This is a genomic window from Halovivax asiaticus JCM 14624 (assembly GCF_000337515.1).
In the GTDB taxonomy this organism is placed as follows: Archaea; Halobacteriota; Halobacteria; order Halobacteriales; family Natrialbaceae; genus Halovivax; species Halovivax asiaticus.
The window spans coordinates 1-57,291 of the sequence record NZ_AOIQ01000016.1; the positions used below are offsets into that span (position 1 = coordinate 1).

General features: G+C 64.5%; 50 protein-coding genes, 3 tRNA genes and 3 rRNA genes (1 of these 56 only partly in view). 29 read left to right on the forward strand and 27 right to left on the reverse strand.

What is annotated here, in order from left to right; translation table 11 throughout:
• From C479_RS09830 to C479_RS16920, 5 genes are all read right to left on the reverse strand, one after another.
• Positions 1 to 1,122, reverse strand: a 1,122-nt coding sequence (locus C479_RS09830; RefSeq protein WP_007701685.1) for a DEAD/DEAH box helicase, incomplete at its 3' end; no start/stop codon positions are given.
• 113 nt (positions 1,123 to 1,235) lie between these two features.
• Positions 1,236 to 1,808, reverse strand: coding sequence for a hypothetical protein (locus C479_RS09835; protein WP_007701687.1), 573 nt, complete (start codon positions 1,806 to 1,808; stop codon positions 1,236 to 1,238).
• Between the two features lie 113 nt (positions 1,809 to 1,921).
• Positions 1,922 to 2,437, reverse strand: a complete 516-nt coding sequence (locus tag C479_RS09840) for a PH domain-containing protein (protein WP_007701688.1) — start codon at positions 2,435 to 2,437, stop codon at positions 1,922 to 1,924.
• Between the two features lie 81 nt (positions 2,438 to 2,518).
• A complete protein-coding gene (locus C479_RS09845; RefSeq protein WP_007701690.1) occupies positions 2,519 to 3,916 on the reverse strand; it encodes an MATE family efflux transporter in 1,398 nt (465 codons plus the stop codon).
• A 39-nt stretch (positions 3,917 to 3,955) separates the two neighbouring features.
• Positions 3,956 to 4,081 carry a hypothetical protein gene (locus C479_RS16920; protein ID WP_275039662.1) on the reverse strand — a complete coding sequence of 42 codons (126 nt, stop codon included), beginning with the start codon at positions 4,079 to 4,081 and terminating at the stop codon, positions 3,956 to 3,958.
• Positions 4,082 to 4,113: 32 nt separating this feature from the next.
• Here C479_RS16920 and lipA point away from each other — a divergent pair, with 32 nt between their 5' ends.
• The 7 genes from lipA to lpdA all read left to right on the forward strand — a co-directional run bounded on the left by lipA (position 4,114) and on the right by lpdA (position 13,383).
• Positions 4,114 to 5,070: a lipoyl synthase gene (gene lipA, locus C479_RS09850; RefSeq protein WP_007701694.1), complete on the forward strand. Its 957-nt coding sequence runs from the start codon at positions 4,114 to 4,116 to the stop codon at positions 5,068 to 5,070.
• A gap of 221 nt (positions 5,071 to 5,291) precedes the next feature.
• On the forward strand, positions 5,292 to 6,038 hold the full coding sequence (locus C479_RS09855) for a hypothetical protein (RefSeq protein WP_152415868.1): 747 nt from the start codon (positions 5,292 to 5,294) through the stop codon (positions 6,036 to 6,038).
• Positions 6,039 to 6,569: 531 nt separating this feature from the next.
• A complete protein-coding gene (pdhA, locus tag C479_RS09860) occupies positions 6,570 to 7,679 on the forward strand; it encodes a pyruvate dehydrogenase (acetyl-transferring) E1 component subunit alpha (protein WP_007701700.1) in 1,110 nt (369 codons plus the stop codon).
• 2 nt (positions 7,680 to 7,681) lie between these two features.
• On the forward strand, positions 7,682 to 8,698 hold the full coding sequence (locus C479_RS09865) for an alpha-ketoacid dehydrogenase subunit beta (protein WP_007701703.1): 1,017 nt from the start codon (positions 7,682 to 7,684) through the stop codon (positions 8,696 to 8,698).
• A gap of 2 nt (positions 8,699 to 8,700) precedes the next feature.
• Complete coding sequence (locus C479_RS09870; protein ID WP_007701706.1) at positions 8,701 to 10,290, forward strand: 2-oxo acid dehydrogenase subunit E2; 1,590 nt, start codon at positions 8,701 to 8,703, stop codon at positions 10,288 to 10,290.
• Between the two features lie 155 nt (positions 10,291 to 10,445).
• On the forward strand, positions 10,446 to 11,666 hold the full coding sequence (gene ilvA / locus C479_RS09875; RefSeq protein WP_007701709.1) for a threonine ammonia-lyase: 1,221 nt from the start codon (positions 10,446 to 10,448) through the stop codon (positions 11,664 to 11,666).
• A 256-nt stretch (positions 11,667 to 11,922) separates the two neighbouring features.
• Positions 11,923 to 13,383 (forward strand): dihydrolipoyl dehydrogenase, encoded by a 1,461-nt coding sequence (gene lpdA, locus C479_RS09880; protein WP_007701712.1) that lies wholly within the window; start codon positions 11,923 to 11,925, stop codon positions 13,381 to 13,383.
• 129 nt (positions 13,384 to 13,512) lie between these two features.
• Here lpdA and C479_RS09885 read toward each other — a convergent pair whose 3' ends face one another.
• The gene (locus C479_RS09885) at positions 13,513 to 13,806 is read right to left on the reverse strand and encodes a DUF7521 family protein (protein ID WP_007701714.1); all 294 of its coding nucleotides are present in this window, start codon (positions 13,804 to 13,806) and stop codon (positions 13,513 to 13,515) included.
• Positions 13,803 to 14,180, reverse strand: a complete 378-nt coding sequence (locus C479_RS09890) for a winged helix-turn-helix domain-containing protein (protein ID WP_007701716.1) — start codon at positions 14,178 to 14,180, stop codon at positions 13,803 to 13,805. The genes C479_RS09885 and C479_RS09890 overlap by 4 nt, the downstream gene beginning before the upstream one ends.
• A gap of 1,143 nt (positions 14,181 to 15,323) precedes the next feature.
• Between C479_RS09890 and C479_RS09895 the strand changes: the two genes are divergently transcribed.
• From C479_RS09895 to C479_RS09920, 6 genes are all read left to right on the forward strand, one after another.
• Positions 15,324 to 16,797 (forward strand): 16S ribosomal RNA (locus C479_RS09895).
• 117 nt (positions 16,798 to 16,914) lie between these two features.
• Positions 16,915 to 16,986 (forward strand) — tRNA-Ala (locus C479_RS09900).
• Positions 16,987 to 17,215: 229 nt separating this feature from the next.
• Positions 17,216 to 20,135 (forward strand): 23S ribosomal RNA (locus tag C479_RS09905).
• Between the two features lie 117 nt (positions 20,136 to 20,252).
• A 5S ribosomal RNA gene (gene rrf / locus C479_RS09910) occupies positions 20,253 to 20,374 on the forward strand.
• Together the 16S, 23S and 5S rRNA genes with 1 tRNA gene alongside form the textbook arrangement of a ribosomal RNA operon.
• 199 nt (positions 20,375 to 20,573) lie before the next feature.
• Positions 20,574 to 21,098: a GNAT family N-acetyltransferase gene (locus C479_RS09915; protein ID WP_049907233.1), complete on the forward strand. Its 525-nt coding sequence runs from the start codon at positions 20,574 to 20,576 to the stop codon at positions 21,096 to 21,098.
• Between the two features lie 88 nt (positions 21,099 to 21,186).
• Positions 21,187 to 21,262, forward strand: a tRNA-Cys gene (locus C479_RS09920).
• 265 nt (positions 21,263 to 21,527) lie between these two features.
• Here the strand turns inward: C479_RS09920 and C479_RS09925 are convergent.
• Positions 21,528 to 22,229: a class I SAM-dependent methyltransferase gene (locus C479_RS09925; protein ID WP_007701721.1), complete on the reverse strand. Its 702-nt coding sequence runs from the start codon at positions 22,227 to 22,229 to the stop codon at positions 21,528 to 21,530.
• A gap of 189 nt (positions 22,230 to 22,418) precedes the next feature.
• Between C479_RS09925 and C479_RS09930 the strand changes: the two genes are divergently transcribed.
• Entirely contained in the window at positions 22,419 to 23,882 is a 1,464-nt protein-coding gene (locus tag C479_RS09930; RefSeq protein ID WP_007701724.1) for a YjiH family protein, read from the forward strand.
• A gap of 147 nt (positions 23,883 to 24,029) precedes the next feature.
• On the opposite strand, the gene C479_RS09935 is transcribed toward C479_RS09930, so the two are convergent.
• From C479_RS09935 to C479_RS09945, 3 genes are all read right to left on the reverse strand, one after another.
• Positions 24,030 to 24,596, reverse strand: coding sequence for a metal-dependent hydrolase (locus C479_RS09935; RefSeq protein WP_007701727.1), 567 nt, complete (start codon positions 24,594 to 24,596; stop codon positions 24,030 to 24,032).
• 431 nt (positions 24,597 to 25,027) lie between these two features.
• Positions 25,028 to 25,101, reverse strand: a tRNA-Lys gene (locus C479_RS09940).
• Between the two features lie 27 nt (positions 25,102 to 25,128).
• Positions 25,129 to 25,866, reverse strand: a complete 738-nt coding sequence (locus tag C479_RS09945; RefSeq protein ID WP_007701730.1) for a DUF7119 family protein — start codon at positions 25,864 to 25,866, stop codon at positions 25,129 to 25,131.
• Positions 25,867 to 26,032: 166 nt separating this feature from the next.
• Here C479_RS09945 and C479_RS09950 point away from each other — a divergent pair, with 166 nt between their 5' ends.
• Positions 26,033 to 26,497, forward strand: coding sequence for a hypothetical protein (locus tag C479_RS09950; protein WP_007701733.1), 465 nt, complete (start codon positions 26,033 to 26,035; stop codon positions 26,495 to 26,497).
• Between the two features lie 19 nt (positions 26,498 to 26,516).
• Here the strand turns inward: C479_RS09950 and C479_RS09955 are convergent, their stop codons facing one another.
• Positions 26,517 to 28,142, reverse strand: a complete 1,626-nt coding sequence (locus C479_RS09955; protein WP_007701736.1) for a tryptophan--tRNA ligase — start codon at positions 28,140 to 28,142, stop codon at positions 26,517 to 26,519.
• A gap of 159 nt (positions 28,143 to 28,301) precedes the next feature.
• Between C479_RS09955 and C479_RS09960 the strand changes: the two genes are divergently transcribed.
• A complete protein-coding gene (locus tag C479_RS09960; protein WP_007701737.1) occupies positions 28,302 to 28,718 on the forward strand; it encodes a thiol-disulfide oxidoreductase DCC family protein in 417 nt (138 codons plus the stop codon).
• 120 nt (positions 28,719 to 28,838) lie between these two features.
• On the opposite strand, the gene C479_RS16090 is transcribed toward C479_RS09960, so the two are convergent.
• Complete coding sequence (locus C479_RS16090) at positions 28,839 to 29,207, reverse strand: hypothetical protein (RefSeq protein ID WP_152415869.1); 369 nt, start codon at positions 29,205 to 29,207, stop codon at positions 28,839 to 28,841.
• A gap of 306 nt (positions 29,208 to 29,513) precedes the next feature.
• Entirely contained in the window at positions 29,514 to 30,311 is a 798-nt protein-coding gene (locus tag C479_RS09970) for an aldo/keto reductase (RefSeq protein WP_007701741.1), read from the reverse strand.
• Between the two features lie 92 nt (positions 30,312 to 30,403).
• Here C479_RS09970 and C479_RS09975 point away from each other — a divergent pair, with 92 nt between their 5' ends.
• The gene (locus C479_RS09975) at positions 30,404 to 30,865 is read left to right on the forward strand and encodes a VOC family protein (RefSeq protein ID WP_007701744.1); all 462 of its coding nucleotides are present in this window, start codon (positions 30,404 to 30,406) and stop codon (positions 30,863 to 30,865) included.
• Between the two features lie 86 nt (positions 30,866 to 30,951).
• On the forward strand, positions 30,952 to 33,180 hold the full coding sequence (gene ligA / locus C479_RS09980) for an NAD-dependent DNA ligase LigA (protein ID WP_007701746.1): 2,229 nt from the start codon (positions 30,952 to 30,954) through the stop codon (positions 33,178 to 33,180).
• 62 nt (positions 33,181 to 33,242) lie between these two features.
• Here the strand turns inward: ligA and C479_RS09985 are convergent, their stop codons facing one another.
• Positions 33,243 to 33,884 carry a helix-turn-helix domain-containing protein gene (locus tag C479_RS09985; RefSeq protein ID WP_007701748.1) on the reverse strand — a complete coding sequence of 214 codons (642 nt, stop codon included), beginning with the start codon at positions 33,882 to 33,884 and terminating at the stop codon, positions 33,243 to 33,245.
• A gap of 232 nt (positions 33,885 to 34,116) precedes the next feature.
• On the opposite strand from C479_RS09985, the gene C479_RS09990 reads away from it, so the two are divergent.
• The gene (locus C479_RS09990; protein ID WP_007701750.1) at positions 34,117 to 36,672 is read left to right on the forward strand and encodes an efflux RND transporter permease subunit; all 2,556 of its coding nucleotides are present in this window, start codon (positions 34,117 to 34,119) and stop codon (positions 36,670 to 36,672) included.
• Here C479_RS09990 and C479_RS09995 read toward each other — a convergent pair.
• The 3 genes from C479_RS09995 to C479_RS10005 all read right to left on the reverse strand — a co-directional run bounded on the left by C479_RS09995 (position 36,669) and on the right by C479_RS10005 (position 38,813).
• Positions 36,669 to 37,508, reverse strand: coding sequence for an ABC transporter permease subunit (locus C479_RS09995; RefSeq protein ID WP_007701751.1), 840 nt, complete (start codon positions 37,506 to 37,508; stop codon positions 36,669 to 36,671). The genes C479_RS09990 and C479_RS09995 overlap by 4 nt on opposite strands.
• Positions 37,505 to 38,437, reverse strand: coding sequence for an ABC transporter ATP-binding protein (locus C479_RS10000; protein ID WP_007701752.1), 933 nt, complete (start codon positions 38,435 to 38,437; stop codon positions 37,505 to 37,507). Before C479_RS10000 ends, C479_RS09995 begins: the two co-directional genes overlap by 4 nt.
• 97 nt (positions 38,438 to 38,534) lie before the next feature.
• Positions 38,535 to 38,813, reverse strand: a complete 279-nt coding sequence (locus tag C479_RS10005) for a hypothetical protein (RefSeq protein ID WP_007701753.1) — start codon at positions 38,811 to 38,813, stop codon at positions 38,535 to 38,537.
• Between the two features lie 123 nt (positions 38,814 to 38,936).
• On the opposite strand from C479_RS10005, the gene C479_RS10010 reads away from it, so the two are divergent.
• Both C479_RS10010 and C479_RS10015 read left to right on the forward strand, forming a co-directional pair.
• The gene (locus C479_RS10010; RefSeq protein WP_007701754.1) at positions 38,937 to 39,692 is read left to right on the forward strand and encodes a hypothetical protein; all 756 of its coding nucleotides are present in this window, start codon (positions 38,937 to 38,939) and stop codon (positions 39,690 to 39,692) included.
• Positions 39,693 to 39,760: 68 nt separating this feature from the next.
• Positions 39,761 to 41,497, forward strand: coding sequence for an excinuclease ABC subunit C (locus C479_RS10015; RefSeq protein ID WP_007701756.1), 1,737 nt, complete (start codon positions 39,761 to 39,763; stop codon positions 41,495 to 41,497).
• Between the two features lie 161 nt (positions 41,498 to 41,658).
• On the opposite strand, the gene C479_RS10020 is transcribed toward C479_RS10015, so the two are convergent.
• Together C479_RS10020 and C479_RS10025 are read right to left on the reverse strand one after the other, a co-directional pair.
• The gene (locus C479_RS10020; protein WP_007701759.1) at positions 41,659 to 42,516 is read right to left on the reverse strand and encodes an ABC transporter permease subunit; all 858 of its coding nucleotides are present in this window, start codon (positions 42,514 to 42,516) and stop codon (positions 41,659 to 41,661) included.
• On the reverse strand, positions 42,513 to 43,613 hold the full coding sequence (locus C479_RS10025) for an ABC transporter ATP-binding protein (RefSeq protein ID WP_007701761.1): 1,101 nt from the start codon (positions 43,611 to 43,613) through the stop codon (positions 42,513 to 42,515). Before C479_RS10025 ends, C479_RS10020 begins: the two co-directional genes overlap by 4 nt.
• Before the next feature lie 241 nt (positions 43,614 to 43,854).
• Between C479_RS10025 and C479_RS10030 the strand changes: the two genes are divergently transcribed.
• Positions 43,855 to 44,151: a translation initiation factor gene (locus C479_RS10030; RefSeq protein WP_007701764.1), complete on the forward strand. Its 297-nt coding sequence runs from the start codon at positions 43,855 to 43,857 to the stop codon at positions 44,149 to 44,151.
• A gap of 117 nt (positions 44,152 to 44,268) precedes the next feature.
• Positions 44,269 to 44,751, forward strand: coding sequence for a GNAT family N-acetyltransferase (locus C479_RS10035; protein WP_007701765.1), 483 nt, complete (start codon positions 44,269 to 44,271; stop codon positions 44,749 to 44,751).
• 38 nt (positions 44,752 to 44,789) lie between these two features.
• On the opposite strand, the gene C479_RS10040 is transcribed toward C479_RS10035, so the two are convergent.
• Positions 44,790 to 45,926, reverse strand: a complete 1,137-nt coding sequence (locus C479_RS10040; RefSeq protein ID WP_007701768.1) for an outer membrane protein assembly factor BamB family protein — start codon at positions 45,924 to 45,926, stop codon at positions 44,790 to 44,792.
• Between the two features lie 272 nt (positions 45,927 to 46,198).
• Here C479_RS10040 and C479_RS10045 point away from each other — a divergent pair, with 272 nt between their 5' ends.
• Both C479_RS10045 and C479_RS10050 read left to right on the forward strand, forming a co-directional pair.
• Positions 46,199 to 47,440, forward strand: a complete 1,242-nt coding sequence (locus tag C479_RS10045; RefSeq protein WP_007701770.1) for a trans-sulfuration enzyme family protein — start codon at positions 46,199 to 46,201, stop codon at positions 47,438 to 47,440.
• 234 nt (positions 47,441 to 47,674) lie between these two features.
• The gene (locus C479_RS10050; RefSeq protein WP_049907234.1) at positions 47,675 to 48,904 is read left to right on the forward strand and encodes a putative manganese transporter; all 1,230 of its coding nucleotides are present in this window, start codon (positions 47,675 to 47,677) and stop codon (positions 48,902 to 48,904) included.
• A 25-nt stretch (positions 48,905 to 48,929) separates the two neighbouring features.
• Here C479_RS10050 and C479_RS10055 read toward each other — a convergent pair whose 3' ends face one another.
• From C479_RS10055 to uvrB, 3 genes are all read right to left on the reverse strand, one after another.
• The gene (locus C479_RS10055) at positions 48,930 to 49,364 is read right to left on the reverse strand and encodes a PIN domain-containing protein (protein ID WP_007701780.1); all 435 of its coding nucleotides are present in this window, start codon (positions 49,362 to 49,364) and stop codon (positions 48,930 to 48,932) included.
• Complete coding sequence (locus tag C479_RS10060; RefSeq protein WP_007701783.1) at positions 49,365 to 49,616, reverse strand: AbrB/MazE/SpoVT family DNA-binding domain-containing protein; 252 nt, start codon at positions 49,614 to 49,616, stop codon at positions 49,365 to 49,367.
• Between the two features lie 404 nt (positions 49,617 to 50,020).
• Positions 50,021 to 52,087, reverse strand: a complete 2,067-nt coding sequence (gene uvrB, locus C479_RS10065) for an excinuclease ABC subunit UvrB (RefSeq protein WP_007701785.1) — start codon at positions 52,085 to 52,087, stop codon at positions 50,021 to 50,023.
• Positions 52,088 to 52,268: 181 nt separating this feature from the next.
• Between uvrB and C479_RS10070 the strand changes: the two genes are divergently transcribed.
• On the forward strand, positions 52,269 to 52,754 hold the full coding sequence (locus C479_RS10070; protein WP_152415870.1) for a Trp biosynthesis-associated membrane protein: 486 nt from the start codon (positions 52,269 to 52,271) through the stop codon (positions 52,752 to 52,754).
• Between the two features lie 166 nt (positions 52,755 to 52,920).
• Positions 52,921 to 53,193, forward strand: coding sequence for a DUF7553 family protein (locus tag C479_RS10075; RefSeq protein WP_007701791.1), 273 nt, complete (start codon positions 52,921 to 52,923; stop codon positions 53,191 to 53,193).
• A gap of 62 nt (positions 53,194 to 53,255) precedes the next feature.
• Here the strand turns inward: C479_RS10075 and C479_RS10080 are convergent, their stop codons facing one another.
• The 3 genes from C479_RS10080 to C479_RS10090 all read right to left on the reverse strand — a co-directional run bounded on the left by C479_RS10080 (position 53,256) and on the right by C479_RS10090 (position 56,558).
• Complete coding sequence (locus C479_RS10080) at positions 53,256 to 53,894, reverse strand: sensor domain-containing protein (RefSeq protein ID WP_007701794.1); 639 nt, start codon at positions 53,892 to 53,894, stop codon at positions 53,256 to 53,258.
• 112 nt (positions 53,895 to 54,006) lie between these two features.
• The gene (locus C479_RS10085) at positions 54,007 to 55,116 is read right to left on the reverse strand and encodes a bactofilin family protein (protein ID WP_007701796.1); all 1,110 of its coding nucleotides are present in this window, start codon (positions 55,114 to 55,116) and stop codon (positions 54,007 to 54,009) included.
• A gap of 311 nt (positions 55,117 to 55,427) precedes the next feature.
• Positions 55,428 to 56,558 (reverse strand): ORC1-type DNA replication protein, encoded by a 1,131-nt coding sequence (locus tag C479_RS10090; RefSeq protein WP_007701816.1) that lies wholly within the window; start codon positions 56,556 to 56,558, stop codon positions 55,428 to 55,430.
• 141 nt (positions 56,559 to 56,699) lie between these two features.
• Between C479_RS10090 and C479_RS10095 the strand changes: the two genes are divergently transcribed.
• Complete coding sequence (locus tag C479_RS10095) at positions 56,700 to 56,912, forward strand: hypothetical protein (RefSeq protein ID WP_152415871.1); 213 nt, start codon at positions 56,700 to 56,702, stop codon at positions 56,910 to 56,912.
• 104 nt (positions 56,913 to 57,016) lie between these two features.
• On the forward strand, positions 57,017 to 57,291 hold the 5' portion of the coding sequence (locus C479_RS17040) for a toxin-antitoxin system TumE family protein (RefSeq protein WP_007701822.1). Its footprint extends 25 nt past the window's final position; 275 of the gene's 300 nt are visible here — the first part of the coding sequence; its start codon is at positions 57,017 to 57,019; the stop codon falls past the right edge of the window.

Genomic DNA, 57,291 nt, shown 5'->3' on the forward strand with positions numbered 1-57,291 from the left:
GATGTGTATAAGAGACAGCATGTCGACCTCGCCTTCGAGCGGGTCGTGATACTTCGTGTCCCGGATGACGACGCAGCGGGCGGGCAGGTTGACGCCCCAGGCGAGCGTCGTCGTCGAGAAGAGCAACTCGATCAGCCCCTCCTTGAACCACGCCTCGACGAGGTCCTTGTCGTTCTTCGAGAGGCCGGCGTGGTGGAAGGCGACCCCGTCTAACACCGACTTGCGGAGGGTATCGTTCTCGAGTTCCTTCGCGTCCGTGTGAAAGTCGTACTCCCCGCGGGCGCCCATCGGGATGTCGCGCTCGGCGATCTCGTCTCTGGCTTTCTTCGCGGCCTGGACGGTGTCCTGCCGGGAGGAGACGAAGACGAGCGACTGCCCGTCCTCCCGGAGGTGCGGTTCGGCGAGGTCGAGCGCGCGGTAGAGTCGGCGATATTTGTCGGCGAAGGCGTTCTCGCCGTGCGTGTAGGTCTTCACGTCGGCGTGGAGGTCTACGGGGCGGTACTCGTCGCCGAAGTCGAAGGTGCACGCCTCCGGCGCGTCGAGCCACGCGGCGACGTCGGCTACGTTGGGCATCGTCGCCGAGAGGGCGACGACGCGCGGGTCACAGAGCCGCCGCAGCCGGGAGATCGTCACCTCGAGGACGGAGCCCCGGCCGTCTGCGTCCAGCAGGTGCACCTCGTCGATCACGCAGCAGTCGATGTCGGTGACGAAGTCGTACCGACGCGAATCGTGCTTTCGCGTCGCCGAATCCAGCTTTTCGGGCGTCATCACCAGAATGTCGGCCCGGCGGGCCCGGCGCGGATTCAGGTCGCGCTCGCCGGTGACGACGTAGACCGAGTAGTCGAGTTCCTCGAACCGGTCCCAGTCGGCTTCCTTCTCGTTGGTCAGCGCGCGAAGCGGCGCGACGAACAGGGCCGTCCCGCCCGAATCCAGCGCCTTGCAGATCGCCAACTCTGCGAGCGCGGTCTTGCCGGACGCGGTCGGCGCGCTCGCGACGACGTTTGCCTCGCGCTCTAATAGGGCCGGGAGGGCCTCGCGTTGCATCCGGTTGAACGACTCGAACGCGAACGCCTCGGCGAAATCGGCCTCGAGCGAGTCGGCGAGAACCTCGGCGACGTCCATCTATCGGAGACGGGCGTCGGCCCGTGAAAGGCGTTTCCTTCGCGGCGACACCGTTCTTCGTCGGTACATCGAGGCGGCAAAAACGGATGATTCAGCAGCGTCGCCAGCCGTCGTCACCTGAGCGCCGACGTGAGCACGGCACCAGCCGTGGCGAACACGAGCGGGTAGAGGATCCCGGCGAGGACGACGGCCGGGAGGAGCGCGGGGGCCATCGAGCCACTTGCATCGATCCCCCATACTGCCCCCTCTCTACTCGACTCGACGACTATCGCGCCGAGACTCATCACGACACCGTAGCCGAGCGCGACTGGCGCTCCGGCCACGACGGCGCTGCCGAGGTCGTGCACGTCGAGCCGATACGCCAGCAGCGCGCCGGCGAACAGGAGCACGACGGGCGGAATAGCATACAGCAGATCGGCGTTCGCGCTTCCCGATTCGCTGATCAGGTTGATCGTATCAGTGCCGCTGATCCCACCGACGGAGCCGCTCCGTTCCAGTTCGACGAAGTGGGCGCTGAAGTAGTACCAGGCCGTTCCCTTCCACTCCGCGAAGTTCTCTAGATTCTCTCTGACCTCGTCCCGCATCAGGAGTGTAGTCAACAGGTAGCCGATCGCCGCGACGAGGACGCCGATTCCTGCACTCGCAGCGATGCGTCCGCCGTCCGTACCGCCGGCTGTTCGGGACATGGGGTCGATCCTGACCGACGGGCTTGCAATAAGCTTTCTGTAGGATGAAATAGTCCCTGTGGTGAACGTGTTATCGGTTTTTGCGTTCGAAACACAACTAATGACCAGTCACGCTACCGGTCCGTTCCGTCTCCCGACCGCCCGACCTGGGTGGCGAGGGCGGCCCTGGCCGCGTCGGGCTCGGGCGCTCGCTCGAAGGTGACCTCGGGTTCGTCCGATCCGGCGGTGTAGACGCCGATGTCGCCGTAGCCCAGGACCCGGCCGGCGACCGACTGCCGCAAGGTGGTGTTCTGTACCCGTTCGAGCGAGAGTTGCGTGACGTCGCGTGAGACGACACCACGTTTGGCGTAGAGCTGGTCGGTCGTGATCACGTAGCGCGTGTTCGTCCAGAACGCGTAGGCGACCGTTGCGACACCGATTCCGACGATGGCGACGGCGATGGCGAGCCAGCCGACCAGCTGGTAGCCGGCGTTCCACGCCCAGGCCGCGACGAGGAGGCCGGCGAGCGTGACGACGAGTCCGAGGACGAACCGCATCCCGAGGGCGATCGGGTGCGGCCGGTTCGTCCACGTGACCCGCTCGTCGTCGCGCAGGTGTACCCAGTCGGCCGTCTCTTGCGGGACGCTCACAGGGAGACGTTCGTGGATTCCGACATAGTTAGGGTGTGATTTCTCCCGCGTCGAGCGGGTCTGTGGGTCGGTGACTCGCGATCAGTCGCTCGCCGACTGGGCGGCCGCGACGGCCTGCCGGTTCATCCCCTCGGTCGTCTCGTAGTGGTAGTACGCCCCGAGTCCGACGGCGATGGCGGCGTTCGAGAGCGTGACGGCCCAGAAGACGCCCTGGACGTCGAACCCGAGCGGGTAGGCCAGGACGAGCGCGAGCGGGAGCCTGACGACCCAGTATTGGGCCAGCGAGGCGATCAGACTCGTCCGCGTCCGTCGCGCCCCGTTGAAGCCAGCCTGCAGGAGATACGTCGAGCCGATCGCCCAGTAGCCAAGCGCGAGGATCACGAGGTACTGTGCGGCCAGTTCGATCTCGTGTGGCTCGGCCTCCGGCATCGCAATCTCCGAGAGCGTCTCGGGAATCGCCAGCTGGACGAGGCCGACGAGGGTCAGCGCGCCGGCGGCGATGGCGACGCCGGTCCAGGTGGTCTGGCGGGCGCGCTCGGGGCGGTCGGCACCGAGGTTCTGCCCGATCATGCTCTGGGCGGCCTTCTGCAGCCCCATCGCGGGCACGAACGCGACGCTCGAGATGCGCGCGCCGACGGTGTAGGCCGCGATGGCGGGTGAGCCACCGACGGCCGAGACGACGCCGACCATCAGGACCCGTGCGGCCTGGCTCGCGGTGTACTGCCCGGCGGTGGGCCAGCCGATGTCGACAATTTCGCGACAGTCCTCGAGGTCGAAGACGAGGACCTCACGCGTGAGCGCGAACCCGTCCCGTCCGGTGACGAACATGCCGAGGCCGAGCAGGAAGCCACAGCCGTAGCCCAGTCCGGTCGCCAGCGCCGCGCCGGCGACGCCGAGTTCCGGTGCGGGTCCCCAGCCGAAGATGAGGAACGGGTCGAGGACGACGTTGACGACGACGGCGAGGAGGTTGATGTACAGCGCCGCTCGCGAGTCGCCCCACCCTACGAAGCCACCCTCGATAACGTCGCTCGCGGCCAGGACGGGCAGAAAGAGCGCGTAGATCGCGAGATACTCTGCGGCATACTGCGTCGTGAGTTCCTTCGCGCCGAAGAGGGCCATTCCCTCCTGTGCGAGGAAGAACGCGGCGATGCCGACGATGGCGCCGGCGACGATTCCGAGTGCCGTCCCGTTGACGGCCGCCCGTCGCCCGGCGACCAGCTCGTCGGCGCCGACGCGCTGGGAGACCAGGACTTGCGTCCCGACCATTACGCCGATGGTCATCACGCTGATCAGCGTCACGACGGGGAAGTTGAGCCCGACGGCGGCGACGGCCTCAACGCTGTGGCGGCCGAGAAAGAGCGTATCGATCAGCTGTTGGCCGACCTGCACGAGGTTCTGGACGAGCAGTGGGGCCGCGAGGACGAGCAACGTCCGCGTGATGGGGCCGTCCGTGATCGCCTCGCGATCGACGTCGAGCATACTCGATCCGGAAATTGCCGCTACCAACGATAAATGTTTTCATCCACAGTCAGTTGACAGAATTTCGTCCGTCGACGTCGATCCACCCGACTGCTCGTCCATCGAGCGGTCGTCGCGCTGGCGGGCGACGGTGTGGACCTGGTCCGCCTCGCGTCGGATCACCACGCTTTTTCACCATCGCCCCCGACACTCTCCGTATGAGCAGCGCCCGGAAGCCCGACTGGCTGAAGATGCAACCGCCGTCGGGACGGGAGTTCGCGGGGATCCGCGAGACGCTCCGCGAGCACGATCTCCACACCGTCTGCGAGGAGGCCAACTGCCCGAACCTGGGCGAGTGCTGGTCCGGCGGCGCCGGCACAGGCTCCGGCGACGGCGGGACGGCTACGTTCATGCTGATGGGTGAGAAGTGCTCGCGCGCTTGCAACTTCTGTGACGTCCAGACGGGTGGGATGGACCCGCTCGATCCGGATGAACCCGAAAACGTCGCGGACGCGATCGCCGAGATCGGTCTGGACTACGTCGTCCTCACCTCCGTCGACCGCGACGACCTCCCGGATCAGGGCGCCGGCCACTTCGCCGAGACGATCCGCGAGATCAAGCGGCGCCACCCCGGCATCCTCGTCGAGGTGTTGATTCCCGACTTCCAGGGTGAGGAGCGTCTCGTCCGGCAGATCATCGACGCTGATCCGGACGTCATCGCCCACAACGTCGAGACCGTCGAGCGCCTGCAGTTCCCGGTGCGGGATCGCCGCGCCGGCTACGAGCAGAGCCTGGGCGTCCTGGAACAGGTCGACCGCGAGTCGGACATCTACACCAAGACCTCGATCATGCTCGGCCACGGCGAGTACGACCACGAGGTCTACCAGACGCTGGCGGACTGTCGCGAACGCGGGGTCGACATCGTCACGCTTGGCCAGTACCTCCAGCCGTCGCGGAAGCATCTGGACGTCGAGCGCTACGATCACCCCGACAAGTACGAGACCTGGCGCCGCGTCGCCGAGGACGAACTCGACTTCCTCTACTGTGCCAGCGGCCCGATGGTCCGCTCGTCGTACAAGGCCGGCGAACTCTTCGTCGACGCCGTCCTCCGGGAAGGAAAGACGGTTGAACAGGCTCGCGCCGACGCTCGGACGACGACGGCAGAGTCCGTGTAATAGTCTGTTTGGACGTGTTTCAGCGCCGTACCGGCGACACACGGCGGGATCGTTAACCGTCGATAGGGGTCATTCCTCAAAGAGGCAGGTGTGGCTCCACCCTTAGTGACGGTGGACCATTTTTCGGGTGAGGGGTCCCTTCACGGCGTGTACCGATCTAGTCTCAAAATGTGACTATCGGGAGAAGTTATATATGTGTGTGTGTGGAATATCATAAGTGCATGGTTGAGAATAATACAACCAATGTAGGTCGACGGAAGATACTCGAGACAGCCGCCGGCGCCGCAATTTTCGGTGCCATTTCCAGTGGATCAGCCGGCGCAGCGACTGCCGGCACGGATCAACGAATCGTGGTTATTGGGACGGAGTCCTATCACAACCATCGATCGAGGAGCGACGCAAATGATATTATGTATACCGTAAGCGATTGGTGGGAGGAGGCGATTGCTGATGATGGTGAGTACGAGGCGACTTTTAGCTTCATGTTGGCGGAGATTCCCGAGGATGCACTCAAAAGTGACTACCTGAGTTATCGGCGGGAGCAAGCCGCCGATTGGTTGGATGCCAATCTCTCCAGTTTTGACTCTCGATCATCTTATTGCGTACTCGATTGGCACGAAGACGGCTACGTACACGGCCAGGCGGGACCTGCGGCGGCGATGACGGACTCGAAGGATAAGACGACGATCACGAATGTTTACCAACACGTCGGCGACGACTTCTACAGTGAGGTTGGGCCAGCCGCTACCGTTTTCCACGAGTTACTTCACGATTATTCGGCCTCACACTCTGATGCAGCTGTTGACACCTCCGATACGGCTTCTATCATGTATAGCGAGCTCTATGACGATGGTCATGGAGAGGATGACTTCTGTTTCTGGGTCGGTGACAAAGCCGATAAACGGTCCGATTGGACCACCTTCTGTACGGAAACGTCGGTCCGCTCCTATATAGACGACCACGCGTAGCGACGAACGGTTTAACGAGTGGGCTGACAAAATACCAAATATTTTGAATGTGTGTGGTGTATCCGTTGGTGGCAAACAGTACGAAAACCGTACACAAAGAGAACAACGAGGCTATACGCCATATCCAATGGTTTGGGCGTGAGGGCGAGCCAAATCTGTATAGCCGTGGACGGACTTAATTACGGTCTCTGGCTGGTATTAGGGCCGGAAGGGCCGCGTCTGGTTCGTCAGATTGGCGACTCCTTCCGCGATGCTTAATTCGATTGAGACAGGAAATTCCTGATACGGTCGGTGCCAGCAGTGGCCACGGAAACGCTTGTCGACGCGCGTCCAGTTCCTCCCGATAACTGAGAAAAAACTGGTCAAATGGTCTCTGTGTGGTTTTTTTAAAACATGAATTGGCTCCCTATCACCGCCTCGGCGACAACCTGTGGGACGCTGTCGCAATAATTCCGCTGTTAGTAAACTATTTACGAAAATTCTATACCGGGCGCGGTTCAATCGGGTAAATATGCGAAGGTGGGTCTACCCGTGAGTACGTTACAGCGTGAACCAGACGAACGCGTCCAGATTCTCGACGAAGACGGTCGAGTCCGCGAGGGCGCGACGGTACCGGATCTGGACGAGGACGCCCTCGTCCGGATGTACGAACAGATGCGCCTGGTCCGCCACTTCGACCAGCGCGCGGTTAGCCTCCAGCGCCAGGGGCGGATGGGCACCTATCCGCCGCTGTCCGGCCAGGAGGCCGCTCAGATCGGCAGCGCGACGGCGCTGGCGGAGGACGACTGGCTCTTCCCAAGTTACCGCGAGCACGGAGCCGGCCTCGTCCGCGGTCTCTCGCTGAAGCGCACCCTGCTGTACTGGATGGGCCACGAGCATGGGAACTACATCCCGGAGGACGTCAACATGTTCACGGTCGCAGTGCCGATCGCGACGCAGATCCCCCACGCCACGGGGACCGCGTGGGCGTCCCGGCTTAAAGGCGAAGAGAAGGCCTTCCTCTGTTACTTCGGTGACGGCGCCACATCGGAAGGTGACTTCCACGAGGGGCTGAACTTCGCCGGGGTCTTCGACGCGCCCGCGGTGTTCTTCTGCAACAACAACCAGTGGGCGATCTCGGTGCCCCGAGAGCGCCAGACTGCGAGCGAGACCATCGCCCAGAAGGCGACGGCCTACGGCTTCGAGGGCGTCCAGGTCGACGGCATGGACCCACTGGCCGTCTACCAGGTGACCCGCGACGCCGTCGCGAAGGCCAAGAATCCGGGCGAGGACGAACTCCGCCCGACGCTGATCGAGGCGGTCCAGTACCGCTTCGGCGCCCACACCACCGCCGACGACCCCTCGGTCTACCGCGACGAGGAGGAAGTCGAGCGCTGGAAGGCGAAGGATCCGATCCCGCGCATGGAGACGTTCCTGCGCAATTACGGTATGCTCGACGACGAGCGCGTCGACGCGATCGAGTCCCGTGTCGATGACGAGGTCGCCGATGCCATCTCGGCGGCCGAGGAGTTCGCGGACGCCGAGCCCGAGGAGATCTTCGCGCACGTCTACGAGGGCATGCCGAAACGACTGCAAGAACAGCTCGAGTGGCTCGAAACGCTTCGCGAACGCCACGGTGACGAGGCACTGCTGGAGGACTGACAATGACGGCGCAACAACAATCTCAACCGGCCGACGACGCAGAAACCGAGAGCCTCACGCTCGTCCAGGCGGTCCAGGACGGCCTCGAGACGGAGATGGCTCGCGACGACGACGTGCTCGTCATGGGCGAGGACGTCGGGGAGAACGGCGGCGTCTTCCGTGCCACGGACGGCCTCTACGAACAGTTCGGCGAGGATCGCGTGATCGACACGCCGCTCGCGGAGTCGGGCATCGTCGGGACGGCCGTCGGCATGGCCGCCTACGGCATGCGCCCGGTCGCCGAGATGCAGTTCCTCGGCTTCATCTACCCGGCGTTCGACCAGATCGTCTCGCACGCCGCACGCCTTCGCACGCGTTCGCGCGGGCGGTTCGAATGTCCGCTCGTCGTCCGCGCGCCCTACGGCGGCGGCATTCGTGCGCCGGAGCACCACTCCGAGTCCTCGGAGGCCTTCTTCGCCCACCAGCCCGGTCTCAAGGTCGTCGTCCCCTCGACGCCGTACGACACGAAGGGGCTGCTGACGAGCGCGATCCGCAGTCAGGATCCCGTAATGTTCCTCGAACCGAAGCTCATCTACCGGGCGTTCCGCGAGGACGTCCCCACGGAGTCCTACGAGATTCCCCTCGGCGAGGCCGCCGTCCGCCGCGAGGGATCCGACATCTCGGTGTTCACCTGGGGAGCGATGACGCGGCCCACGATCGAGGCCGCCGAAGAACTGGAGGACGAGATCGACGTCGAAGTCGTCGACCTCCGGACGCTCTCGCCGCTCGACGAGGAGACGATCGTCGAGTCCTTCAAGAAGACCGGTCGCGCCGCGGTCGTCCACGAGGCGCCCAAGACGGGTGGCCTCGCCGGCGAGATCACGGCCACGCTCCAGGAGGAGGCACTGCTCTACCAGGAGGCGCCGGTCGAGCGCATCACCGGGTTCGACACGCCGTTCCCGCTGTACGCGCTGGAGGACTACTACCTGCCGGAAGCGGAACGAATCGTCGACGGTATCCGTAACGCGGTGGAGTTCTAACCATGACGATGGAATTCACCCTCCCCGACGTCGGCGAAGGTGTCGCCGAAGGCGAACTCGTCTCCTGGCTCGTCGAACCCGGCGACACGGTTAGCGAGGACCAGCCGGTCGCGGAAGTCGAGACCGACAAGGCCCTCGTCGAGGTCCCATCTCCGACGAACGGCACCGTCCGCGAACTGCACTGGGCGGAAGGCGACGTCGTCCCCGTCGGCGATCTCTTCATCACGTACAACGTCGAGGGCGAGGACGATCAGGACGTAACGGAACAGGGCACCGATACCGCCTCCGCGGAGCAGGGTGGTGCGGATGCGGCCGCTGATGCCGACGCGGCTACCGACACCGGGTCCGAAGCGGGTGGCGAGGCCGACGAATCGGGCGAGACCGACACGCCGTCCGGACGCGTCTTCGCGCCGCCGTCGGTCCGCCGGCTCGCTCGCGAACTGGGCGTCGACATCGAGACGGTCGAGGGCACCGGCCCGAGCGGGCGACTGACCGAGGGCGACGTCCGTGCGGCAGCGGAGAGCGACGAACCGACACCGGCCGATCCGGGCGACGAACAGGCCACGGAGACGGCCGCCGACGCGTCGACCGGAACCGAGGATGCTGACGAATCGGCCACGCCGGAGTCGACCCAGTCGGCCGCCACGCGCGGCGGCGCGATGGCACAGGTCGAGGCGGCCGATCGCGAACGGACGCTGGCAGCGCCCGCGACGCGCAAACTCGCCGAGGAGGAGGGCGTCGACCTGAACACCGTCCCGGCCGACGAGGAGCGCGACGGCGAGGCGTTCGTCACGCCCGAGGCGGTTACGGAGTACGCCCAGGCCCAGCGCCAGGCCCAGGAGGCAGATGCTGCGGCCGTCGCGACCGGCAAGACCGGTCCGCGAGAGCGCCGCGAGCCGTTCAAGGGCGTTCGCAAGACCATCGCCGACGCGATGGTCGAGTCGAAGTTCTCTGCGCCTCACGTCACCCACCACGACGAGGTCGACGTGACGAAGCTCGTCGAGACCCGCGAGCGACTGAAGCCGATCGCCGAGGAGCAGGGGATCCGCCTGACCTTCATGCCGTTCATCATGAAGGCCGTCGTCGCCGCGCTGGAGGAGTACCCCGAGATGAACGCGGTGATCGACGAGGACAACGAAGAGGTCGTCTACCGGAACTACCACAACATCGGCGTCGCGGCGGCGACCGACGTCGGTCTGATGGTACCGGTCGTCGACGACGCTGACCACAAGGGCATGCTCCAGCTCTCTTCCGAGATGAACGAACTCGTCTCGAAGGCCCGCGAGCGCACCATATCGCCCGACGAACTCCAGGGGTCGACGTTCACCATCACGAACATCGGCGGTATCGGCGGCGAGTACGCCACGCCGATCTTGAACTACCCCGAATCGGGCATCCTGGCCGTCGGCGAGATCAAGCGCAAACCCCGCGTCGTCACCGACGAGAACGGCGAGGAGTCGATCGAGCCGCGCTCGGTCATGACCCTCTCGCTGTCGTTCGACCACCGCCTCATCGACGGCGCCGTCGGCGCACAGTTCACCAACGAGGTCATGAAGTACCTCGAAGAGCCGGAACGGCTGCTGCTTGAGTAACGCGCTCGCTCGTCGCGTTCGGATCTTACGTCGTTTTTGTTCGGTGTGAGCCGAGAACGAGTCCCTTTCCGCTTGCGAACCTATCCAGCTTCAGGTCCGTTTACGCACCGTCGAAACCGAAGAAGAGTTCATCCCCGCCCACGAAGCCCGCCGGTATGGGAGACGTTGGGTTAGCTGACGTACGGCGGGCGCGCGAGCGGTTCGACGACGAGTCGGTGGTCAGAGAGACGCCGCTCGAACTGAACCGCTCGCTGTCGGCCATGGCAGACGCGACGGTCCACATGAAGATGGAGCACCTCCAGCGGACGGGCTCGTTCAAGACGCGGGGTGCCTACAACAAGCTGGTCCAGCTGGCCGAACGCGGCGACGTCTCGCGCGTCGTCGCGGCGAGTGCGGGTAACCACGCCCAGGGCGTCGCCATCGCGGCGACGAAGAACGACATCGACTCGACGATCGTGATGCCGCGTCACGCCCCGCAGGCGAAGGTCGACGCGACGCGCAGTTACGGCGGCGACGTCGAACTCGAGGGGACGGACTTCCGGGCGGCGATGGCCCACGCCCAGACCCTCACGGACGGTGACGACGTGGAGTTCGTCCACGCCTACGACGACCCGGCGATCGTCGCCGGACAGGGCACGCTCGGGCTGGAGATCTACGAGGCCCTGCCAGCGGTAGACACGGTTATCGTCCCGATCGGGGGCGGCGGGCTCATCGGTGGGATCAGTGCCGCGCTCGCGGAACTCGACTCCGAGATCCGGGTCGTTGGCGTGCAGGCCGAGGCGGCCGCGACGGTCCCCGACAGCCTCGACAAGGGGATCCCCCAGTCGATCGACGACGCGAAAACCATCGCGGATGGCATCGCGACCGGCGGCATCTCCGAGCTGACGTTCGCCCTCATTCAGGAACACGTCGACGAGGTCGTCACCGTCTCCGACGACAAGATCGCCAGCGCGACGCTCCTGCTGCTCGAACGCGCCAAGCAACTCGTCGAGGGTGCCGGTGCGGCGTCGGTCGCGGCACTGCTCTCTGCGGACCTCGACGTGGCGGACGAGACGGTCGTCCCGGTTCTTGGCGGGGGAAACATCGACATCTCGATGCTCCAGACGGTCCTTGATCACGCACTGACCGACCGAGACCAGCTCCTCCGCCTGCGCGTGCGAATCGAAGACCAGCCGGGCAAGATGGAGGCCGTGTCGGGACTCATCTCGGATCGGGGCGCGAACATCCGGACCGTCAGGCACGATCGTGCCGTCGGCAATCTGCAGGTCGGCGAGGCGTACCTCGTCTTCCAGATCGTCACCAGCGGGTCCGAGCACGCCCGGACGGTTATCGAGGCGATCGAAGCCGCGGGGTACGAGGTTTCGCGGGTCAACTGATCGTAGGACTGCGGCTCGAAGTTCTCGGCTACGTGCTGGCGAGTCCCAGTCTCCCGTTTCACTGGTCGTCGCCGGTGAGTGCATGGGCCACTCGCGTGTCGCGAATCCACACGCCGATCGCCACTATCTGTGTAGTTCTGGGGGCAAATACGGAGATTCGATGGACGGATGGGCACTAAATCTACAACCCGTTTCGAGTAACACAGGCGCAATACCTGCCCGTTTTTATATCTCGACTGGATTTGTCTACGTAGCAATGGTCGTCGGAGACGTAACTACTGGAACGGACGTGTTAGTGATCGGCGGCGGGCCGGCTGGCTACGCGGCCGCGATCCGCGCCGGACAGCTCGACCTCGACGTGACGCTCGTCGAGAAGGACGCCTACGGCGGGACCTGCCTGAACCACGGCTGCATCCCGTCGAAGGCATTGATTACGGCGACCGACGTGGCCCACGAGGCCCGTCACGCCGAGGAGATGGGGATACACGCCGACCCGGCGGTCGACATGGCCGGCATGGTCGACTGGAAGGACGGCGTGGTCGACCAGCTCACGAGCGGCGTCGAGAAACTCTGCAAGGCAAACGGCGTCTCCCTGATGGAGGGGACGGCGAAGTTCGCCGACGAGAACTCGGTTCGTGTCTCCCACGGCGGGGAGGGCCAGGGCTCGGAATCCGTCGACTTCGAGCACGCGATCGTCGCCACGGGATCGCGCCCGATCCAGATCCCCGGTTTCGACTTCGCCGACGAACCCGTCCTCAGCTCGAAGGACGCCCTGTCGCTCGGCTCGGTTCCGGAATCGCTGGTCATCGTGGGTGCCGGCTACATCGGGATGGAACTCGCCGGCGTCTACGCGAAGCTCGGGACCGACGTCACCGTCGTCGAGATGCTAGACGAGATGCTCCCGGCGTATCCAGACGACCTCGCCCGACCGGTGGCCCAGCGCGCCGAGGAACTCGGCATCGACTTCCACTTCGGGTACAGCGCCTCCGAGTGGCAGGACCTGGGCGACGGGATTCGCGTCGTCGCCGAACCCGCGGACGCCGTCGCCAGCGACGGTGGTGCCGAAGCGGTCGAAGCCGACCCGATCGAACTCGATACGGAGAAGGTCCTCGTCGCGGTCGGCCGGCAACCGGTCTCCGACACGCTCGACATCGAGGCGGCCGGCATCGAGACCGACGATCGCGGCTTCATTCCCACTGACGACCGCGGGCGGACGAACGTCGACCACATCCACGCGGTCGGCGACGTCGCCGGCGAGCCGATGCTCGCTCACAAGGGCATGTACGAGGGCGAGACCGTCGCCGAGGTCATCGCCGGCGAACCCGCCGCGATCGATTACCAGGCGATGCCTGCCGTCGTCTTCACCGATCCGGAGATCGCGACCGTCGGGATGACCGAGGACGAGGTCGACGACGCTGGCTTCGAGCCGCTCGTCGGGAAGTTCCCGTTCCGTGCCAGCGGCCGCGCGCTGACGACCGGTCACGCGGACGGCTTCGTGAAGGTCGTCGCCGACGAGGAGAGTGGATTCTTGCTCGGTGCGTCCGTCGTCGGGCCCGAGGCCTCCGAATTGCTCGGCGAACTCGGCCTCGCGGTCGAACTTGGCGCGACGGTCGAAGACGTCTCGAGTACCATCCACGCACACCCGACTCTCTCCGAGTCCGTGATGGAGGCCGCCGCGAACGCGCTCGACCAGGCGATCCACACGCTGAACCGGTAGGTCGTTTCACTCGCTGTTTCTCTCGGTTCCGGTCGTTTTCGATCGTCGCCGTGTCGACTCCCGCCCCGAAAATCGTGTGCTGGAGAGAATGGGGGTGGCGAACTCGAAGCCAGCGCTGCGCTGTGTGACCTACTGCACGTACAGCGAGTACGCGATGACGGTGAATCCGGCCAGAACGAGGACACTCTCGGCGAGCACACCGAGTTCGAGACTCACGTCGAGGATTTCGTGCAACAACCCAGCGAAGGCCAGCCCCAGCGTGACCAGGCCGAACCCGCCGGCCAGGAGACCGAGTGCACGCTGTCTCGTTCGCCGATACGCCTTCAACGCGAAGAAGGTGACGAGGCCGCCGACGATGAGGACCAGCGTCTTCACGACGGCGAGGGCGATCGTTACCTCCGATGTGGCTGTGTATAGACTCATGTTTCTCTCCTGACTTCCGACCACAGTTCGGCGCGGCGCTCGTCCGCCGTCCGGGCGGGACGGTCGAGGGCGACCTCGAGTTCGTGGTCCGGTCCGAGACTGATCCTGACCTCGTCGAACGCGACGATGTACTTGCTCGCGTGGTGACCATCTCGCCGTATCTCCGTCGTCTCCTCCAACAACGTGGCGTCAGTCAACTGCTCTAACTTCCGATAGAGCGTCGACTGGGGGATCTCACAGCGTGACTGGATCTCCGACGCGGTCAGTGGCTCGTCTAATGCGGTAATGATCTCCCGACAGTCCGGATCGTCGAGAGCGGCACAGATGTCCGCGGTCGAGGGACCATCCTCGGACCCGAACGGGTTCCGGACCATTCGTCCCCTGCTACTCACCCCCTGCCCATAGTCGCGTCGGTTACTGCCCGCTGGATACGCTCGCTCGCCCTGTCACCCGTGATATCGGGGGAATCACTCTCGTCAGATCGATCTCATGGACTCCGGGTGAGTCTTACCCCCTGGACCACACCGAACCCATCTGGTATAACGAAGGGGCCTTACGCACGTGCGCCCCCGTTGTACACGCGCGGGTATCATCCGATCAGACCGTACCTGCGAGGGAGGGATGACCGATCGACCTCCGCCCGCGCGATATGCGTTCTCCGACACACGCTCTTCGACTACGGCCACTGTCCGCTCCAATTGCAACTCGACCAGCTGGGCCCCTCAGTGGAGACCCTCTCGATCGCCTCGCTGTTGAACCCGGTTCGGCACCCATGGTCGTCATGCACACCCACATTCATATACTGCCGAACGATTCGACTTTCGTGCAAAATCGTGGCATGGTATCGGGGCCCGGAGTGCGATTCGTTCGACGGCCTTATATAGGCACCCGGGCTTCCAAATGAATGNCTTTCGTGCAAAATCGTGGCATGGTATCGGGGCCCGGAGTGCGATTCGTTCGACGGCCTTATATAGGCACCCGGGCTTCCAAATGAATGCGAAGGACGTGGCGCATCGCGCCACTCCCTCCGGCCGCATTCCGGCACGGAGGCAGGAACCATCCGCCCTCGATCGACGGCTCGGCCGTCGCTCGGCAACGGCATCCGACCCGGTCGGCGTGACCGGGCATCGATCCCCTTATATGCAAGTGGGGTCAAGGATCGGATCCGCAATGGCGTCGCCGGCTGCGAACTTTCGGCGCGCCGCGATCCGTTGCCCTTAAGTGTCCGAGAGGGCTCGGATGGAACACAACGGATGGCCGCCGGCGCGTTGGATGTGCCGGTGGTCGGACGGATCGGGTCCGAAGGGGTTAAGTCCCTCTCGCGGATTACGAATACGTCCGAAGGAGATGAGGATTCCACCCCTGCGGTCCGCCGTTAAGATGGGATCTGATGTTAGCCTCGACAGTTCGGTGACGCTCGATCGGTCGGTTCCGATCTGGTCGCCGAACGGACCACGCAATGTGTGAGTGTGCGATATCATTCACCGCCAGACCCCGACGTTCAGTCGGGGAATAGCATTCCGGTTGATCCTGCCGGAGGTCATTGCTATTGGAGTCCGATTTAGCCATGCTAGTCGCACGAGTTCAGACTCGTGGCAGATAGCTCAGTAACACGTGGCCAAACTACCCTGTCGATCGGGACACCCTCGGGAAACTGAGGCTAATCCCGGATACGGCTCGCTGCCTGGAGTTGGCGCGAGCCCGAAACGTTCAGGCGCGACAGGATGTGGCTGCGGCCGATTAGGTAGACGGTGGGGTAACGGCCCACCGTGCCGATAATCGGTACGGGTTGTGAAAGCAAGAGCCCGGAGACGGAATCTGAGACAAGATTCCGGGCCCTACGGGGCGCAGCAGGCGCGAAACCTTTACACTGCACGCGAGTGCGATAGGGGGACTCCAAGTGCGAGGGCATACAGTCCTCGCTTTTCACCACCGTAAGGAGGTGGTAGAATAAGTGCTGGGCAAGACCGGTGCCAGCCGCCGCGGTAATACCGGCAGCACGAGTGATGACCGCTATTATTGGGCCTAAAGCGTCCGTAGCCGGCCGGGCAAGTCCATCGGGAAATCCGCACGCCTAACGTGCGGGCGTCCGGTGGAAACTGCTTGGCTTGGGACCGGAAGATCCAGAGGGTACGTCTGGGGTAGGAGTGAAATCCTGTAATCCTGGACGGACCACCGGTGGCGAAAGCGCTCTGGAAAGACGGATCCGACGGTGAGGGACGAAAGCTTGGGTCACGAACCGGATTAGATACCCGGGTAGTCCAAGCTGTAAACGATGTCTGCTAGGTGTGGCACAGGCTACGAGCCTGTGCTGTGCCGTAGGGAAGCCGTGAAGCAGACCGCCTGGGAAGTACGTCTGCAAGGATGAAACTTAAAGGAATTGGCGGGGGAGCACTACAACCGGAGGAGCCTGCGGTTTAATTGGACTCAACGCCGGACATCTCACCAGCATCGACAGTAGCTGTGACGGTCAGTGTGATGAGCTTACTAGAGCTACTGAGAGGAGGTGCATGGCCGCCGTCAGCTCGTACCGTGAGGCGTCCTGTTAAGTCAGGCAACGAGCGAGACCCGCACGCCTAATTGCCAGCAACACCCTTGAGGTGGTTGGGTACATTAGGCGGACTGCCAGTGCCAAACTGGAGGAAGGAACGGGCAACGGTAGGTCAGTATGCCCCGAATGTGCTGGGCGACACGCGGGCTACAATGGTCGAGACAGTGGGATGCCACCCCGAGAGGGGGCGCTAATCTCCGAAACTCGATCGTAGTTCGGATTGCGGACTGAAACTCGTCCGCATGAAGCTGGATTCGGTAGTAATCGCGCTTCAGAAGAGCGCGGTGAATACGTCCCTGCTCCTTGCACACACCGCCCGTCAAAGCACCCGAGTGAGGTCCGGATGAGGCTGCCGGTATGGCAGTCGAATCTGGGCTTCGCAAGGGGGCTTAAGTCGTAACAAGGTAGCCGTAGGGGAATCTGCGGCTGGATCACCTCCACAGACCGGGACTGGGGCGCTGCCCCAGCCCACTTGGTCCGCTTTCGCGCGATCGCCGTTCTCGGCCGATCGGGCACCTTAGAACTGTCGAGGCTAGAGCCCCTCGTGATCGAGGGGTGGGCCCATAGCTCAGTGGGAGAGTGCCTCCTTTGCAAGGAGGATGCCCTGGGTTCGAATCCCAGTGGGTCCATGACTCGGGACGATCGCGGATCGTGCCCCTTAAGTGGGGGACGGCCCGATGATCGAGTCCGAAGAACCGATGCACCACTCCGCGCAAGCGTGAGTGGGAAGGGTTAATGCACGCCTGCAGTCACAGGCGTTTGCAGATGAGACCGTGTGTACGTGTAGTCCAGGCGTCCACTGGACCCGTTCTCCGGGTTACTGATCGCTGTCTTCGGACAGCGTGATTTCCGATCCGACGAACGTGGCTACTGTGCCAGCTGGTGGATCGCTCGGCTCGAGAGCCGATGACGGACGTGCCAAGCTGCGATAAGCTCAGGGGACCCGCACGGAGGGGAAGAACCTGAGATTTCCGAATAGGAATCCTCTTTGCAATTGCTTTGCGCAATAGGGAACGTCGAGAATTGAAACATCTTAGTATCGACAGGAAGAGAAAGCAAGTCGCGATGTCGTTAGTAACGGCGAGTGAACCCGACACAGTCCAAACCGAAGCCTTCGGGCAATGTGGTGTTCGGACTGACTTTCAGCATCGGACCCGCTACAAGAAATCTCCTGGAATGGAGTACGAAACAGGGTGACAGTCCCGTACTGTAGTGTAGTACGTTGTGCGTCAGCTCCAGAGTATCGGGGGTTGGATATCCCTCGTGAAGATCGCGGGCATCGACCGCGAAGACTAAACACTCCTCGAGACCGATAGCGAACAAGTAGCGTGAGCGAACGCTGAAAAGCACCCCACAAAGGGAGGTGCAATAGGGCGTGAAATCAGTTGGCGATAGAGCGACGGGGCACGAAAGGTCCTGACCCAAACGACCGAGACGCGAGTCTCCAGTAGGCCGGTCAGGAAGCCGGTGTTCCGTCGTACGTTTTGAAAAACGAACCAGGGAGTGTGCCTGTTTGACGAGTCTAACCCGATCATCGGGGAAGGCGTAGGGAAACCGATACGGCCGCAGCGCTTTGCGTGAGGGCCACCGTGTTCAAGCGCGGGGAGTCAGACGGGCACGACCCGAAACCGGACGATCTAGGCGTGGGCAAGGTGAAGCGTGCCGAAAGGCACGTGGAGGCCTGTTAGCGTTGGTGTCCTACAACACCCTCGCGTGACCTATGTCTAGGGGTGAAAGGCCCATCGAGTCCGGAAACAGCTGGTTCCAACCGAAACATGTCGAAGCATGACCTCTGCTGAGGTAGTTCGTGGGGTAGAGCCACGGATTGGGTGACCGGCCTCCGAGAGGAGTTCGCCACCCTGTCCAACTCCGAACCTACGAACGCCGTCGACGCAGGGAGTCCGGTATGCGGGGTAAGCCTGTGTACCGTGAGGGAGACAACCCAGAGCTGGGTTAAGGTCCCCAAGTGTGGACTAAGTGCGATCGAAGGTGGTCGCAAGCCCTAGACAGCCGGGAGGGGAGCTTAGAAGCAGCTACCCTCTAAGAAAAGCGTAATAGCTTACCGGCCGAGGTTTGCGGCGCCGAAAATGATCGGGGCTCAAGTCCACCACCGAGACCTGGCGGCACCACCCATAGTGGTGATCCTGTAGGTTGGCGTACTGTTCGGGCGGAAGCACGGGAGAGATCTCGTGTGGACCGTGCAGTAACGAAAATCCTGGTCATAGTAGCAGCGTTAGTCGGGTTAGAACCCCGACGGCCGAACGAGTAAGGGTTCCTCAGCAATGCTAATCAGCTGAGGGTTAGCCGGTCCTAAGTCTCACCGCAACTCGAGTGAGTCGAAAGGGAAACAGATTAATATTTCTGTGCCGGTGTGCAATCAAAGTCGACGCTTTGGGGTCGCTCAAGCCGGGCTATCGCCCGGTCGAACTGTCAAAGTTCGTGGAAGCCGTAATGGCACGAAGCGAACGAACGGCAGGATAGCGCAAGTTGAGTCAACCTAGAGCCCGTGAAAAGACGAGCACCCCGTCCGTACCGAGATCCGACACAGGTACTCGTGGCGGCGAAAGCCAAGGCCTGTCGGGATCAACCGACGTTAGGGAATTCGGCAAGTTAGTCCCGTACGTTCGCAATAAGGGATGCCTGCCCCGCAATGGGGCAGGTCGCAGTGACTCGGGCGCTCCGACTGTCTAGTAACAACATAGGTGACCGCAAATCCGCAAGGACTCGTACGGTCACTGAATCCTGCCCAGTGCAGGTATCTGAACACCCCGTACAAGGGGACGAAGGACCTGTTAACGGCGGGGGTAACTATGACCCTCTTAAGGTAGCGTAGTACCTTGCCGCTTCAGTAGCGGCTTGCATGAATGGATCAACGAGAGCGCCACTGTCCCAACGTTGGGCCCGGTGAACTGTACGTTCCAGTGCGGAGTCTGGAGACCCCCAAGGGGAAGCGAAGACCCTATAGAGCTTTACTGCAGGCTGTCGCTGAGACGTGGTCGCTACTGTGCAGCATAGGTAGGAGCCGTTACACAGGTACCCGCGCTAGCGGGCCACCGAGGCATCATTGAAATACTACCCGGTAGTGACTGCGACTCTCACTCCTGGCGGAGGACACCGGTAGCCGGGCAGTTTGACTGGGGCGGTACGCGCTTGAAAAGATATCGAGCGCGCCCCAAGGTTTCCTCACTCGGGTCGGAGACCCGAGACAGAGCGCAAGAGCATACGGAAGCCTGACAGTGTCCGGCACAACGACGGACGCTGACGCGAAAGCGTGGTCTAGCGAACCAATTAGCCTGCTTGATGCGGGCAATTGCTGACAAAAAAGCTACCTTAGGGATAACAGAGTCGTCACTCGCAAGAGCACATATCGACCGAGTGGCTTGCTACCTCGATGTCGGTTCCCTCCATCCTGCCCGTGCAGAAGCGGGCAAGGGTGAGGTTGTTCGCCTATTAAAGGAGGTCGTGAGCTGGGTTTAGACCGTCGTGAGACAGGTCGGTTGCTATCTATTGGGGGTGTTATGGTTCCTGACGGGAACGTTCGTATAGTACGAGAGGAACTACGAATGGGTGCCACTGGTGTACCGGTTGTTCGAGAGAGCACGTGCCGGGCAGCCACGCACCACGGGGTAAGAGCTGAACGCATCTAAGCTCGAAACCCACCTGGAAAAGAGGAACCGCCGAGACCACTCGTAGAAGACGAGTTCGATAGACTCGGGGTGTACGCACCGAGGCAACGAGGTGTTGAGCCCGCGAGCACTAATCGGTCGAGCCACCATTCATAATTCGCATGGATCGGACCCGGAGTTCGGGTCCAGGCGCGAACTGGACTACACGTATACATGGTTTCACCACCGATCTCGGAGGTGAGTCGTGGTTCGATTCCACGAGTCGGCGTTAAGGCGGCCAGAGCGGTGGGGCAACACCCGTACCCATTCCGAACACGGAAGTTAAGCCCACCTGCGTATCGGCAAGTACTGGCGTGGGAGACCCGCTGGGACCCCCGATTCGCCGCCTCCACTCATACTTCAAGCTTCACACAGCNAAGCCCACCTGCGTATCGGCAAGTACTGGCGTGGGAGACCCGCTGGGACCCCCGATTCGCCGCCTCCACTCATACTTCAAGCTTCACACAGCATCTGCTGTGTGGGGCTTTCTTTCGTTATGCATGCCGGGCAGTCACCGAAACGTCAAAGAGCGGCTGCACTCTCCGCTGCGTATGCGCATTCGTCGACTCCGTCCAGAGAGAGCGGCCGTCGAACGGTACGTCGAGGGCCTGTGGATTCCGTATCATCGCGACCTTAGTGAGACGATCGAGTCCCACGCCCTCGTCGAGGAGGACGGACTCACCGAGGCGGTAACCGATCACACCATGGACTTGTTGGACTCGTCGAGCACCTACCTCTGGGTGGCCGTCGAGGGGGCTGACGACGCGTTTGCGAATCTCACAGCGGCCGATTGGACGTATTGTGGGTTCCTGCTGGGCGTCGTAGAGCCCTCGCCGTCCCATTTCGACAACCGCGATACGTTCGTCGTCGGGGACATTTACGTCCGTGACGCCTACCGAGGGTCTGGACTAGCCGATCGGCTCGTCGACCGGGCCACATCCCAAGCGCAGGAGGACGGGTGTGCGGAGTTGGCGCTCAACGTCGATTTGGAGAACGAGCGTGCACTGGCGTTCTACGAGAGGCGGGGATTCGAACCGTCGAACCAGCGGATGAAATTGTCCGTTCAGGAACGATAGGCGCACGTACTCCAGTCGACGAACGGGATCGAACGCGGGGCGTACGGATCAGAATCCATAAATCAGTGGACGACGAAATGGTGAACGCGCCAAGGTGGCAGAGTCCGGCCGAACGCAGCGGCCTGCAGAGCCGCCCATCGCCGGTTCAAATCCGGCCCTTGGCTCTTCTGCGACGAACGGACGTGAGGAGCGAAAGCCATACGGACGGTTTGGACCCTGGAAGTCGCAACCGCGAGCGGAGCGAGCGGTCCGTCTTCCTCCGGTTCAAATCCGGCCGTGGCTTCTTGCGCCGTGAGCAAACTCGCGAGCGGCGCGAACCAGACGTGGATTTGAATCAGGGAGTGGAGCGGAATGACCGTGGTTCAAATCCGGCCGTGGCTGTTCACGAACCACTGATTTAGGTGGGCTTGTACTCTCGCGTTGTCCGGGTCAGCTCGGCTCGGCCTCGATCGTGGTAATCACGCCGAGCATCGCGGTCGAGACGTTGGTGACCGACAGCTCCGCCCGAGAGACGTGCTCGAGTGGGTCCTGATTCCAGCGACAGCGGTGTTTTTCGAAGTGGGCGTTGGCCCGCCAGTCTTGCAGTCGTCCGAGCACCTCGACGCTGCTGCGGCCGTGCTCTACGAGCAGCACTCGCCCGTCGGGGGCACAGACGCGATTCATCTCCCGGAGTGCAGCGACTGGATCGGGAACGGTACACGTCGAGAGCGAGGAGATGACCGTGTCGAAGCTGTCGTCTGGAAACGCGAGCGCCTCCGCGTCCATCTCCGCCACCTCGTGGTCATCATCGAACTGCTTCACGCGTTCGCGAGCCCGTCGAACCATTGCGGGGCTGACGTCGATTCCGACGTACTCGACCGTCTCCGGGAGGTATCGGACGTTCGTCCCCGTCCCGCAGGCGACGTCCAGCACGCGACCGCGGGCCGACTCGAAGTGACGGCGATACCGACCCAGGAGCAGCCGATCTGCCCACTCCATCCGGTCGAGCGCGTCGGCCTGCTCGTCGTAGGTCTCCCGGATCGCTGCGAGCGTCCCAGCGCGGTCCTGCCGGGCATCGGCCGCGTCTTCGTCGCCGGCCGTCGCCGCACCGGCGTCTGGCGTGGGCTCGGTGCCGGGGCTCGTTCCGTTCATAGGCGAAATTCGGGTCGCTCCTCCAAAGACTCACTGCTGGCTTCGGTGGCGGAGTCGTCCTCGCGGTGTTGCCGGGTCAACTCGGTTCTCTTCTAAACGGGCCGGTCGAGCGCTCACGATGCGCAATAATAAACCGGCCACCCCATGGCGGCGTTTCGTATAAGTTGTTTGGTACCACACCACTGCCGCATGTTCGACGAACGTGTCTGGTCGAGTGAGGAGGAAACGGCGGAATCCGCCGAAGCGGCCCTGAAAACGAAAACGATCGGTGACGTCGACCTGTCAGTTATTCAGAGGAGGCCGGTTGCCAAGTTCCTTCTCGCGTTTCTGGTTGGGTTCGTCTTCTTCCTGGTTCCTGTCCCGTGGGACGGGCAGGTAACCGTCCCGTTCGATATCGTGGTCAGCTGGATCACGGAGTCGTTCCCGTCGGCAGCTGGCGTGTACGCCCTCGCGCTCATCATAGCGGGTGGGATCTTGACGACGCTCGCGGAGCTTGATAAACGCGGTCTCATACCCATGGGCGATGCGCTCGCCGACCGACTGGCACTCTCGTACTGGGAGACGTCGATCCCGTTTTGGTTCTTCCGCGTCGCTGGGGCCGCGCTCGCGCCGGTCCTGTTCCTCGATGTGGGGCCGGCCTGGCTCGTCGGACCGGCGACGGGCGGGCTCGTCTGGGGGACGCTCATTCTGAGTGTCGCCGTGATCATCCCGATCGGTGCGGTGTTCATCAACCTCTTCGTCGAACTCGGTGGGCTAGAATTCGTCGGCACCCTCGCCCGCCTGATCATGCGCCCGCTGTTCAAGATTCCAGGCCGCGCGGCACTGGACAGCGTCGCGTCCTGGGTCGGTTCCTACAGTGTCGGGCTCTACATCACCCGAAACGTCTTCGATCGCGGTGAGTACTCGAAGCGGGACGTCTTCGTCATCTGCACGTGCTTCGCGACGGTGTCGATCGGCTTCGTCGGGGTCGTCGCTTCGACGCTCGACCTGCTCGATCTCTTTCCGGTCATCTTCCTCGCGTACCTCGTCTGCATCGCGATATCGGCGTTCATCCTCGTCCGAATCCCGCCGCTGAGTAACGTCCCCGACACGTACATCGCTACGCCGAACCCCGAGACGCCGTTCCATGGGTCGCCGGGGGACTACGTCCGATTTGGTCTGTCCGAGGCGGTCGAGAAGGCTGAGGAGGGCGGTTCTATCGTCGGCGCGCTGGTTCGCGGGTTCGTCGACGGGCTCAAACTGGCGGTGTTGATCCTCGGTACGATCCTCTCGATCGGGCTCGCCGCGGTCGTGATCGCCGAAAACACGCCCGTATTCGACGTTATCTCGACCCCTCTCGTGCCGATCATCGACCTCCTTGGAATTCCCGACGCCGATCTCGTCGCCCCGGCGACGATCATCGGCATCACCGAGATGTTCATTCCCGCGTTGCTGGTGACCGAGGCCGCCGCGAAGGCGCGGTTCTTCATTGCGGTCCTCTCGATCTCGCAGCTCATCTTCTTCTCGGCGGTCGGGCCGATGATGATGGACATGTTCAGCGACATCCCGATTCGCTTTCGCGACCTCGTGGCGCTCTTCGTCATGCGAACGATCATTCTCGTCCCGCTCGTCGCGGCGATCACCCACCTCGTCGCAGCGCTCGGGTTGCTCTGAGTCGCTCCCCGATGTCGTGTGCGCATTGGACCGTTTGCCGGAGGGATTCGATTCTGGATCGATACCCAGCGGCCCATCCCCTTTGGAACGGCTACAAACCAGTTCACCCAGTCACCGCAGCCACAGCGACGAGCGTCGAGCCGTCGGTCAATCGAGCGAATCGTCGCGCCGTTCGGGCCTCCGGGCGATCACTCGCGTTCGGATCGCGTCGAGTCCTGGCTGTCCGTGCCCGTGCCAGAGTACAAGGGCGATGGCCGCGAGAACGAACTCGAGCAGGAAGTACGGGTCGCCGAGCGACCCCGCGAGGAGGTCGGCGATCGTCGGGGCCCCTTCCTCGTACGGTTCGACGGCCGTCACCGGCCACAGGAGCATGCCGACCGACGTCTCTCGCCAGAGCGCGGGAACGATGTCCATGACCGGGTGGGAGAGCATTCCGAGAACGAACGCGAATCCGACCTCCCGACGGCCGACGTGCCGGGCGAGTAGCAGGGCTCCGATAGCCAGGGGGACGAGAAAGAGAAACGAGTGGCCGAGCGACCGTCCCGTCGGTAACATCCCCAGATACCACGAGAGTGGTTTGTCGAGCAGGTCCGGCACCTGACTCCCGACGAGCACGGCGACCACCGGCGCTGCGGCTGGTGGCTCGAGCGCCCGCCCCCGACGGGACAGTGTATAGCAGAGGTACGCGACGGCGGCGTGTCCGAGTGGCCACATCCTGTCTGGGCCGACGGGCGACGCGTACTTAACCGACGTGACTCGGCTCACCAACCGCGGGCCAGCGACATCGGCTCCGATACCCGTCGCTCGTGAGATTACTCGCGACGTGAAAACGGGCCGGGCGCGATTGTGAACAACGCCGAGACGGTCCTGCTCGCTTCGCTTCACTCACGGTTTCACCGTTCGTATCGCGGTTCTCACTTCGTTCCGAACCGCGCTTCGCTCGGCTGTGCGGGCTGCGACTCGTCTACTTCAAATCGCTCATGGTCGCTTCGCTCCTCGCGTTTCGCTCGGAGCAGAAGCGGGCCGGGCGCGATTTGAACCGAAACCAGACGTTCCTGCTCGGGCTATCGCCCTGCGCGGGCTGCGACTGGTAGGGCTCAAATCGCTCGTGGCGTTTTCACTGCTCACGTCCGTTCGCAGGAAAACGGGCCGGGCGCGATTTGAACACGCGACCGTCTGGTTAAAAGCCAGACGCTCTGCCGGACTGAGCTACCGGCCCTCGAATTGGTATTCCGGTGAGTCGCGGTTAAACGTTTCTGTCCGTCCGGAGGGCGTCGGCCACGAGTTGACCTGGGTCGATGCCTTCGAGCGCGGCCCGTCGGCGAAGCTCTCGGTAGGTTTCGGATGGTAAGTCGAGTTCGATCGTTCCGAACGGGATATCGCGCTCGGCGAGCGCCGTTTCGAGGGCTGTTCCGTCCGCGACGTCGCTCGTGATCCGTCGAACCTCACGGACCGACAGCTCGGCGTCGATCGTCGCCCACGCCAGGAGGAAGCGGTCCGGTCCCTGGATGCGGGCGATGTGTTTGGCGGCGGACGGCGCGATCTCGCCGCGGGCGACCTGGGTGCGGACCGCCCGGGGAAGGTCGTGGACGCGGGCCCACTTGCGGACGAACGAGACGGTTACGTCTCCACCGGCGCGGTCGGCAGCAGCGGTGTACGAGCCGACGCCGCGTACCAGTGCCGCACAGGCGGCTGCGCCGCGGAGCATCCGAAGGTGGTCGGCGCCGTCGGCCGTGGCGAACGCGCGGACGACGTCGGCGGCTTCGCCGACGCTCGCCGGGTCGTCGGGATCGAACTGGACGGCTTCGCTCGCGTGCTCGCCGGTGACCGTTTCGTCGCCCCTGATGACCGGCTCGCCGACTGGCGACTCGCGATCCGTCGGCACCGACGAGTTGGCCGCCGATACCGACCTTCTGGCGTCGTCGGTCGACTTTTCACCGGCTGTCCCATCGGAAACTGGCCCGCCGGAGTCGTGGTCGCTCATGCACCAGTTACGGCCACGACGGTCAAAAGGTCACGTACGGTGGCAGTCTCTTCCCGTATCGGTGGCCCCTGGCTACTCGTATTGATGCGAAAATTTCACATCTGCAGTGGGTGGAACTAGATTTCCACTTCCGAACGCGTTTCAGTGGCCGGCCACAACCAGCCCTATGGATGACTTGCTCTCCCGACGCCGACTCGTTCAGGTCGGTGCGACTGGAACCGCCCTGACACTCGCCGGCTGTCAGTTCCAGGGAGACGGCGGCAACGCGAACGCTGACGATACGGACGATCCATCGTCTCTCGACGGCGAGACCACCGTGGCGATCAGACCGCAGATCAACCAGCAGGAATTCCTGGCGATTCAACAGGAAGTCCAGCAGGAGGTGCAGGAAGGGAATCTTTCCCAATCGGAGGCACAGGAGGAAATGCGGACACGCCAAGAGAAACTCGTCTCCGACTATCTCGATGAACTCACGACGGATCTCGAGTCGGAGACCGACCTCGCCATCGGCGAAACCTCGACGCGGTCTGGGCTGGTTCTCGTCGGTGGCGACGCGAGCGAACTCATCGCTGCACTCGAAGTGGAGGCGGTCGCTGCTATCGTGCCCGAATCTGGATTCGAGAGCCAGTGATAGCAGTTCGGTCCGCCCGTTAGCCGCGTCGGGGTGATTCGAGCTCGATATCGGCGGCATCTAGCAACTCTTCGACTTCGGCGCGCTTCTCCTGGTGCTCGGCCAGGAACTCCTTCATCAGTTCGGCGGCCTGTTCCTTGCAGCCGCCACAGAGCCGTTCGCCGCCGACGCACTCCTCGTAGACACGCGTCGCGAACTCGTCGTCGTCACCGGCGAGCAGGTAGGCGTAGAGTTCGTAGACGGGGCACTCGTCGGCCTCGCCGCCGAGTTCTCGCTGGAGCTCGGCCGTCTCGCGCCCGCCGGTCGTCGCGGCTTTGACCTTGTCGTAGCCGTCTTCGGGGTCGTCGAGCAGCGAGATGTGGCTCGCGGGGATCGAGGAGGACATTTTCCCGCCGGTGAGGCCGGTCATGAAGCGGTGGTAGATCGACGACGGGGCGAGGAAGCCGTAGCCGCCCTGGTCGACCTCGACCTGTCGGGCGAGTTCCTCGGCGGTCTCGTGGTCCAGATCGAACGCGTCGACGTGTTCCTCGAAGACGCGCTTTTCGCCCTCCACGGCGTCGATCAGCGCCTCGAAGGCCTCGTCGTCGCCGCGTCGGTTGACGATCCGGGTTCGCGGCCGCAGCGGTTCCATACCGGCGTTTTCGAGCGAATCGGCCGCGCGTTCGAGCCCTCCCTCGGCCTCGGGGACGTCGAGCCGGGCGTCCCCCTCGCCGCGGAGCCACTCGGCTGCCTCGGTACATCGTGGCTGGTCGGGATCTTCGGCGTACTCCTCGCGGGCGTCGTAGGTCTGGGCGAGAACCGCGAGTTCCGCGTCGTTGGCCTCGAAGCTCGCGTACGCTTCCGTGACGCCGAAGTAGCGCATCCGGGAGGCGAGGTCTCGTGCGAGACGGACGTGTGGATCCTGGTCGGGGCCGACGGGGATGACGGTCGGCTTCGGCTCGTCGAGTTGCGGATAGAGGATGTCGGCCATCTGCGTGACGACGCTCTGCATGTGCGAGACGTCGGTCTCGCCGTCGAAGCCGTAGATCGACCCCAGCTCGGAGAAGTTGGCCTCGATGCCGAGTTCGAAGGCTAGGTCTTGGACCGCGCGGTTGGTCGACTGCCGGTAGAGTTCGCCCTCCTCGGGGTCGAACCCGAGTGCGAGCAGCGAGAGGAGGTAGTCGCGGGCGTGTTCGTCGATCTCGTCCCAGGAGAGGTCCCGGGCCGCGTGGGCCTCGAGGTCGGCGATCAGCCCGAACGCGTCGGCACCCTGCTCCTGGTGCCAGATGATCTCGTCGAAGACGAGTTTGTGGCCGATGTGCGGGTCGCCGGTCGGCATGAATCCCGAGAGGACGGCCGCCTCCTCGCCCTCACGGAGGGCGTCCATCACGGGACGGTACTCGCGCTGGCCGAAGATGACGCCCCGGCGCATCAGGTAGTGCGGGTTCGGCACGTCCGCGAGGACGTCGTCGAACTCCTCGATACCGAACTCCTCGAAGAGTTTGCGGTAGTCGGAGACGCTCGCCGCACCCCAGGGATCGAGGACGACATCGTCGACGTCGTCGGTCTCGACGCCGCCGTCCGCGGCCAGTTCGACATCGTCACTCGGCGCCCCACCGTCGGTGAGACCGCCCCCACCGCGTCTCGACCGTTCGTCCTCGCTCATTAGCTTTGTCCGCGTCCCGGCGGACGAAAAACCCTTCGTGTCGGGGGCTCCCCGGCGCCGCCATCGCCCACATCAACCTCCCCATCAGTCGACAACCGGTAAGTGATCGCCTGTCTCCGACCGGAACGCCTTACTGGCGAGCGTCCCTACCTTCGAGCAATGACGACGGAGGTTCCGGACGGCGCACCGGTCGTCCTCTTCGACGGCGTCTGCAACCTCTGTAACGGCTTCGTCCAGTTCATCGCGCCGCGGGACGACGAGGGGGAGTTTTACTTCGCCTCGCTGCAGTCAGACGTCGGTCGCGAACTCCTCTCCAAACACGACCTCCCGACCGACGAACTCGAATCGATCGTGCTGGTCGAGGGCGAGGCGGCCTACGTCAAGTCCGGTGCCGTGCTCCGGATCGCCAGCCGACTCGGCGGTCTCTATCGCCTGCTCTCGCCGTTTCGGTACGTCCCCCGAGTGCTTCGGGACACCGTCTACGACCTCGTCGCGAACAACCGCTATCGCCTCTTCGGGAAGAAAGACCGCTGTGAGATCCCCGAGGGCGACGTCGGTGCCCGATTTCTGGAGTGACCGAGCAATTTTCTCGAGACGAACGTGGATCCGTTGTTCGTCACTGGCGATCCTACTTGCGAACTGTACGTACGGATGACATCGCGGACGTGTCTGAGATACCGGGTGCCGCTTGTGTCGTTAGCAGCGGGAATAGCTAGTAATCGAACGCCCGGGTTCTAACTCGAATACGATCAGTGGTGCATGACAGACGAACGGATCGATCTCGTGGACGTGTTCTCGGTCGTCAACTCGTATTGTGGCCCTGTACTCGTCAACATCCGCAACGTTGTAGCGGGGTATCGACCCGCCGGCACCGATATCGAACGTTTCGTTATACACCAGTTCTTCTGTGGGCGTCGAAACGGTCAAAGACGCTTGCACGCGCTCGTCTGTGAGATTTATCACTTCAACGGCGACGTTTCGTTGCGTTTGGCGCCAAATGAGGCCACTTGCGGTGAGGGCTGTAGCGGCCACGCCTCCGCTGACGAGAAGCTCTCGGCGTTCCATCAGGGAATCCAACGCATCCTTTATCAATATACTCTTTGACTTCAAATAATGTGGCTGCGAGGCTATTCGCGGTGTTCTTTCCCTTCTGTAACTCGGGCCACCACGAACTCGGGAGCACGTTCGCCAACTGCTCTCTGCCCTGCCTCGGCTGACGGTCTTTGCCCGACCGTCGTTGTCGCGTCCTCGAAACGTTACGCTGGTGGCGCGCTCGGTACAGGGACGATGGCTCGGATCACCAGGACGAGCGAGTATGCGTGCCGGTCCGTTGGTATCGGAACTCGATCGACCCTGTGACCGACGCGACGCTTATCGGTTCCAGACAGCGGCATCCGGGTCGACCAGCCGTTCCTCGTGGTCGATGTCGTCGATGCGTGCCACTTCCTCGTCGGAAAGGTCGATCTCGCTTGCTCCGAGGTTCGCTTCGACGTGGTCGCCGCTCCCTTTCGGGATGGCGACGACGCCGTCGCGCTGGTGGTGCCAGGCCAGGGCGATCTGGTGGGGCGTGGCGTCGTGGGCTTCGGCGATCTCGGTAAGCGTCTCGTCCTCGTCGGCGCGACCCTGCATGATCGGACAGTACGCGATCGTCGTGATATCGTTTTCGCGTCCGTACCCGACCAGTTCGTCCTGCTGGAGCCACGGGTGACACTCAACCTGATGGGCGACGACCGGTGAGTCGAGGATCTCTCGCGCTTCATCCAGGTGTTCGACGTCGAAGTTACTGAGCCCGACGTGGCGTGTGAACCCTCGTTCACGAACCTCGTCCATCGCGGGGAGGGTGTCCTCGGGCTCGTAGGCGTCGAGCGGCCAGTGGACGTACAGGAGGTCGACGGCGTTGACGCCGAGCCGGTCGAGGCTCTCCTGGGTCGACTCGACGACGTCCTCGGCCCCGAGGTTCTCCGGTTTGACCTTCGTCGCGAGGAAGACGTCCTCGCGGTCGACGTTGGCCTGCGCGAGCGCGTCGCCGACGGCGTCCTCGTTGTCGTACATCTGCGCGGTGTCGATGTGGCGGTAGCCCGCTTCGAGTGCGCGAACGACGTTCTCGGTGCATTCGGCGCCCTCGTGGCCCGACGTGCCGAAGCCCGGCTGTGGAATTCGTGCGGTCATACGCGGATGGACGCGGTCCCGACACTCCCGTCTCGGGAAAGCGGCAATCGAGGCCGCGACAGGTTTTTGCGACAACCGGCAGCATCGTTCGTATGGCTCCCGACGGTTCCGACGCGTCCGATACGGCCACCGAGGACGGACGACACAGCGATCCCGACCGCGCCGGCCAGTTGCACCACCTCGAACTCTACGCCTCGAATCTCGAGGCGTCGATCGACTTCTGGGGCTGGCTCCTGGGCGAACTCGGCTACGAGCGACAGAACGACTGGGCCGGCGGCCGGTCGTGGATCAACGGCCCGACCTACGTCGTGCTCGTCGCGGCCGACGACGCAGTTGCCGCCGACCACCCGTTCGATCGTCGGGCGGCCGGACTCAATCACGTCGCCTTCCACGCGGCCTCGAACGAGCACGTCGACGCGATCACCGCCGGCGTTCGCGAGCGCGCCGACGCCGAAGTTCTCTACGATGACCGCCACCCGTACGCGGGCGGGTACTACGCACTCTACTGCGAGGACCCGGAAGGGATCAAGGTCGAGGTCGTCGGGCCGGAGTGAGCGGACTATCTCGTGCCGACGATGGTAGCGCCCGTCGAGCGTCCGAACCCAGCACGTTTACCGACCCCCCGTTCCAAGACCCGCCAATGAGTGCCGACGACGAACCCCTCGCCGCCGACGGCGAGAACCCCTACCTCCGGGAGCCGCCGACCGACTTCCGGCCCGTTGCGGACATCGAGGAGTCCGAGGCCGACCGCCAGATCGAACTGTTGCGTGAGGCCATCCGCGAGCACGACCGACGATACTACGTCGAGGGCGACCCGGCCATCGCCGATCGCACCTACGACGTGCTCTTCTCTCGGCTGGAAGTGCTCGAAGATCACTTCGACCGATCGGCCTCCGATAGTCCAACGAATCGAGTCGGCGGCAAGCCGGTCGACGCGTTCGAGACGGTCGAGCACGTCTCTCCGATGCTCTCGATCGACGCCAGCGGCGAGGTCGACGACGTTCGCGAGTTCGACCAGCGGGTCAGACGGGAACTGGGCGTCGGCTCGACCACTGACACGGCTGCCGACGACACGCCCGACATCGGCGACGTCGATAGTGCCGGTGCCGACGACGGAACCGCGACCCTGTCCGACTTTAGCGACACCGCCGCAGCCGGTCGCACCGACGTCGACGCCGATCTCGGCTACGTCTGCGAGCCGAAGTTCGACGGCGTCTCGATCGAGTTCGTCTACGAGGACGGCCGGCTGGTCCGGGCGGTGACCCGCGGTGACGGCCAGGAGGGCGACGACGTGACGAAGAACGCCCGGACGATTCGCACCGTCCCGCAGCGCCTCCGCGGCGATTACCCCGACTTCCTCGCGGTTCGCGGCGAGGTCTACATGCCGAAGGACGCGTTCCAGGAACACAACCGCGAGCGCATCGAACAAGGGAAAGAGCCCTTCGCGAACCCGCGCAACGCGACGGCGGGGACGATCCGCCAGCTCGACCCGTCGATCGTCGCCGAGCGGCCGCTCTCGGTCTTTTTCTTCGAGGTGCTCGACTCGAGTGACGGTATCGAGCGCCACACGGAGGCCCTGGAGCGCTTTCCCGACTGGGGCTTTCGGGTCACCGAGGAGGTCGAACGCGTCGAGTCGATCGAGGACGCGATCGACTACCGCGAGGACCTCCTGGACCGCCGGGACGACCTGTCCTTCGAGATCGACGGCGTCGTGATCAAGGTCGACGACTACGCGTCGCGCGAGGCCCTTGGCACCACCGCCCGCCACGACCGGTGGGCCTACGCGTACAAGTTCCCCGCCCGCGCCGAGGTGACGACGATCCAGGACGTCGCGGTGCAGGTCGGCCGGACGGGTCGCGCCACGCCTGTCGCCCTGCTCGACCCCGTCGACGTCGGCGGGGTGACGGTCTCGCGAGCCAGTCTGCACAACCCCTCCGAGATCGCCGAGAAGAACGTCAACGTCGGCGACACCGTCCGCGTCCAGCGCGCCGGTGACGTCATCCCCTACGTCGCGGAGGTCGTCGAAAAGAAGAGCGAGGGCCACTGGGAACTCCCCGACACCTGTCCCGTCTGTGAGAGCCAGCTCGAGCGCGACGGGCCGATGGCCTTCTGCACCGGCGGGCTGGCCTGCGACGCCCAGCGCCGACGCTCGATCGAGTACTATGCCAGCGACGACGGGCTCGACATCGAAGGATTGGGCGAGAAGAGCGTTCGCCAGCTCGTCGCCGCCGGCCTCCTCGAGACGGTCGCCGACCTCTACGAACTCGATCGCGAGGATCTCGTGGCCCTCGAGGGCTGGGGCGAGACCAGCGCAGACAATCTTCTCGCCGAACTCGAGGACGCGCGCGAACCGCCACTGCCGGACTTCCTTTCCGCGCTCGGCATCCAGCTGGTCGGCCCGACGACCGCCCGCGAACTCGCCCGCGAGTTCGAGACCTTCGCGGCCGTTCGTGAGGCGGCGATCGACTCGCCCGAGGCCCTCGAATCCGTCGACGAGGTCGGCGAGACGGTCGCCCGCGCCATTCACGACTTCTTCACGAGCGAGGCGAACGCGGCCGTCGTCGAGCAACTTCTCGAGCACGTCTCGCCACAGGCTGCGGCGATCGAAGCGGGCGGCGACGAACTCGACGGGCTCACCTTCGTCTTCACCGGGTCGCTCGACGCCTGGACGCGGGGCGACGCCCAGGACCTCGTCGAGGCCCACGGCGCGAACGCGACGAGCAGCGTCTCCAGCAACACGGACTACCTCGTCGCCGGCGAGAACGCCGGCGCCTCGAAGCAGTCGGACGCCGAGGAAAACGACGTCCCGGTAATCGACGAGGCAGGATTCACGGAGCTCCTCGCACAGAACGGTATCGAGGTCGCGTAGGTCGAGCTCGCGGGAGTCGACGGCGCGGCGTCGAAGGTGGGGCGCACGTTCACCCCTGCTCGTCAGCCCGACATGTGTTCCTCGGCGAACCAGTGGATGACGTGATCCTCCGCGCGGTGGAGCACGTCGCTGGCCGTCGAGCTGGCGACCCCGAGTCGGTCGGCGACGTCGCCGAGCGTCGCCTCGCGTGGCGTCCGGTAGTAGCCCGCTTCGACTGCCTCCCGGAGCACCGCCCGCTGGCGATCGGTGAGCAACCGGTCGGCCTGGCTCGCGTCGATCTCGCGGACGTGCTCGATGGTGAACTCGATGCCGAGGTTCTCCAGTTGGGTTCGGAGGGCCGAAAGCCGGCTCCGTGAGGTCGTCACCTCCCACGTCGCCTGTCCATCCTGAATATCGAACGGCATCTCGAGCGGCACGCCGGCGCGCCAGACGGGCAAGAGGGGCAGTGGATTGGTCGTTTCGACCTGGAGGAGCGCCTCGTCGTCGTGCTTCCAGAGGAGTTCGAGCCGTTCGACGTTCTCGCGGTCCTGTATGTCGGTGATGATCGGAAGCGGGTCGTTCGCGACGAGGCGGACGAGGCCGATCCCGACGTCGTCTCCCGGAATGCCGGTGACGACCCGGAAGACGACTGCCGGGTGCTGTCTCGAGAGTTCACCGATCCAGGTGTGCGCGGGGAGGTCGATCGTCAGTTTCGCGTGAGGCATCGAGTGTCTGGGCGTACGATACGCCGAAGAATAACGCCACTTTCGAATATGTTAGTAACACTCTCTGATATTCGCCCGTTCGACTACCCGGGCGCCAGCCCTCTCCGATCGTAATGAGCGCATTCGTTTCGCGTCCAACCGGGACGGCACTGGGGCTGTGGCCCGAGAATGGGTTCGACCGTCCGAACCTATTGCGGCGGGGCCGTCTCATCGCTCGTCGGGTGGTCTGCAGATGATGGTGGGGATGCCCCGTTTCGTCGCCGAGAACGCGCGCCTCGTCGTCGTGGGTATGCTGGTTGCATCGGCCGTGATCGGCGCCGGGGTGCCGATGGTCGAGCGCTCGCTGTCACTCGATCAGTTCCAGACGGACGACGAGGCCGCCGACGCCCTCGAGTACGTCGCGGCGAACTTCTCCACCGACGGGTCGGAAACCACCACCGCACAGGTCGTCGTCCGGGACGAGAACGTCCTCGATCGAGAGACACTCGTCGCCGTGCTCGAGTACGAACGCGCCCTCTGGGACGACGAAACGGTCGACGAGACACTCGTCGACACCCACAGCGTGGCCGAACTCGTCGCAACCGCGGCGATCACCGAGGAGCGAGATTGGACGAACGCGACGCGGACCAAGATCGCATCGTCAGACACGGGCGCGGGCCCGCCGGACCCCGAGCGAGCGTCCGACATCGACGCTCAACTCGATGCGCTCCGGTCGCTCTCCGACGACGAGGTCGAACGGCTCGTGGGGGACGTCCTCGCCGGTGACGGGAATCGATCGTCGCAGGCGCTCACACTCCTGCCCGACTACTACGAACCGGGAACGACCGAGACGAACGCGACGCTACTGGTGGTCACGCAGGAGACGCCTGGCGGTTCGTTCGCCCCGGGTGCTGCACCGGACGAGCTCGAAGCGTCCCAGACGGCCATGCAGGACCTGGCTCCGACCGACGGCTCATTGACGGTTCTCGTCTACGGTGACGGGATCGTCTCCACGGAGATCACCGATTCGATGGTCGACAGTGTGCTCCTCGTTGGGCCGCTGGCCGTCGCGTTCGTCCTGATCGTCCTCGTGGTCGTCTACCGCGACCTCCTCGACATCTTGCTCGGGCTCGCCGGGATCGGCCTCGTTCTCGTGTGGACGTTCGGCACGATGGGCTGGGTCGGGATCCCGTTCAGCCAGCCGTTTGTCGTCGTCCTCGTCCTGCTGATCGGGCTTTCGATCGACTACAGCCTCCACGTCGTCATGCGCTACCGTGAGGCCCGCCCGTCCGGTGAGGTCGCTCCCAGTCGCGCGATGGCCGTGGCGCTCGGCAGTGTCGGCGTCGCACTCGTCTACGTGACGGCCACGACCGTCATCGGCTTCCTCTCGAACCTCGCGAGCCCGCTCGAAATCTTCCGAAACCTCGGGCTCGTCAGCGCGATCGGCATCGTGGCCACGCTGGCCGTCTTCGGCCTCTTCGTTCCGGCCCTGAAGGTCGAACTCGACGGCCTGCTCGAACGCCACGGCGTCGATCGAGTGAAACCGGCAGTCGGAACCGGTGGCGGGTCGATCAGTCGCCTTCTCGGCGTGGGTGCGACGCTCGCGACGCGGGCGCCCGCGGCCGTCATCGTCGTCTCGCTCGTCGTCAGCGGCATCGGGGCCTACGGCGCGACGACGGTCGACGCCAGTTTCGAACAATCCGACTTCCTGGCGGAGGATCCCGACGACTGGGTGAAAGACCTTCCCGGGCCGATCGCACCGGGGACCTACACGACCGAGCGGGCGATCCACACGCTCGAAGCGGATTTCGTCAGGCGGGATACGACGGCGTCGATTCTGCTCACCGGTGACGTCACCAATCCAGCGACGCTAGAGCGCCTCGATGCGGCGCGCGCTACCGCTCGCGACGGGCCGGTGACCGCGACCTACGCCGACGGCGAACCCGCAGTCACCGATCCGATTACGCTGATGGACCGCGTCGCCGCCGCGAACGAATCGTTTGCCGCGACGCGTTCGGCCGCCGACGTGGACGGAGATGGCATCCCGGACCGGAACGTCACTGCCGTCTACGACGCTCTCTACCGGGTCGCTCCCGACGATGCGTCGAACGTCGTCCACCGCGACGACGGGGACTACGAGGCACTCCGGATGGTGGTGACCGTCGACGGAGGTGCCGCCGACGTGGCCGTTCAGGACCAGCTGGACTCGATCACCGCCGATGCCGACCGGGACGGCGTCGACGCGATCGCGACGGGTGATGGCGTCGTCAACCGGCTCACGGCTGATCAACTCGCGGAGACGGCGCTCACGAGCCTGTTCGTCGCCCTCGCGTCGGTACTCGTCGTCCTCGCAGTTGCCTACCGCGTTACCGAGGGGAGCGCATCGCTCGGTGTCGTGACCATCGCCCCCGTCGCTGCCACGCTGACGTGGGTGCTCGGGACGATGGCGTTGCTCGACATTCCGTTCAACATCGTCACTGGCATGATCACCGGCCTCACGATCGGTCTCGGCGTGGACTACAGCCTGCACGTCACCGAACGATTCGTTCAGGAACTCGCGAGTGCGGACGCGACCGCGTTGGCGCTGCGAGAAACCGTCACCGGGACCGGCGGCGCCTTGCTGTCGAGTGCCGCGACGACCGCGAGCGGGTTCGCGGTCTTGCTCGTCGCGATCTTGCCGTTCCTCCAGTCGTTCGGGCTCATCACGGCACTGACGATCGGGTACGCGTTTCTGGCGAGCGTCTTCGTGCTCCCGAGTCTGCTGGTTGGCTGGGTGCGGATCGTCGGGAGAGGGGCGGACCCGAGTTAGAGGTCGGCGCGCTCGAAGCGCCAGTAGCCGATGGCGAGCGGGACGACGATCCAGAGTGCGAGAATGACGAACGCGAACCAGTGCTGGAGGTAGAACGGCTGGGAAGTCGTGCTATTGAAGACTACGACGGAGGCGCTATCGGTGTCGGTCCAGAGCGAGGCGATGGCAGTCGACATGTCCGCATACAGGTTGAACATCCAGAACCGCTCGACGAAAGACAGCGCATTACCGCTGAGCAAGTCGAGGGTGCTGTTCACTCGACCAAACACCAAGTTCCAGGTGTACATGGCGATGAAGACGACGAAGCCGGCGACCGTTGCCTGCGTTTCGGTCTTCGTCAGTGCCGATGCACCGATCCCGACGGCGACGAACATGATGCCGAAGAGCACCGTGACGACGGTGAACCCCACAAAATCCAGCATTTTGAAATTGTCGACGCCGAATCCGAACAGGAGGGCGGCCGGGAGGTAGCCAGCGAGGATCGCGGTCGTGAGCAGGCCAGTTCGACCCAGGAACTTGCCGGCGATCACCTCTCCGCGGGTGTGCGGGAGCGAGAGGAGAATCTTGAGGCTCCCCAGTTCGCGTTCACGGACGATCGACTTGATACTCACTACGAGCCCGGTCACCGGGACCAGAAACAGGATGGACAGCACGTACGCGAACCCGAAGGCGAGTCCGGCTTCCCCGTCTCCGCTACCGCCAACGTCCGTGTTCTGGAGGACGGCCCAGAGCGCGAACCCGGCGATCGAGACGATGAAAAGCGCCATTAGCATCCACAGCAACTTCGACCGGATCCCGTCCTGGAAGTCCTTCTTGGCGACGGCGGCGTAACTCATGCCGTCACCTCCGCTCGCTCGGTGGTGTACGATCTGAAGACCTCCTCCAGAGACGCTTCCTCGGTCGAGAAGTCCTCGACGGTTCGGCCAGCCCCTTCGAGCGCCGAGAGGACGTCCGTCTTCGATCCCGTCGTCGACACGACGAGCGTCTGCGTCGTCGACGCGGCGTCGCGTTCGGCGTTCGTGACGCCGTCGACCGCCTGTGCGGCTGCGACGGCGTCGTCCGTGACGCGGTCGAGTTCGATCCGGAGCGTCTCGCCGCCGGAGACGGAGTCACGGAGCCCCTCGATGGTGTCTTCGGCGACCAGGTGCCCGTCGCGGACGATGCCGACGCGGTCACAGACCGCCTCGACCTGCCCGAGGATGTGACTCGAGAAGAAGACGGTCGCGCCGCGGTCGGCTTCCTCACGGACGAGTTCGCGCATTTCGCGAGCGCCGTTCGGGTCCAGGCCGGTCGTGGGCTCGTCGAGGATCAACAGATCGGGTTCGCCGACCAGCGCCATCGCGAGGAGGAGTCGCTGGGCCATCCCCTTCGAGTACCCGCCGGCCTTCCGGTCGGCATCTTCAGGGTCGAGGCCGACGCGGTCGAGGAGGGCATCAGGGTCGTCGTTCGCGCCCTTCGATTCGAGGGCGAATTCGAGGTGCTGGCGGCCGGTCAGGCGGTCGTACGTGTGGTAGCCTTCGGGGAGGACGCCGATACGCTTTCGAACCGCCTTGCTCTCGGTCTGGGCGTCCATCCCGAGGACCGATATCTCGCCAGCGGTCGGTGTGATAAAGTCGAGGACCATGTTGATCGTCGTCGACTTTCCGGCGCCGTTCGGCCCCAGAAAGCCAAAGACCTCGCCAGATTCGACTGTCAGGGAGAGGTCGTCGACGGCGACGACGTCGCCGAATCGCTTCGAGACGCCGTCGATTGCTATCGATTCCATATCTCACAGATAAGTCCCACCGAACAAAAATATTGTCACTCGTGTGTAATTCTCACGGGGTACCGACAGGATGACTTCGGCCGTGCCACGTACCGCCCTAGATCAGTTCGTCCGGGTCCGTCGAGTCGGCGACGCGACTCGCCTCCGTCGCGTATCGCTCTCGCGTCTCGGCGTCGGGGACGGGTTCGAGATCGGTCACCTCGATATCGACCGCTGCCGTCGCCGCACTGTCGCCCTGCAAACTGGTTGCACTGCGCTCCTTGCGCTGGTAGCGCTCGCCGTCGAGCGTTGCGTAGACGAGTGTCACGAGGTTCCGATCGTCGAACGTTCGTTCGACCAGCCAGCAGCGGACGGTTTCGTCGTCGGCTTCGGTCATGACCCCCAGTTTGCCAGCCGCCGTGGTGAGTCTGTCGGCGAGCAGTCGCAGGGCGCGCAGTAGTCCGCCCCTAGCCGGTGTACGGCCGGGACGTTATTCCCCCGGGGTGTCGAATCCACCCGCATGGTGAGACGCGATCGAGCACCGGTCGACCCTGATTCCGACGGGCATCCCTCACAGCGCGGTGCCTGGCGCGATCGCGTCACGGAACTCCTGCTGGCAGGCGAGCGCGTTCGAGAGCGCGTCGACGCCGGCGACCACGCGCTCGTCGTGACGAGTCACCGCGTGCTCGCGTTCCACCCGAAATCGGCCGACGGGCCGCGATTCCGTGATGTCGACCGACCCAACGCCGTCGACGTCCGTACGGAGACGCGGGAGTCGCTTCGCCTGCTCGGCTGGGCGCTGCTGCTGAGCACCGTCGGGACGCTCGTCGCGCTCGTCGGGGTCTCGGTGGACTTTGCGGGCCTCGTTCCGACCGTCGAGAGTCGCGGACCGATGGCGGGGACCGTCCAGGGGACACTCGACACGCTCGCGACCGTTCTCGATACACTCGGTCACCTCCTCGTTCTGCTCGGTCTCATCGGCCTCCTCGGCGGCCTCGCCGCGTTCGCCCGGTACCTCAAGAGCCGTCAGGAACGCCTCGTCGTCGCCGTGTCGGGAGCGCCCGATCTCTCGATCCCACCGCCAAATACTCCGGACCAGTCCGTTGCCGTTCTCACGCGGGCGATCGAGGCCGGGCCGGATTCGGGGCCGGTTGAGGCCAAGCCGGAGTCAGGGGCGGTCGAGTCGGAATCGCCCGGCGGCGAACACGGCGCCGGCCCGTCCGTCACCGCGTCGGAGAGCGGTGCCAATACTGACGCGGGGCCAGATCGAGGCTGACTCGCCTCGGTCACGACGCTCGGTCGAACGCGTCACGCTGATACCGCTCGACGCCCTATCCGGGTTCGATGCAGCCGCAGTCGGTTCGTGAGCGAGCCGGCGACCTCCCGACCGAGCCCGGCGTCTACCAGTTTCTCGACGGGGAGACGACGCTGTACGTCGGGAAGGCCGTCGACGTCCGGTCGCGGGTGCGTTCCTATGCCGATCCCCGGAGCGCACGGATCGCGCGGATGGTTCGCGAGGCCGGCGCGATCGACGTCGCCGTCACGGACACGGAGACGCAGGCGCTGTTGCTCGAAGCGAACCTCATCAAGCGCCACCAGCCGCGGTACAACGTCCGACTCAAGGACGACAAGTCCTACCCGATGGTCCAGCTGACGGCTCACGACGTGCCGCGGATCGAGATTACGCGAGATCCCGACGAATCGGCGACCGTGTTCGGCCCGTACACCAAGAAGACGCGGGTCGAGACGGTCGTGAAGGCCTTGCGCGAGACCTACGGGATTCGCGGCTGTTCCGATCACAAGTACAGCGGCCGTGACCGGCCCTGCCTGGACTACGAGATGGGCCTGTGCACGGCGCCGTGTACCGGCGAGATCAGTGCGGACGCATACAACGAGGACGTCGACCCGGTCCGCCGATTTCTGGAAGGTGAGACGGGCATCCTCGCCGATCCGCTCGAGTCGGGGATGCAGGAGGCGGCCGCGGCGAAGGACTTCGAGCGTGCAGCCAACCTGCGCGACCGCCTGGCCGCCGTCGAGCGCTTTCACGGCGAGGGCGGCGAGGCCGTCCAGGCCTACGACGACGCGAACACCGTCGACGTCCTCGGCGTCGCCATCGAGGGCGAGGAGGCGACCGTTGCCAGACTGCGTTCGGAGGGCGGCAAGCTCGTCGATCGGGACCGCTTCACTCTCGCAGCTCCCTACGGTGCGGACGAAGGTGTGCCGACCGTGATCGCCGCGTTCGTCGTCCAGCACTACGCCGAACGCGACCTGCCCGACGCCCTCCTGCTCCCCGAGCGCCACGACGACGAGGAGGTCGCCGCCTGGCTCGACGCTGAGGGCGTCGCCGTCCGGGTGCCCGGTGCCGGTCGCGAGGCGAAGCTGATCGACCTCGCGCTCAAGAACGCCCGTCGAAACGTCGGCGGCCGAGACGAGTGCGGCATGCTCGCCGACGCGCTCGAGATCGACGCCGCGCGCCGGATCGAGGGCTTCGACGTGAGCCACGCACAGGGGAAATCGGCCGTCGGGAGCGACGTCACGTTCGTCGGCGGCAGCGCCGAGAAGGCCGACTACCGTCGCAAGAAGTTAGACGACGAGAACGACGACTACGCGAACATGCGCCGGTTGATCACCTGGCGGGCCACTCGCGCCGTCGAGGGTCGGGACGACCGCCCCGATCCTGACCTCCTCCTGATCGACGGCGGGAAGGGCCAGCTGGAGGCGGCCCGCGAGGCCCTGGAGGCGGAAGGCTGGGACGTCCCTGCGGTCGGTCTCGCGAAATCTGAAGAGCGCGTGATCACGCCGGACCGCGAGCACGCCTGGCCCAGCGACGCGCCGCACCTCCATCTCCTCCAGCGGGTGCGCGACGAGGCCCACCGCTTCGCCGTCCAGTATCACCAGACGATCCGCGACGACGTGCGGACGGTGCTGGACGACGTCCCCGGGATCGGCCCCGAGACGCGAAAACGCCTGCTCGGTCGGTTCGGCAGCGTCGAGAACGTGCGCGAGGCGAGTCTGGCTGACCTGACGAGCGTCGACGGCGTCGGCCAGAAGACCGCGGAGACGGTCAAGTCGCGGCTCTAACGGGCCCTGTCGTCTCTGTCCTTGTCGTGTCGTCTGTCCCTGTCGCGTCTGCCCTTCCACCTCTCTCCTGGATGGGCCCTGCTCCGGAGGGCTACTGACACTCGTTCACTCTCCCCGTCTCGTGACGGTTCGCTCATCCGCCTGGCCCGATCCTCGCTGTTTCAGATGTCCGTTGCCCGGAATCGCCACGCGGCGATCCCGGTCGACGCGACGATCCAGCCCACGAGGATCGCGCCTGCGACGGCCGGCTCCTCCCAGAGCTCGGGGTTCTCGGCTGCGCTCGCGATCGACGCGTCGGTGAGCGATGGGGAGATGCCAGCGAGCATGTTTGCAAAGGCCGTTATTGGGCTCGTCGCCGCCACGACTTCGACCCACGTCGCCGTCGTCTCGGGCCGCTCGAACCCGTGGATGACGTACCGGATGACAGCCGGAAGCTGCGACCAACCGTCGAAGACGAAGACGACGTAGGCGCCGAAGGCCGTCACCGTCGCCAGCATCGTCGAGCGCGCGAGGGTGGAGATCGCGACCGCGATCGCGACGAAGGTGGTCGCGAGCAGCGAGAGGGCGACTGCGGCGGCGATCAGTCGTCCGGGGTCGACGGCGACGTCCGTCGCGAGCGCGACCGGGAGCGCCGCCAGCAGCGCGATCAGTGGAGCCGAGGCGATCACCGCACTCCGGCCGAGGAGCGTCCCCAGAACGACCGTTCGACGGGCGAACGGGAGGCCGAGCAGGACGGTCAGTGCCCCGGAACGACGCTTCTCCACGATGGTCGTGGCGACGAATCCGAGCGCGACGAGCGGTACGAGCAGCACGAGTGGTGCGAACAGCGATGCAACCATCCCGACCGGCTCGCTGCGGACGCCCGCGCCCGTACCCTGACTCGCAGTATAGGTAATCACCAGTCCGACGAGTCCGAACAGTCCCCAGAGGGTGTGTACCTGGTGCTCCCGTCGTGCGTCGAGAGCGTCCTCGCGCGCGTACAGGAGCAATCGTCGCGGCGTCCCGACGAGTCGATTCATGCGACCCCCTCCGTGAACGCGGCGAACAGGTCTTCGAGGGGTGTTTCCTCGATTGCGACGTCCGTGACGGGAACGCAATCGTGTATCGTCGCGATCGCCGCGGCCTTGGCTCGCGCCTCGCAGGTGACGACGACTCTCGCAGGTTTCCCCGCGTCGCCGTCGGATCGTTCTGCACCATCGCCCCGTCCCGCGCCGTCGGTGGGTTCTGCCGAGTCGGTGCGCTGGGAACTGCTCGGCCGCTGCTCGTTTTCACCACCTGCCCGCTTACCCGCCGCGGCCGCGACCCGTCCGGCCGACACGGTGTTGGCGGGGGATTCTACACGGACCGAAACGACGCCATCGACGGCCCGAACGCGCTCGACAGCCGTCTCGTCGTGATTCGCGACCTCGAGCGTCACCGTGGCGGTGCCGCCGGCGCGCTCGCGGAGGTTCTCGATGCTGTCGACCGTGACGATCTCGCCGCGATCGAGGATGGCGACGCGGTCGCAGACGGCCTCGACCTGCTCCAAAATGTGACTCGAGAAGAAGACGGTCGCGCCGCGGGCGTTCTCCTCGCGGATGATCTCGCGCATCTCGCGGGCGCCGTTGGGATCGAGCCCGGTCGTGGGTTCGTCGAGAATGAGCAGGTCCGGTTCGCCCGCCAGCGCCATCGCGAGGAGGAGCCGCTGGGTCATCCCTTTCGAGTACTGCGCGACCGGGTATTCCTCCGGACCCAGCATCCCGACGCGGCCCAGCAACTCGTCCGGATCGTCGTCGGCGCCTTTGGCTTCGATGGCGAACTCGACGTGCTCGCGACCGGTACGCTCGCCGATGGGTCCGTGACCGTCCGGCAGGACCCCCGTCCGTTCTCTGACTCGCACGCTCTCCTCGGGGACGTCGTGACCGAGGACGCGGACCGACCCGGCGGTCGGCGCGAGGTAATCGAGCAAAACATCGATCGTCGTCGACTTGCCGGCGCCGTTCGGGCCCAGAAAGCCGAAGATTTCCCCGTCTTCGACGCGCAGGTCGACGTCGCGGAGGGCGGTCACACCGTTCGATTTGCGGAGTCCGCTGGCGCCGTACCGTTTCGTGACGCCGCGGAGTTCGATGGCGGCCATACTTCGGACGTTTCTTGATGACAATAAAACCTTTTTGTCACAAGGGCTGCGCGTGCGACTAAGACGCAGGTCTCGAAGCACGAACGAGCCTGTCTGAACGGCGTTCGATCGAGAAGGAATTGCGAGACGGTGTGGGACGGCGGTGTGTCTCCGTTTTGTGGCCTGGTCGCGATTCGCCGACGTCGAGTCGCGGATCCGACGAGTGCATACCTCTTTGCCGATTCGGAACCTACGATCACACGTGGCAAACGACGAGGACATCGACGACCTGTTAGACGAGCTCGATACGCACGGCGACCTGGATGCGGCGGAGCAAGTGCTGCGGCTCCGCACGGAGAGTCGACGGTACGACAAGCCGGTGACGATCGTCGAGGGATTCGACCTTCCCAAGGCGGAAATCGAGTCGCTCGCCTCCGACCTGAAGAGCGCGATGGGGACCGGCGGGACCGTGGACGAGGGCCGTATCGAACTTCAGGGCGACCATCGCGACCGGGTGCCGGACCTCCTTCGCGATCGGGGCTTTCAGGTCCAGGCGTAGCGCCCCGTCGCTTTCTCCGGCGCCGTCTCGTCCAACTCCAGCTGAACCCGTGCAAATACGCTTGAGAGAACCATTTTATCCCTCGTCGGTGGAGCCGTTCCTATGGGACAACGTACCATGGCCATCAGGCCGGCGGCGACGGCCGACCGCGAGGCGATTCGCGAGGTCGCCAGAGACACCTGGCACGACACCTACGACGAGCTCGATTCGGCGACGATCGACGAGACGATCGCGGACTGGTACGACGACGAATCGTTTTCGGCGGCGCTCGAGAAGCCGGGAACCGCGGTTCTAGTGGCCGAATCCGGCGGCGAGCTCGTCGGCTTCACCCACGGTGTCGTCTCCGAGGACGAGGGCGACGTCCTCCGGATGTACGTCCACCCGGACCACCAGCGGGAGGGCATCGGGACGGCGCTACACGAGCGGCTTCGGTCGTCCCTCGAGGACTTCCACATGAATCGCATGCGGGCGATCGATCTCGCGTCGAACGAGGGTGGCCGGCGGTTCTACGAGCGCCTCGGCTTCGAGAAGAGCGGCGAGGGCGAGGTCGAGATGGGCGGCGAGATCCGAACAGAGGTCGTCTACACGCTAGAATTGTAGGGTCCGGTGGTGGGGCCTGTGGCGCCCCGTTTCTCCGCTCACTCGAACGCGTACAGGGCCCCGTCGCTCGTCCCGACGAAGAGCGCGTCGTCGGCGACGGCTGGTCGCGTGCCGAACTCGCCGTCGAGCGGCCGTCGCCACAGCACTTCTCCCTGCTGGTAGTCGATGCTGACGAGGACAGCCTCGTCGCCGGCGAGATACACGCGGTCGTCGGCGACGACCGGACCCGAGTGCGGTCGCCCCTCGAGTTCGAGGATCCAGTCGGGCCCGTCGTCGTGGGATTTCGTGGCGAGGATGCCGCCCGTTCCGATCACGACGGACGTCCCGTCTGTCACGGCCGGCGTCCAGAGGATGTGTCCGGAGACGGACATTTCGCCGGCATAGACGCCCGAAGGCCGATACATCGACATCGTGAGCGACGGGGCGTAGATGGTCTGGTCTGCGACAACCGGCGACTGCATTCGCGTTCCGTCCCGTCGCCAGACGGTGTCGCCAGATTCTCGGTCGAGGCGATGAATCCAGCCCTGCAGCATCGCGGTGTTCTCCAGGCCGACGTGGACGGCGTCGTCCGTCACGGCGGGGTAGTCGACGACCGGCGCGTCGACGGGAACGTCCCACTCGATTTCGCCGTCTGTCGCCTCGAGCGCGTAAACTCGGGGCGATTCCGTCGTCCCGACGTAAAGTTCGCCCCCGGCTGGCGTGGGTCCGGCGACGGGCCCCGATAGTTCGGTCGTCCACGCCTCACTCCCGTCCGTCCGGTCGAGCGCGACGATGTCACCTGTTTCCGTTCCGAAGACGAGGTTGCCGTCGACCACACACGGGCAGTGTGCCCGCGCGCCGTAGTCGTGCTCCGCCCACTCCTCGTCGCCAGACTTTGCGTCGAGCGCGTGGACGGAGCCCGACTCGGTGCAGACGTAGACGGTTCCGTCGACGACTGCGACCTGCTCGCCGACGCCACCGGGAAGGTCGACGCGCCACCGTTCGGTCGGCTCGTCGCTCGGGCCGCCCGCCTCGGTGTACCCGTGGTTCCGGGCCGTCCGCTGGAAGCTCGGCCAGTCCGTTGGGCCGATCGCCGGCCCCGTCTCCTCGGCTGCGAGGAAGTCGACGCACCCGGCCGTCGAGACGAGTGTCGACCCGGCGAGCAGCGCCGAAACCTCACGTCGCGATACGTTCATACACTCTCTGCTACACTACAGTGAGTTATCGGTTCCGTTGCAGGTGCTAGTGGACAGAAACCGGTGCTGATGGATAGAACGTGTCGCTCGCTCGATGTCTCGTCGGGGGTGACTCCGGCCGTTTTCCTAATTGTGGTGGTGTCCCGCTCGGTGTTCGACGCCGGCGAAAATCTGGCGAGTACCGCCTTGGATAACTGAAGTTAATATAACACTCACGCCAGATTACTGAAATATGCACACGATTCATATCCGTGTGGCTGTGAGGCTATCGCATGCACGAACCCGAGCGGTCGACCGCGTTCGACACTCGCGCCGTGACGGCGGGGGAGAAGGCGCTCGCCCACGAGGGTGGGTACGGCGATGCGGTGTCGCCAATCCACCTCGCCTCGACGTACGGTCTGGAGGCGCTGGATCCGTCGATGGGGCTCGACGACGTCGATCCCGACGCAGGACAGTACCTCTACGGACGCCTCTCGAATCCGACGCGGCGAGCATTGGAGAACCGACTCGCCTCGCTCGAAGGCGGCGAGCACGCGATGGCGTTCGCCTCCGGCACGGCCGCGATCGCGGCGGTGGGACTGTCGATTCTGGAGCCCGGCGACCGACTCGTCGCGTTCGAGGATCTCTACGCGGGCACGAAGCGGATGTTCACGGAACTGTTCGCCCGCCGATTCGATGTCGAGGTGACGTTCGTCGACGCGACGGACATAGACGCGGTCGACACGGCCGTCGACGAACGCACGAAACTCGTCTGGTTGGAGACGCCGACGAACCCCCTGCTTCGTCTCTGTGATATCGAGGCAATTGCCGAGCTGGCACACGATCGCGATGCGCTGGTCGGCGTGGACAACACCTTCCTCAGCCCCTACTTCCAGCAACCGCTCGACCTCGGAGCCGACCTCGTCGCCCACAGCACGACGAAGTACATCAATGGTCACAGCGACTCGATCGGCGGCGCCGTGATCACGGACGACGCGGCCCTCGCGGAGGAACTCGAACTCACCCAGCAGATCACCGCCGGCGGCGTACTCTCGCCGTTCGACAGCTACCTCACCCTCCGCGGTGTGAAGACCCTCCCGCTGCGTATGCGCCAGCACGAGTCGAACACGATGGCACTCGCCGAGTTTCTGGACGACCACCCCGCCGTCCGGGCTGTTCACTATCCCGGCCTCGAGTCCCATCCCCAGCACGAACTGGCGACCCGTCAGCAGTCGGGCTACGGCGGCGTCCTCTCGTTCGAACTGGCGGGCACGCAGGACGACGCGATCGCCTTCCTCGACGAACTGTCCGAGATCACCCTCGCGGTGAGCCTCGGCGGCGTGGAGTCGTTGATCGAACTCCCCGCGGCGATGACCCACGAACCACTCGACCCCGCACAGCGGGACGCCATCGGTATCACGGACACGCTCTGTCGCCTCTCCGTCGGCGTCGAGGATGTCGACGATCTTCGGGCCGACCTGGAGCGCGGACTGGAACGGATATCCGCGGTGGAGTCTGTTGCGGGCGGGGAGTGACGGCCATCGCCCCACCTGAGACCCGGGGCGGCCGAGATCGGGACTCGTCGTTCTGAAGCGAATTCTGAACGAACTCGTCGTCCCATGGGGCTACGGTTGTGCGAATCCGTTTTCAGCGTCCTCGTCGCCGAGCACCGCGGCCGAAACTTCCTCGCCGAAAGCTATTTACCACCATCTACTAAAGATAGGATTAGATGCGTCTAATCTATCCGCGCCACTCGCGAGGTGACCGGCGTGGCTGATCCGCTCTCGATTCTGCTCGCGTCGCTGCGGGACGGCTACGTCCAGGTGAGCGTCTTCGTCGCGGTGACGGTGCTCGCGTTCGGACTCGTCCAGTATCGAACCGACGGCGCACTGCTCCGCGCCATCGAGGACAACGAGCGCCTCCAGCCGCTCATCGGCGGCCTCCTTGGCCTCACGCCCGGTTGCGGTGGAGCGATCGTCGTCATGCCGCTGTACGTCCGTGGGTCGGTCAGCTTCGGCACCGTCGTGGCCACGCTGGGTGCGACGGCCGGCGACTCCGCGTTCGTCATCCTCGCGCTAGCTCCAGAGGCTGCCCTCTACGCCTACGCCATCGCGCTCGTCGCCTCGGTGGCGACGGGATATCTCGTCGACACCGCGGGCCTCGGTGTCACACGCGTCGACGCGGCAGTCTCGCGCCTCTCCCCCGGGACGACCGCCACCGACGGCGGCACCGTCGTGAACAATCGGATCGGGCCGAACCCAACCCACGACTATCCGTCCGGATCGCCGACGCACTCCCACGAGGCCGGCCCCGACCGAACGTCGCGGATTCTTACGCCGCTGTCGCACGCCGCGCACGTCGCCTGGTGGGTCGCGGCCGTCGGCGGCCTCGTCCTCGGCACGATCTACCTCCTGCGCGGCGGCCCCGAAATTGCGCTGTCGGTCGGCGTCGACTTCGCCGGCGCGTTCACCGTCTTCGGTCTCACCGGTGGCGTCCTCTCGCTGTACCTCTACGCGATCGGACGTCACTACGTCGGTGAGGGCGAGATCGCCCGCGCACGCGACTCGTTCGGCTCCGTCTACGACACGCTGACCCACGCGGCGATGGAGACGAGCTTCGTCACTGTCTGGGTGATCGTCGCGCTGGCCGGGTACGAGTACGTGGTGGTCCTCTCCGGGCTGGACGTGGCTGCGGTCGCCGCGACGGCGGGTGTGCTCGCCCCGATCGGCGGCGTCGCGGTCGGGTTGATCCCCGGCTGCGGCCCGCAGATCCTGCTCGCCAGCGTCTACGCCGAAGGTGCGCTGCCCTTCTCCGCTCTCGCGGCCAACGCCATCGCCCAGGACGGCGATGCGCTGTTCCCGCTGCTGGCGATCGACCCGAAGGCCGCCGTCGTGGCGACGATCTACAACGCGCTTCCGGCGCTCGTCGTCGGCGTGGCGCTGTTCTTCCTCTGGGAACCCGTCTTCGGCATGCCCGAGTTCGGCTTCGGCGTTGCGTGACGGTTTTCCTCGAACTGAACCGACGTCAGTTTGGATCGTAGGGATTCGTCGCCATGTCGAGTCGGTACACGTCCTCGGCGACATCGAAGTCGTCGTCGAACGCGTAGAGGTAGCCGAGCCCTTCGGTTTGCATGTACGCGACGAGACAGGCATCGACGAAGGAGAGGGGTTCGTGTCGTCGGAACAGTGCTTTACCCGTCGCGAGGGCGTCGGTGCTGAGCGAGCCGATGTGGAAGCGGGCGTTTTCTTCGATGCGATCGAGGAGATCGACGGCGGCCTCGTGACCGACGTGTGTCACGAGACCGGTGAGCGTCTCTGCAAGCACGTAGTCGATAACGACCGCCTCCGGCAGCGAGCCATCGTCGATGCCCGCGAGTATCGGGAGTCCAGCTTCGTGGGCGCCGTCCTGCCGATAGGCCGCTGCGAAGAGAACCGACGTATCGACGAGTGCACGGGGCATTTACTCGCGGTCGACGCCCCAGGCGTCGTGGTCGTTTGTCACGTCAGTCGCCTCTTCGCCGGTGTAACCGTCAAATTCGGCGAACGTACCCGCTCGCTGCTGGACGACTTCGACCCGGACGCTCCCGTCGGTTTCGAGGTGCCATCGGAGGTGGTCGCCGTCGTCGATGTCGAGTTCACGGCGAATTCGGGCGGGGATGTTCGCCTGGTTTCCCGATACCTTACTTTCGGCATCTACTCCCTCGCTGCTCATACGTCACGGTAAGGCCCCGGCCATGAAAAGCTTAGTGTGGTGCCACACTAGCGATCGGGTGACCGCCTTCGATTCGGCCGTAGCGGTGTTTCGTCTGTGACTTCGGGACGCAGAATCCTGCAGCAAGAGCGGGCACGCTCCGGTACTCGGGATGCGAGGTCGCAATTCGCGCCGAATCCGAGCGGGGATACTCGCCTGCTCGTCGAGTGGAACGCTCGCCGGTCATCGACGTGAATTGTCGCTGGGGCAGTTATTCGTTGGGTCGCGTTACGCGCCTGCATCCGCGAGCGAAGCGAGCGGTTCTCCGTCGGTGAGGCCGAAGGCCGAACCGTCGGCCTTTTTCATCGAAGTTTTTGCGGTGAGCGGGTCGCCTTTGGCGACCCCGAACCGGAAAAAGTTCGTTGTTAGAATTCCTCTGCCGGCGGTGCGATCCCCGCTTCGTCGTCGCCGTGGCCTGCCAGGCCGAACTCCTCGCGGACCTCGAGGATGCGGTCGCGGATGTCCGCGGCCAGCTCGAACTCCAGATTGCTGGCGGCCTCGTCCATCCGGTCTTCGAGTTCTTCGACGTAGCGGGCGGCCTCCTCGTCGTCCGAGAGCTCGCGGCCGGAGACCGTCGTCGTGTCCGTCTTGCTGCCGGGGAGGTTCGTTTCGCCGACCTCCTTCTCGATCGTGGTAGGCTCGAAGCCGTGTTTCTCGTTGTACGCCTGCTGGATCTCCCGACGGCGCTGGGTCTCCTCGATCGCCGACTCCATGGCGTTCGAGGGTTCGTCGGCGTAGAGGACGACCTCGCCGTTGACGTTCCGAGCGGCCCGCCCCATCGTCTGGACGAGCGTCGTCTCGCTGCGGAGGAAGCCCTCTTGATCGGCGTCCAGAATCGCCACGAGGGAGACTTCCGGGATGTCCAGCCCTTCCCGGAGGAGGTTGATGCCGACGAGGACGTCGATCTCGCCCAGGCGGAGCGAGCGGATGATCTCGTGGCGCTCTAAGGTGTCCGTCTCGTCGTGCATGTAGGCGACGTCGACGCCGGCTTCCTCCAGGTACTCCGTGAGGTCCTCCGCCATGCGCTTGGTGAGCGTCGTGACGAGGGTGCGCTCGCCCCTGTCGATGCGCTCGTCGATGCGGTCCATCAAATCGTCGACCTGGCCGGTGGCGTCGGCGACCTCTACCAGCGGGTCGACGAGGTGGGTCGGGCGAACGATCTGTTCGACGATCTGATCGGAGTGTTCGCGCTCGTAATCGCTCGGCGTCGCGGAGACGTACAGCGTGCGGTCGGTCTTTTCCTCGAACTCCTCGAAGGTGAGCGGGCGATTGTCGTAGGCCGTGGGGAGGCGGAAGCCGTTCTCCACCAGCGAGTCCTTGCGGGACTTGTCGCCGGCGTACTGGCCCTTGATCTGCGGGATCGTCTGGTGTGACTCGTCGATGACGGTGAGGAAGTCGTCGGGGAAGTAGTCGAGCAGGGTGTGGGGCGCGTCGCCGGATTCGCGCTCGGAGAGGTGGACGGAGTAGTTCTCGATGCCCGAACAGTAGCCCGTCTCTTCCATCATCTCAAGATCGAACGTGGTACGTTCTTCGATGCGCTGGGCAGCGACGAGGTCGCCCTGGCGCTCGAAGTACGAAATGCGCGAGTCCAGATCGTCTCGGATCTCGTCCATCGCCCGCTCCAGGCGGGTCTCGGGGATGGAGTAGTGCTCTGCCGGGTGGACGAGGACGGCCTCCTGTTCGCCTTTGGCCTCGCCTTCCAGTGGGTCGACCTTGATCATGCGGTCGATCTCGTCGCCCCAGAGCTCGACCCGGACGGCGTAGCGCCCGTACATCGGGAAGATTTCGAGGGTGTCGCCGCGGACGCGGAACGTGCCCTGCGTGAAGTCGACATCGTTGCGCTCGTAGTTCAGGTCGACCAGCCCCTTCAGGAGGTCGTCCCGGCCCATCTCGTCGCCGACCTCGAGGCGCATCGCCATGTTCTCGTAGTTCTGCGGATCACCGAGGCCGTAGATGGCAGACACGCTCGCGATCACGATGACGTCGTCGCGGGTCAGCAGCGAGCGCGTCGCGGAGTGGCGCAGCCGGTCGATCTCGTCGTTGATCGAGGCGTCCTTGTCGATGTAGGTGTCGGTCTGCTCGACGTAGGCCTCGGGCTGGTAGTAGTCGTAGTAGGAGACGAAGTACTCGACGGCGTTGTTCGGGAAGAGGTTCCGGAACTCCTCGTAGAGCTGGGCGGCGAGGGTCTTGTTGTGGGCGATGATCAGGGTGGGCTGTTCTAACTGTTCGACCGCCCAGGAGACCGTGTTGGTCTTGCCAGACCCGGTCACGCCCAGCAGGGTCTGTTTCTCCGCGCCCGACTCGAACCCCTCGACCAGTTGGTCGATGGCTTCCGGCTGGTCCCCCGCGGGGTCGAAGGGAGCGTCGACCCGGAACGGCGCGTCGGCGTCCGGTCGGTCGGGCTGGAGGGGGCCCGAGTGCGTCTCGCTCATGGTAGGGTCCATTCGAACTGGACGACCTTGACCCGTGCGGTCTGCTGCTCGAACGGATCGGGCCCGTACCGCGACCGAATCGCGCTTCGTGGTCGAACGGATTGTGCCCGGCACCGATACCGACGGCAGTGACGGAGTTCGGCCAGTACACTTTAGCAACCTCCCCGGACAGAGACAGTCGATGGCAACAGGTAACACATCCGACGGAATCGATATGGCGACGAAACTCGTCCTGCTCGGCGGCGCCGTGACGATCGTCGCGGCGTTTCTCCCCTGGATCTCGGTCGAACTGGGGCCGTTCTCCGAGTCGGTAACCGGGATCGACGGCGACGACGGGATGATCACGCTCGTCCTCGCAGCCGGGGCGATGGCAGTGGCCTACCTCCGCGAGTGGAGTCCGTTCACGGCCGGCGGCGTCGTGGTACTCGGCGGGCTCGCCGCACTGCTCGGACTGCTGTACATCTCCGACCCGCTGATGGGGGCGGACGTCTCCGAGGCCGAGCGCGAAATGGCCGAAGCGATGGCAAGTCCGGAGATCGGGCTCTACCTGACGGTACTCGGCGGCCTGGTGGTCGCCGCCGGCGGGTTCAAAGGCTACCAGGATCGCTCGAGTGGCGAATCGACTGGCGCAGCCGTTGAGGCAACGAGCCCGGAAGCCGAGCCCTGAACGCGCTCGATGGGGCACCGCGCTTCGACACTCGCCGCTCGACCGACTCGATCCTGCCCGGAACGTCGTCGTCCACGATTCGGTATCGGGGCAGTGATCCGGCGAACCCCGATCGGGGAGTCGGGTCGCCCCTAGTCTCTTCCATGTACTCGTCGTAGCAAGGGGTATGCCCGACGACACACACCTCCACCAGGCCCGGCGCGAACTCGAGGAAGCCGTCAATCGAGCCGACGACGCCGTTCGCGACGATCTGCGCGAGGTGGCCGGCGAACTCGCCGCGATCGAGCAGGACGACCAACAGGCCGATCACGCCGTCGTCGACGGCTATCTGAACCAGCTTCGCCAAGCGAAACAGGAGACCGAGACCGACGTCGAGGACGACATCGATGATGTGATCGAGGCACTTTCGGTGTATCGGGACGGGCTCGACGGAGCGTAATTAGCAGGTGCACCACGGGCAGGGTGGCGGTTGTGGCCGTCGCCGGAGCGAATGCGCGCTGGTCACTCCGAACCGTCCAGTAACGACTCGGCGGCCGTCCCGTAGATGCCGGCAGTCGCGTTGAGCAGGTGGATCCCGAGCACGCCGACGACGGCCCCGATCGGCACGACGAGGATGGCTTCGAGGAGCGTATCGATCTCCCAGCCGACGAGCTGGATCGCCGAGTACTGGTAGTGGGCGGGTGCCGTCAGGAACGCGGCCGGGACGACGATGAAGACGACCAGCAACGTGAACGCGACCGTCCCGAGCGCCAGTTTCAGGTAGCAAAACGCCAGCCCGTGCCAGGTGGAGTCGGCGTGGAGAGACGCGCCGACCGTCTCCGTCAGGGTTCGATTCTGCGCCGTGGAGAGATCCGTCGGGGCGGTGATCTCGACGGCGAGCAACTCGTTTGCGAGCGTTCGTTCGAACGCGGCGAGCCACCGAGCGGCGAACAGGACGCCCACGAGCAGCGGGATGCCGATCACCAGTATCGCCAGCCCGACCCCGAGGGAGAGGCCGACCGTGAGACCGACGAAATACGCGAGCCCGAGCGGGAACGCGAGCGCGAGGTAGGCGAGATTTTTGTACGTCTGCCGGTCGGTGAGGCTGGCGAGACCGCTGGTCGACCGGCTGGAACCGAGACTGTGATGCGCGTCTGACATACGTTCTATGCGCTAGCTTCTGTCGAGGTGGATTAAATGTTACCCGACAGCAACGACGTACCCGATCGAACGCATCGACCCTGCTGACTCGCGGTCGAGACGGGTCGGGGCCTCACTCACCCCCTGCCCACGTCGTCTGTCGCGTCTCAGCGTCGCGTCCTCGCTGCCGGTTTCCGTAGATCCCCATCGAGAGCGCTCCGAGCCCCAACAGCAGGACGAGGAACGTGAGGAGTGCGCCGACGACGGGTATCTGTGAGAGCAAGGCGCCGCCGACGAGGCCGGCGACGAGCGCCAGCCAGGCGCTCTCGACACCGGCAGCCGAGAGCACCCACGCGCCGATGGTGAACCAGCCGTAGACGATCGCGATCCAGCATATCAGGGCGAAGACGAAGAAGCCGAGTATCGTGATCGGGATGCCGACGACCGTGATCGCGATCGCGACGAGCAGGATCGGCACTAGGATCAGGACGACGAGCCCGGCGAGGCCGGCCCTGAGCGGCGACGAACCACCCTTGGCGGCGACCCGTCGGGAGAAGTACGGGAAGAGTGCGAGCAGGATCGCGCCGAGGATGAGGTTCAGGACGAGCCCGTAGAGTGCGAAGAGCCACGAGGTGAGCGGCCCCAGGTCCGGTCCGACGTCTGGACCGACGTTCGCGTCTTCGGTGATCGTCCCCGAGACGGCGTCCTGATTGCCCTGCAGATCGCCCGAGTACGCGAGGTTGCCGCCGATGCTCGCGCCCTCGCCGAGCACGATGGTGTCGGCGCCGATTTCGGCATCGCCACCGATTTCGCCCTCGATCGTCGCCGTCCCGGCGCCGGCTTCGAGGGTGCCCGCGATCGAACCGGATTCGGCGATCAGGAGGTTACCGCCGGCCGCCATGACGTCGCCCTCGACGGTCCCCGCGATCTCGACGTTCCCGGCGAACGCACTCACGTCGCCCTCGACGGATCCGCCCTCGGCGATCCGGACGTTCCCCGCCATCGCGTTGACGTCGCCGTCGACGGTTCCGCGGACGACGACGTGGCCGGCGAACGCGTTCACGGTGTCGACCGTCTCGCCCTCCTCGACGACGACCGATCCGCCGGCGTCACCGTCCGCCTGGGCTGTCACCGCCAGCGGCACGAAGCCGACAAGCAGGAGGGTGACGAGTACGACTGCGCCGAGCCGACGTCGTCGGTGCCGATTCGTCTGCTGTCTGGATCCGCTCGATTTCGCGCCCATACCCCACGTACGGCACGCATCGTGGTATAGGTGTATGTAGAATGAAAGGAATTGTGACGGTCATCAGGTCCGATCCGATCTCGGCGTCTTCACGGATCATCACCGCGACGGCTTACGGGCCGAGGTTGTGACTGGCACCCACCACCATCTCCTCGTCGCCACCCGGCGACGGCGGCCCCTGTAACGTAGCGACTGGAAAGGACGGTGTACAACCGATCGAACGCAGATTTTGACAGATCACGTTCGGTGGCCTACCGATCGCATGGACGGCTTACAACCCGATTCACGAGGCGTATATGACAGTCGACGGGTCACTCTAGCCGATCGAGTACGGCGTCCGTCTCGTAGGACAGCGAGAGCGAACGCGAGCGGCCGCGACCCTCGATCTCGGCGTAGTCGGCGTCGATGAGGTCGAGTTGATCTAACTTGTTGACGATCTCCGAGTACCGCGTGTAGCCGAGGTCGGTCTCCTCGTGGAAGGCCTCGTAAACGTCGCCGGCCTGGTCGCCGTCGTGTTCGGCGATGACCCGGACGAGCGTGGCTTCGGAGTCCGACAGTCCCTGCAGACTGCGCGAGAGGCTGATGTACTTCGAGGTCTCGAAGGCCGATTCGACGTCCTCGATGGAGATCGTCTTGGATCCGCGCATCTCGGCGTTTAACCCCGCGCGCTTGAAGAGGTCGATCCCGACCCGGAGGTCGCCGCTCTGGGCGGTGAGTTCCGCGACGCGATCCAGGATGGGCGCCGTGACGACGCCCTCGTTGAACCCGCGATCGACGCGCTCGCGGAGGATGTCGACGACCTCGCGCTCGTCGTAGACGGGGAAGTAGACGTCCTCCGGCCGGAAGACGCTCTGGACGCGCGGATCGAGTTCGTCGACGACGTCGAGCGTCGGATCGGAGGAGACGAGGATCACGCCGATCTTCGCGCCGGCGTGTTCCTCGTGGGCGCGAAGCAGCGAGTACAGCGTGTCGGAGGCTTCGTTCTCGTAGAAGAGGTAGTTGACGTCGTCCAGCGCGACGACGAGCACGCGGTCGTCCTCGACGAGCTGTTCGGCGATCTGCCCGAAGAGTTTCTTAAAGGAGATGCCCGAGGAGGGCGGCTCGTAGTCGAACGTGCCCTCGAACAGCCGCGAGAAGACGGAGTAGCGCGTCGAGTTGACCTGGCAGTTGACCCGGATCGTCCGCACGTCCCGGGTCTCGGCGCCGATCTCGTCGTAGAGGCGCTGGATCGCCGTCGTCTTCCCTGTTCCCGGCGGGCCCCGGACGAGGACGTTCAGCGGGCGGGACCCGCGGACCGCGGGACGCAGGGCGTAGGTGAGACTCTGCATCTGCGAGTCCCGGTGCCTGAAGGTCTCCGGGACGAAGTCGATCTCGAAGACGGATTCGTTACGAAACACCGTCTCGTCCCAGCCCAGCATCCCCTCGTCGGGGTCCCGTTCCATCACTTTCACCTCGCTCTCGTAGGTACGTATGTGTTTCGGCGAATGGCGAATCCGGGCCGCTATTACGTTTTCTCGTGACCTTCGGCGAACTCCGGGTAATTTTATCCAATGCAACCGCGAATATACGAGCAGTTGAACTATATGGCAGACGAAACCCGGCTCGAGTCGGCCAGGGCGGATACCCGCTCTTGTCCCGGCATCGGCCTGCTTGTCGCGGGATCTCTCCTCATCCTCGTCTCGATCGTGTTTTTCGACGAGACGTCGGGCACCAGCTGGGTCTGGGCTGGGACGGTGACCGTCGTCATACTGTCGCTGGTAGCGCTTGCGTTCGTGTGCCGTTCATCTTCTCGATGATGGTCCCGTCGAGCGCTAACCGAGCACGTCGACTACTGTTGGTCTTGTATACCAACAAAAGACTTATCTTACGTTGGCCTGTAATACCAACATAGGTTGATCGAATGGGATCGTCGGTCATCTACGAAGAGTCGGAGACGTTCGACGATGGCTCGCGATACGAAATGATTGCGACCGCTGTCCCAAAAAGCGAGGACTACCCGGAAGGGGTAAAGTACAGGTTCCAGTACATGACTGAAGACGGTCGAACGTTACTCCGATTTGATAACTTCCCCCACCATCCAGCTGTCGGTCGTCATCACTACCATACACCCGATGGCGTGTTTGACGACATCGAATACACCAGTCTGACAGACCATGCAAAACAGTTCTACGCGGA

Coding starts and splice junctions, on each gene's coding strand:
- C479_RS09835 (WP_007701687.1), bottom strand. CDS start 1,808: ATGTCCCGAACAGCCGGCGGTACGGACGGCGGACGCATCGCTGCGAGT.
- C479_RS09845 (WP_007701690.1), bottom strand. CDS start 3,916: ATGCTCGACGTCGATCGCGAGGCGATCACGGACGGCCCCATCACGCGG.
- lipA (WP_007701694.1), top strand. CDS start 4,114: ATGAGCAGCGCCCGGAAGCCCGACTGGCTGAAGATGCAACCGCCGTCG.
- C479_RS09855 (WP_152415868.1), top strand. CDS start 5,292: ATGGTTGAGAATAATACAACCAATGTAGGTCGACGGAAGATACTCGAG.
- C479_RS09865 (WP_007701703.1), top strand. CDS start 7,682: ATGACGGCGCAACAACAATCTCAACCGGCCGACGACGCAGAAACCGAG.
- C479_RS09870 (WP_007701706.1), top strand. CDS start 8,701: ATGACGATGGAATTCACCCTCCCCGACGTCGGCGAAGGTGTCGCCGAA.
- ilvA (WP_007701709.1), top strand. CDS start 10,446: ATGGGAGACGTTGGGTTAGCTGACGTACGGCGGGCGCGCGAGCGGTTC.
- lpdA (WP_007701712.1), top strand. CDS start 11,923: ATGGTCGTCGGAGACGTAACTACTGGAACGGACGTGTTAGTGATCGGC.
- C479_RS09885 (WP_007701714.1), bottom strand. CDS start 13,806: ATGAGTCTATACACAGCCACATCGGAGGTAACGATCGCCCTCGCCGTC.
- C479_RS09890 (WP_007701716.1), bottom strand. CDS start 14,180: ATGGTCCGGAACCCGTTCGGGTCCGAGGATGGTCCCTCGACCGCGGAC.
- C479_RS09915 (WP_049907233.1), top strand. CDS start 20,574: ATGCGCATTCGTCGACTCCGTCCAGAGAGAGCGGCCGTCGAACGGTAC.
- C479_RS09925 (WP_007701721.1), bottom strand. CDS start 22,229: ATGAACGGAACGAGCCCCGGCACCGAGCCCACGCCAGACGCCGGTGCG.
- C479_RS09930 (WP_007701724.1), top strand. CDS start 22,419: ATGTTCGACGAACGTGTCTGGTCGAGTGAGGAGGAAACGGCGGAATCC.
- C479_RS09935 (WP_007701727.1), bottom strand. CDS start 24,596: ATGTGGCCACTCGGACACGCCGCCGTCGCGTACCTCTGCTATACACTG.
- C479_RS09945 (WP_007701730.1), bottom strand. CDS start 25,866: ATGAGCGACCACGACTCCGGCGGGCCAGTTTCCGATGGGACAGCCGGT.
- C479_RS09950 (WP_007701733.1), top strand. CDS start 26,033: ATGGATGACTTGCTCTCCCGACGCCGACTCGTTCAGGTCGGTGCGACT.
- C479_RS09955 (WP_007701736.1), bottom strand. CDS start 28,142: ATGAGCGAGGACGAACGGTCGAGACGCGGTGGGGGCGGTCTCACCGAC.
- C479_RS09960 (WP_007701737.1), top strand. CDS start 28,302: ATGACGACGGAGGTTCCGGACGGCGCACCGGTCGTCCTCTTCGACGGC.
- C479_RS16090 (WP_152415869.1), bottom strand. CDS start 29,207: ATGGAACGCCGAGAGCTTCTCGTCAGCGGAGGCGTGGCCGCTACAGCC.
- C479_RS09970 (WP_007701741.1), bottom strand. CDS start 30,311: ATGACCGCACGAATTCCACAGCCGGGCTTCGGCACGTCGGGCCACGAG.
- C479_RS09975 (WP_007701744.1), top strand. CDS start 30,404: ATGGCTCCCGACGGTTCCGACGCGTCCGATACGGCCACCGAGGACGGA.
- ligA (WP_007701746.1), top strand. CDS start 30,952: ATGAGTGCCGACGACGAACCCCTCGCCGCCGACGGCGAGAACCCCTAC.
- C479_RS09985 (WP_007701748.1), bottom strand. CDS start 33,884: ATGCCTCACGCGAAACTGACGATCGACCTCCCCGCGCACACCTGGATC.
- C479_RS09990 (WP_007701750.1), top strand. CDS start 34,117: ATGATGGTGGGGATGCCCCGTTTCGTCGCCGAGAACGCGCGCCTCGTC.
- C479_RS09995 (WP_007701751.1), bottom strand. CDS start 37,508: ATGAGTTACGCCGCCGTCGCCAAGAAGGACTTCCAGGACGGGATCCGG.
- C479_RS10000 (WP_007701752.1), bottom strand. CDS start 38,437: ATGGAATCGATAGCAATCGACGGCGTCTCGAAGCGATTCGGCGACGTC.
- C479_RS10005 (WP_007701753.1), bottom strand. CDS start 38,813: ATGACCGAAGCCGACGACGAAACCGTCCGCTGCTGGCTGGTCGAACGA.
- C479_RS10010 (WP_007701754.1), top strand. CDS start 38,937: ATGGTGAGACGCGATCGAGCACCGGTCGACCCTGATTCCGACGGGCAT.
- C479_RS10015 (WP_007701756.1), top strand. CDS start 39,761: ATGCAGCCGCAGTCGGTTCGTGAGCGAGCCGGCGACCTCCCGACCGAG.
- C479_RS10020 (WP_007701759.1), bottom strand. CDS start 42,516: ATGAATCGACTCGTCGGGACGCCGCGACGATTGCTCCTGTACGCGCGC.
- C479_RS10025 (WP_007701761.1), bottom strand. CDS start 43,613: ATGGCCGCCATCGAACTCCGCGGCGTCACGAAACGGTACGGCGCCAGC.
- C479_RS10035 (WP_007701765.1), top strand. CDS start 44,269: ATGGCCATCAGGCCGGCGGCGACGGCCGACCGCGAGGCGATTCGCGAG.
- C479_RS10040 (WP_007701768.1), bottom strand. CDS start 45,926: ATGAACGTATCGCGACGTGAGGTTTCGGCGCTGCTCGCCGGGTCGACA.
- C479_RS10045 (WP_007701770.1), top strand. CDS start 46,199: ATGCACGAACCCGAGCGGTCGACCGCGTTCGACACTCGCGCCGTGACG.
- C479_RS10055 (WP_007701780.1), bottom strand. CDS start 49,364: ATGCCCCGTGCACTCGTCGATACGTCGGTTCTCTTCGCAGCGGCCTAT.
- C479_RS10060 (WP_007701783.1), bottom strand. CDS start 49,616: ATGAGCAGCGAGGGAGTAGATGCCGAAAGTAAGGTATCGGGAAACCAG.
- uvrB (WP_007701785.1), bottom strand. CDS start 52,087: ATGAGCGAGACGCACTCGGGCCCCCTCCAGCCCGACCGACCGGACGCC.
- C479_RS10070 (WP_152415870.1), top strand. CDS start 52,269: ATGGCAACAGGTAACACATCCGACGGAATCGATATGGCGACGAAACTC.
- C479_RS10075 (WP_007701791.1), top strand. CDS start 52,921: ATGCCCGACGACACACACCTCCACCAGGCCCGGCGCGAACTCGAGGAA.
- C479_RS10080 (WP_007701794.1), bottom strand. CDS start 53,894: ATGTCAGACGCGCATCACAGTCTCGGTTCCAGCCGGTCGACCAGCGGT.
- C479_RS10085 (WP_007701796.1), bottom strand. CDS start 55,116: ATGGGCGCGAAATCGAGCGGATCCAGACAGCAGACGAATCGGCACCGA.
- C479_RS10090 (WP_007701816.1), bottom strand. CDS start 56,558: ATGGAACGGGACCCCGACGAGGGGATGCTGGGCTGGGACGAGACGGTG.
- C479_RS10095 (WP_152415871.1), top strand. CDS start 56,700: ATGGCAGACGAAACCCGGCTCGAGTCGGCCAGGGCGGATACCCGCTCT.